Annotated in this window: 50 protein-coding genes (2 of these 50 cut by a window edge); 17 read left to right on the top strand and 33 right to left on the bottom strand. The window is 66.4% G+C overall.

What is annotated here, in order from left to right; translation table 11 throughout:
• Positions 1-219 carry the 5' portion of an osmotically-inducible lipoprotein OsmE gene (gene osmE, locus KSS95_RS05720; RefSeq protein WP_217852406.1) on the bottom strand. The gene continues 123 nt to the left of window position 1, outside the view, so only the first 219 of its 342 coding nucleotides appear in the window; its start codon is at positions 217-219; its stop codon lies off the left edge, out of view.
• 123 nt (positions 220-342) lie between these two features.
• Between osmE and KSS95_RS05725 the strand changes: the two genes are divergently transcribed.
• Positions 343-1,233, top strand: coding sequence for a lipase family alpha/beta hydrolase (locus KSS95_RS05725; protein WP_217852408.1), 891 nt, complete (start codon positions 343-345; stop codon positions 1,231-1,233).
• A gap of 99 nt (positions 1,234-1,332) precedes the next feature.
• On the opposite strand, the gene KSS95_RS05730 is transcribed toward KSS95_RS05725, so the two are convergent.
• Positions 1,333-2,205 (bottom strand): DMT family transporter, encoded by an 873-nt coding sequence (locus KSS95_RS05730; RefSeq protein ID WP_217852410.1) that lies wholly within the window; start codon positions 2,203-2,205, stop codon positions 1,333-1,335.
• Between the two features lie 214 nt (positions 2,206-2,419).
• Here KSS95_RS05730 and KSS95_RS05735 point away from each other — a divergent pair, with 214 nt between their 5' ends.
• From KSS95_RS05735 to KSS95_RS05745, 3 genes are all read left to right on the top strand, one after another.
• Positions 2,420-3,208, top strand: coding sequence for an AraC family transcriptional regulator (locus KSS95_RS05735; protein WP_217852412.1), 789 nt, complete (start codon positions 2,420-2,422; stop codon positions 3,206-3,208).
• A gap of 63 nt (positions 3,209-3,271) precedes the next feature.
• Positions 3,272-3,556, top strand: a complete 285-nt coding sequence (locus KSS95_RS05740) for a PsiF family protein (protein WP_217852414.1) — start codon at positions 3,272-3,274, stop codon at positions 3,554-3,556.
• Positions 3,557-3,626: 70 nt separating this feature from the next.
• Positions 3,627-4,634 (top strand): AI-2E family transporter, encoded by a 1,008-nt coding sequence (locus KSS95_RS05745; protein ID WP_217852416.1) that lies wholly within the window; start codon positions 3,627-3,629, stop codon positions 4,632-4,634.
• Positions 4,635-4,766: 132 nt separating this feature from the next.
• Here KSS95_RS05745 and KSS95_RS05750 read toward each other — a convergent pair whose 3' ends face one another.
• Positions 4,767-6,038: an Hsp70 family protein gene (locus KSS95_RS05750; RefSeq protein WP_217852418.1), complete on the bottom strand. Its 1,272-nt coding sequence runs from the start codon at positions 6,036-6,038 to the stop codon at positions 4,767-4,769.
• Between the two features lie 163 nt (positions 6,039-6,201).
• Here KSS95_RS05750 and cbpA point away from each other — a divergent pair, with 163 nt between their 5' ends.
• Positions 6,202-7,167, top strand: a complete 966-nt coding sequence (cbpA, locus tag KSS95_RS05755; protein WP_217852420.1) for a curved DNA-binding protein — start codon at positions 6,202-6,204, stop codon at positions 7,165-7,167.
• A 2-nt stretch (positions 7,168-7,169) separates the two neighbouring features.
• Positions 7,170-7,475 (top strand): chaperone modulator CbpM, encoded by a 306-nt coding sequence (locus KSS95_RS05760; RefSeq protein WP_217852422.1) that lies wholly within the window; start codon positions 7,170-7,172, stop codon positions 7,473-7,475.
• A 130-nt stretch (positions 7,476-7,605) separates the two neighbouring features.
• On the opposite strand, the gene KSS95_RS05765 is transcribed toward KSS95_RS05760, so the two are convergent.
• Positions 7,606-8,139, bottom strand: coding sequence for a GNAT family N-acetyltransferase (locus tag KSS95_RS05765; protein WP_217852423.1), 534 nt, complete (start codon positions 8,137-8,139; stop codon positions 7,606-7,608).
• A gap of 5 nt (positions 8,140-8,144) precedes the next feature.
• Positions 8,145-8,669: a GNAT family N-acetyltransferase gene (locus tag KSS95_RS05770; RefSeq protein ID WP_217852426.1), complete on the bottom strand. Its 525-nt coding sequence runs from the start codon at positions 8,667-8,669 to the stop codon at positions 8,145-8,147.
• A gap of 505 nt (positions 8,670-9,174) precedes the next feature.
• Here KSS95_RS05770 and KSS95_RS05775 point away from each other — a divergent pair.
• Positions 9,175-9,474 (top strand): hypothetical protein, encoded by a 300-nt coding sequence (locus KSS95_RS05775; RefSeq protein WP_217852428.1) that lies wholly within the window; start codon positions 9,175-9,177, stop codon positions 9,472-9,474.
• A 132-nt stretch (positions 9,475-9,606) separates the two neighbouring features.
• Here KSS95_RS05775 and cycA read toward each other — a convergent pair whose 3' ends face one another.
• From cycA to cbiE, 13 genes are all read right to left on the bottom strand, one after another.
• Positions 9,607-11,022 (bottom strand): D-serine/D-alanine/glycine transporter, encoded by a 1,416-nt coding sequence (gene cycA / locus KSS95_RS05780; protein WP_217852430.1) that lies wholly within the window; start codon positions 11,020-11,022, stop codon positions 9,607-9,609.
• Between the two features lie 374 nt (positions 11,023-11,396).
• The gene (locus tag KSS95_RS05785) at positions 11,397-12,761 is read right to left on the bottom strand and encodes a PepSY-associated TM helix domain-containing protein (protein ID WP_217852432.1); all 1,365 of its coding nucleotides are present in this window, start codon (positions 12,759-12,761) and stop codon (positions 11,397-11,399) included.
• 58 nt (positions 12,762-12,819) lie between these two features.
• Positions 12,820-14,886, bottom strand: a complete 2,067-nt coding sequence (locus tag KSS95_RS05790) for a TonB-dependent copper receptor (protein ID WP_217852434.1) — start codon at positions 14,884-14,886, stop codon at positions 12,820-12,822.
• Positions 14,887-14,955: 69 nt separating this feature from the next.
• Positions 14,956-15,387 carry a DUF2946 domain-containing protein gene (locus KSS95_RS05795; RefSeq protein WP_217852436.1) on the bottom strand — a complete coding sequence of 144 codons (432 nt, stop codon included), beginning with the start codon at positions 15,385-15,387 and terminating at the stop codon, positions 14,956-14,958.
• Between the two features lie 20 nt (positions 15,388-15,407).
• Complete coding sequence (locus KSS95_RS05800) at positions 15,408-15,893, bottom strand: copper chaperone PCu(A)C (protein WP_217852438.1); 486 nt, start codon at positions 15,891-15,893, stop codon at positions 15,408-15,410.
• 46 nt (positions 15,894-15,939) lie between these two features.
• Positions 15,940-16,329 (bottom strand): DUF2946 domain-containing protein, encoded by a 390-nt coding sequence (locus KSS95_RS05805; protein WP_217852440.1) that lies wholly within the window; start codon positions 16,327-16,329, stop codon positions 15,940-15,942.
• 211 nt (positions 16,330-16,540) lie between these two features.
• Positions 16,541-17,395: an SPFH domain-containing protein gene (locus KSS95_RS05810; protein WP_217852442.1), complete on the bottom strand. Its 855-nt coding sequence runs from the start codon at positions 17,393-17,395 to the stop codon at positions 16,541-16,543.
• 27 nt (positions 17,396-17,422) lie between these two features.
• A complete protein-coding gene (locus tag KSS95_RS05815; RefSeq protein ID WP_217852444.1) occupies positions 17,423-17,860 on the bottom strand; it encodes an NfeD family protein in 438 nt (145 codons plus the stop codon).
• 72 nt (positions 17,861-17,932) lie between these two features.
• A complete protein-coding gene (gene vapC, locus KSS95_RS05820; protein WP_217852446.1) occupies positions 17,933-18,343 on the bottom strand; it encodes a type II toxin-antitoxin system tRNA(fMet)-specific endonuclease VapC in 411 nt (136 codons plus the stop codon).
• Complete coding sequence (vapB, locus tag KSS95_RS05825; protein ID WP_011535889.1) at positions 18,343-18,573, bottom strand: type II toxin-antitoxin system VapB family antitoxin; 231 nt, start codon at positions 18,571-18,573, stop codon at positions 18,343-18,345. Before vapB ends, vapC begins: the two co-directional genes overlap by 1 nt.
• 59 nt (positions 18,574-18,632) lie before the next feature.
• Positions 18,633-19,373 carry a cobalt-precorrin-6A reductase gene (locus tag KSS95_RS05830; protein ID WP_217852448.1) on the bottom strand — a complete coding sequence of 247 codons (741 nt, stop codon included), beginning with the start codon at positions 19,371-19,373 and terminating at the stop codon, positions 18,633-18,635.
• Positions 19,370-20,464: a cobalt-precorrin-5B (C(1))-methyltransferase gene (locus KSS95_RS05835; protein WP_217852450.1), complete on the bottom strand. Its 1,095-nt coding sequence runs from the start codon at positions 20,462-20,464 to the stop codon at positions 19,370-19,372. Before KSS95_RS05835 ends, KSS95_RS05830 begins: the two co-directional genes overlap by 4 nt.
• A complete protein-coding gene (gene cbiE / locus KSS95_RS05840) occupies positions 20,457-21,668 on the bottom strand; it encodes a precorrin-6y C5,15-methyltransferase (decarboxylating) subunit CbiE (RefSeq protein ID WP_217852451.1) in 1,212 nt (403 codons plus the stop codon). The genes KSS95_RS05835 and cbiE overlap by 8 nt, the downstream gene beginning before the upstream one ends.
• A 167-nt stretch (positions 21,669-21,835) precedes the next feature.
• On the opposite strand from cbiE, the gene cobG reads away from it, so the two are divergent.
• From cobG to cobJ, 4 genes are read left to right on the top strand one after another with little or no spacing between them, the layout of a single operon-like run.
• A complete protein-coding gene (gene cobG, locus KSS95_RS05845; RefSeq protein WP_437179571.1) occupies positions 21,836-23,161 on the top strand; it encodes a precorrin-3B synthase in 1,326 nt (441 codons plus the stop codon).
• A complete protein-coding gene (locus KSS95_RS05850) occupies positions 23,154-23,780 on the top strand; it encodes a precorrin-8X methylmutase (protein ID WP_217852455.1) in 627 nt (208 codons plus the stop codon). The genes cobG and KSS95_RS05850 overlap by 8 nt, the downstream gene beginning before the upstream one ends.
• Positions 23,780-24,511 carry a precorrin-2 C(20)-methyltransferase gene (locus KSS95_RS05855; protein ID WP_217853937.1) on the top strand — a complete coding sequence of 244 codons (732 nt, stop codon included), beginning with the start codon at positions 23,780-23,782 and terminating at the stop codon, positions 24,509-24,511. Before KSS95_RS05850 ends, KSS95_RS05855 begins: the two co-directional genes overlap by 1 nt.
• Positions 24,508-26,199, top strand: a complete 1,692-nt coding sequence (cobJ, locus tag KSS95_RS05860; protein WP_217852457.1) for a precorrin-3B C(17)-methyltransferase — start codon at positions 24,508-24,510, stop codon at positions 26,197-26,199. The genes KSS95_RS05855 and cobJ overlap by 4 nt, the downstream gene beginning before the upstream one ends.
• A gap of 12 nt (positions 26,200-26,211) precedes the next feature.
• On the opposite strand, the gene KSS95_RS05865 is transcribed toward cobJ, so the two are convergent.
• From KSS95_RS05865 to KSS95_RS05930, 14 genes are all read right to left on the bottom strand, one after another.
• The gene (locus tag KSS95_RS05865; RefSeq protein ID WP_217852459.1) at positions 26,212-26,808 is read right to left on the bottom strand and encodes a MarC family protein; all 597 of its coding nucleotides are present in this window, start codon (positions 26,806-26,808) and stop codon (positions 26,212-26,214) included.
• 239 nt (positions 26,809-27,047) lie between these two features.
• On the bottom strand, positions 27,048-29,813 hold the full coding sequence (locus tag KSS95_RS05870; protein WP_217852461.1) for a hybrid sensor histidine kinase/response regulator: 2,766 nt from the start codon (positions 29,811-29,813) through the stop codon (positions 27,048-27,050).
• 135 nt (positions 29,814-29,948) lie between these two features.
• Positions 29,949-31,244 (bottom strand): phosphoribosylamine--glycine ligase, encoded by a 1,296-nt coding sequence (gene purD, locus KSS95_RS05875; RefSeq protein ID WP_217852463.1) that lies wholly within the window; start codon positions 31,242-31,244, stop codon positions 29,949-29,951.
• 185 nt (positions 31,245-31,429) lie between these two features.
• Positions 31,430-33,037 (bottom strand): bifunctional phosphoribosylaminoimidazolecarboxamide formyltransferase/IMP cyclohydrolase, encoded by a 1,608-nt coding sequence (gene purH, locus KSS95_RS05880; protein ID WP_217852465.1) that lies wholly within the window; start codon positions 33,035-33,037, stop codon positions 31,430-31,432.
• Between the two features lie 76 nt (positions 33,038-33,113).
• A complete protein-coding gene (gene fis / locus KSS95_RS05885; RefSeq protein ID WP_134692528.1) occupies positions 33,114-33,434 on the bottom strand; it encodes a DNA-binding transcriptional regulator Fis in 321 nt (106 codons plus the stop codon).
• Positions 33,431-34,444, bottom strand: a complete 1,014-nt coding sequence (gene dusB / locus KSS95_RS05890; RefSeq protein WP_217852467.1) for a tRNA dihydrouridine synthase DusB — start codon at positions 34,442-34,444, stop codon at positions 33,431-33,433. Before dusB ends, fis begins: the two co-directional genes overlap by 4 nt.
• Positions 34,445-34,672: 228 nt before the next feature.
• Complete coding sequence (locus tag KSS95_RS05895) at positions 34,673-35,980, bottom strand: DUF3426 domain-containing protein (RefSeq protein WP_217852468.1); 1,308 nt, start codon at positions 35,978-35,980, stop codon at positions 34,673-34,675.
• Between the two features lie 42 nt (positions 35,981-36,022).
• Positions 36,023-36,901, bottom strand: coding sequence for a 50S ribosomal protein L11 methyltransferase (prmA, locus tag KSS95_RS05900; protein ID WP_217852470.1), 879 nt, complete (start codon positions 36,899-36,901; stop codon positions 36,023-36,025).
• Positions 36,902-37,198: 297 nt separating this feature from the next.
• Positions 37,199-38,554, bottom strand: coding sequence for an acetyl-CoA carboxylase biotin carboxylase subunit (accC, locus tag KSS95_RS05905; RefSeq protein WP_134692520.1), 1,356 nt, complete (start codon positions 38,552-38,554; stop codon positions 37,199-37,201).
• Positions 38,555-38,571: 17 nt separating this feature from the next.
• Positions 38,572-39,036: an acetyl-CoA carboxylase biotin carboxyl carrier protein gene (accB, locus tag KSS95_RS05910; protein ID WP_217852472.1), complete on the bottom strand. Its 465-nt coding sequence runs from the start codon at positions 39,034-39,036 to the stop codon at positions 38,572-38,574.
• Positions 39,037-39,136: 100 nt separating this feature from the next.
• Complete coding sequence (gene aroQ / locus KSS95_RS05915) at positions 39,137-39,589, bottom strand: type II 3-dehydroquinate dehydratase (RefSeq protein ID WP_011535870.1); 453 nt, start codon at positions 39,587-39,589, stop codon at positions 39,137-39,139.
• Positions 39,590-39,767: 178 nt separating this feature from the next.
• The gene (locus KSS95_RS05920; RefSeq protein ID WP_217852474.1) at positions 39,768-41,525 is read right to left on the bottom strand and encodes a protein-disulfide reductase DsbD; all 1,758 of its coding nucleotides are present in this window, start codon (positions 41,523-41,525) and stop codon (positions 39,768-39,770) included.
• Between the two features lie 176 nt (positions 41,526-41,701).
• Positions 41,702-43,663 carry a methyl-accepting chemotaxis protein gene (locus KSS95_RS05925; RefSeq protein WP_217852476.1) on the bottom strand — a complete coding sequence of 654 codons (1,962 nt, stop codon included), beginning with the start codon at positions 43,661-43,663 and terminating at the stop codon, positions 41,702-41,704.
• A 353-nt stretch (positions 43,664-44,016) separates the two neighbouring features.
• A complete protein-coding gene (locus KSS95_RS05930; RefSeq protein WP_217852478.1) occupies positions 44,017-45,633 on the bottom strand; it encodes a diguanylate cyclase in 1,617 nt (538 codons plus the stop codon).
• A gap of 249 nt (positions 45,634-45,882) precedes the next feature.
• Between KSS95_RS05930 and KSS95_RS05935 the strand changes: the two genes are divergently transcribed.
• The 5 genes from KSS95_RS05935 to KSS95_RS05955 all read left to right on the top strand — a co-directional run bounded on the left by KSS95_RS05935 (position 45,883) and on the right by KSS95_RS05955 (position 50,892).
• On the top strand, positions 45,883-46,950 hold the full coding sequence (locus KSS95_RS05935) for a DUF2333 family protein (protein WP_134692510.1): 1,068 nt from the start codon (positions 45,883-45,885) through the stop codon (positions 46,948-46,950).
• 1 nt (position 46,951) lies between these two features.
• A complete protein-coding gene (locus KSS95_RS05940) occupies positions 46,952-47,488 on the top strand; it encodes an NUDIX hydrolase (protein WP_217852479.1) in 537 nt (178 codons plus the stop codon).
• A gap of 299 nt (positions 47,489-47,787) precedes the next feature.
• On the top strand, positions 47,788-48,159 hold the full coding sequence (locus KSS95_RS05945; protein ID WP_217852481.1) for a translation initiation factor Sui1: 372 nt from the start codon (positions 47,788-47,790) through the stop codon (positions 48,157-48,159).
• 152 nt (positions 48,160-48,311) lie between these two features.
• On the top strand, positions 48,312-50,225 hold the full coding sequence (gene speA, locus KSS95_RS05950) for an arginine decarboxylase (RefSeq protein ID WP_217852483.1): 1,914 nt from the start codon (positions 48,312-48,314) through the stop codon (positions 50,223-50,225).
• A 211-nt stretch (positions 50,226-50,436) separates the two neighbouring features.
• Positions 50,437-50,892 (top strand): REP-associated tyrosine transposase, encoded by a 456-nt coding sequence (locus KSS95_RS05955; protein WP_217852485.1) that lies wholly within the window; start codon positions 50,437-50,439, stop codon positions 50,890-50,892.
• Positions 50,893-51,008: 116 nt separating this feature from the next.
• Here the strand turns inward: KSS95_RS05955 and KSS95_RS05960 are convergent, their stop codons facing one another.
• The gene (locus tag KSS95_RS05960) at positions 51,009-52,346 is read right to left on the bottom strand and encodes an MATE family efflux transporter (RefSeq protein WP_217852487.1); all 1,338 of its coding nucleotides are present in this window, start codon (positions 52,344-52,346) and stop codon (positions 51,009-51,011) included.
• 188 nt (positions 52,347-52,534) lie between these two features.
• On the opposite strand from KSS95_RS05960, the gene KSS95_RS05965 reads away from it, so the two are divergent.
• Positions 52,535-56,355, top strand: partial view of an alpha-2-macroglobulin family protein gene (locus KSS95_RS05965; RefSeq protein WP_217852489.1) — the 5' portion only. The gene runs 1,084 nt beyond the window's last position; 3,821 of the gene's 4,905 nt are visible here — the first part of the coding sequence; the start codon lies at positions 52,535-52,537; its stop codon lies beyond the right edge, outside the window.

The raw sequence follows: 56,355 nt of genomic DNA on the forward strand, positions 1-56,355 counted from the left end.
GAGGATGTAGTCGTTGCAGGTGCCGCCGTGGGGCAGGTCGATCACGTTCGACGGGCTGCCGCCGATGGCGATGACCTTCTGCATGGTCATGCCATGCTCGACCTGCTTGACCAGCGGTTCGTCGCGGTAGGTGACGTAGTCCACCGGGTTTTCCGGGCGGCTGCCGCAGGCGGCCAGGGTGGCACTTGCCAGAAGGATGGCCAGGGTCTGCTTGTACATGGTCCCGCTCCTTGCTCAGGGTCTGTTCTGCTTGGAACCGCACGGCGCGCCGGGAGTTCGATTGCGAATGACCCAGGGCGCGCTGTAGTGTGGGGCGCTCGTCCACGGAAGAGGGCAAGGCTGATGAGTCAGGAGCTGGCCACGCGTTACCCACTGGTGCTGGTGCCGGGCATGCTCGGCTTCGTGCGGGCGCTGGTGTATCCCTACTGGTTCGGCATCGTGCCGGCGTTGCGCCGGGGCGGCGCGCAGGTGTATCCGGTGCAGGTGTCGCCGCTGCATTCCAGCGAGGTGCGCGGCGAGCAGCTCTTGATCATCATCGAGGACATCTGCCGCCGAACAGGGGCCGAGAAGGTCAACCTGATCGGCCACAGCCAGGGCGCGCTCAGTGCCCGCTATGCGGCGGCGAAGCGGCCAGACCGGGTGGCTTCGGTGACCTCGGTGGCCGGCCCCAACCATGGCTCGGAGCTGGCCGACCATCTCGAACGCACGGCACCGGGGGACTCGGCCCAGGGGCGTATCCTCAAGGCGGTTCTGCATGGCCTGGCGGTAGTGCTGGGGTGGCTGGAGACCGGCTGGCGCCGCGATCCGCTGCCGATCGACGTGCACGCCTCGCACCAGTCGCTGACCCGCGCCGGAGTGGCGCTGTTCAACCAGGCTTATCCACAGGGGCTGCCCGAGGTGTGGGGCGGCGAGGGGCCGGCCGAGGTGAACGGCGTGCGTTACTACTCCTGGTCAGGCACCTTGCAGCCGGGGCGCACCGACCAGGGGCTGAACCGCTTCGACGGCAGCAACTACTTCTGCCGCTTGTTCTCCCGCAGCTTTGTCAGGGAGAAGGGGCGGTGCGATGGCATGGTCGGGCGCTTCAGCTCGCACTTGGGCCAGGTGATTGGTGACGACTATCCGCTTGATCACCTGGATATCGTCAACCAGTCATTAGGCGCGGTCGGCAAGGGCGCCGAGCCGGTGCGGCTGTTCACCGAACACGCCGCGCGGCTCAAGGCTGCGGGGCTGTGAGAAGCCTGGGGCTGCTGCGCAGCCCTTTCGCGACACGAGGCCGCTCCTACAGGGGATTGCGTTCGTCTGTGGGAGAGGCCTTGTATCGCTCCCCGCGTGCTAACGCCGTACCGGCGTGGTCCAGCGTTCGGCCAGCAGTACGCCGACCAAGGTCAACAGGCCGCCGACCAGGTGATAACTGGCCAACTGCTCATCCAGCACCGCCGCAGCAATCACCGCCGTGACCACCGGCAGCAAGTTGAAGAACAGCGTGGTGCGGCTTGGCCCCAAACGGTGCACGGCTTGCATCCACAGCAACGGCGCCACCATCGAGGCGAGCACGCAGGCATACAGCACCAGGCCCAGGTTCTGGCTGTTCAGGCCTGTCTTGGGCGACAGCACGAACAGCGGCAGCAGTACCAGGATCGCCACCAGCACTTGCAGGTACAGCAGTTGCAGCGGCGGCAGGCGCAGTTGCCATTTCTTCAGCAGGAAGCTGTACAGCGCATAGGCCAGGGTGGCCACCAGCATCAGCAGGTCGCCACCGTTCAAGCCCTGGTGCAGCAGCGTCGCCGGCTGCCCGGCCGAGACCACCTCCAGCACGCCGATGAACGACACCAGCGCACCCAGCAGCGCGCCGTAGCTCAGGCGCTGGCCAAGCCAGGCGATGGACAGCGCCAGCGACATCAGTGGCATCAGCGAAAGGATGATGCCCATGTTGGTGGCGCTGGTGATGCCCGCGGCAAAGTAGGCCAGGCTCTGGTAGATGGCCATGCCCAGTACGCCGAGGACGAACACCTTGCCCAGGTGCGGGCGAATCGCCGCCCGGTTGCGCCAGACCTTGGGCAGCAGGAACGGGGTGAACAGCAGGCCTGCCAGCAGCCAGCGGTAGAAGCCGATCTCGGCGGGGAAGATGGCACCTGCGGACATCTTGGTGACCACGGTGTTGCCGGCCCAGATGAGGATGGCCAGAAGGGGGAAGAGGTAGTTCATGTTGCACAGGTTCTCGGTAAGGCGGGAGTTCCTGGGGGCTGCTTTGCAGCCCTTTCGCGACACAAGGCCGGTCCTACAGGGATGCGCTCTTCAGTAGGAGCGGCCTTGTGTCGCGAAAGGACCGCAAGGCGGTCCCAGGCAGGCGATGATTATCGTCTGTCTGTTAGTAAGCCTATACTTCCATCCAGACAACCTACCCCGCGAAGCAGACAGCATGGCCCGCAAATTCCTCGACATCCCCCGTTTCGACCAACTGCCGGCCCCGGTGTACTTCCGCTACGACGAGTTCGGCGCCGACACCCACAGCGCCCCCCATCGCCACCCCTGGGGCCAGCTCAACTATGCCTCCCACGGCCTGATGCACCTGGATGTCGAAGGCCAGCGCTTCATCTCGCCGCCGCACTACGCGGTGTGGGTGCCGCCGGATGCCGAGCATGGCAGCTACAATCCCCAGGCCATCGTCTACCGCTCGGTGTACCTGGACCGCAGCCTGTGCGCCGAGCTGCCGCGCCAGGCCTGCAGCCTGCTGACCAGCGATATCCTCAGGGCGATCCTCGGCGACTTCGCCCGCCGCGACCTCAAGGTCGCCCAGGACGCGCGCGACCAGCGCCTGGTACAGGTGCTCATCGACCAGTTGCACCAGATCCCGACCCAGACCTGCTACCTGCCGTTCGCCCACAGCGATGGCCTGCGCCAGGTGCTCGAGGCGTTGCATGCCGAGCCCGGCGACAACCGCCCGCTGGCCGACTGGGCCGCCCAGGTGCACGTCAGCGAGCGCACCTTGGCGCGCCACTGCCTGCGCGAACTGGGCATGAGCTTTGGCGAATGGCGCCTGCGCCTGCGTTTCCTGCGGGCCATCGAGGCGCTGGAGGCAGGCTTGCCGATCCAGGCCATCGCCTTCGACCTCGGCTACAGCAGCGCCTCGGCCTTCATCGTCATGTTCCAGCGCCAGGCCCACTGCACGCCGGAGCAGTACCGGCGGCAAGCGCGGACAGAGATGTAAGAATTGTTGTCTACACTCTGCTCGACGACCGCGCATCGGGCGCGGGAACAAGGAGACCACTCCATGAAGCTGCTGCACGTACCCCTGCTGGTGTTGGGCATGTTGATCGCCGGGCAAGGATTCGCCGCCACCGCGCAACAGGAAAAGATGAAGACCTGCAACGCCGACGCCACCGCCAAGGCCCTCAAGGGCGACGAGCGCAAGGCGTTCATGAGCACCTGCCTGAAGAAGAGCCAGCCGGCCACCCAGCAGGAGAAGATGAAGACCTGCAACGCCGACGCCACCACCAAGGCGCTCAAGGGCGACGAGCGCAAGGCCTACATGAGCGACTGCCTGAAGAAGAAATGACCTGCGCCTATGCCTCTGCCAGGAAGGCTGGCAGACTGCGGGTCTTTCCGCTGTCTGCCGTCGAGGCTGTATGACCTTCACCCCCCGCCAGATCACCCTTGCCAGCCTGCTTATCGTCGTCGCCGGCCTGTTGCTGGCGCTGCCGCTGAAACTGCTGCCGAGCCTGCTGGCCGGCTTGCTGGTGTTCGAGCTGGTCAACATGCTCACCCCCCGCCTGCAGCCGCTGATCGCCGGGCAACGCGCGCGCTGGCTGGCGGTGGCGCTGCTCGGCACCCTGGTGGTGAGCACGCTGACGTTGCTGATCGCCGGCGCCTTCAGTTTCCTTTTGCACGAGGCCGAAAACCCGGGGGCCTCGCTGGACAAGTTCATGGCCCTGGTCGAGCGCGCCCGTGGCCAGTTGCCGCCGTTCATCGACGCCTACCTGCCGGCCAGCGCCGCCGAATTCAAGGTGGCCATCGGCGATTGGCTCAAGAGCCACCTGAGCGAACTGCAACTGGTCGGCAAGGGCATGGCGCACATGTTCGTGACCTTGCTGATCGGCATGATCCTCGGCGCCATCGTCGCCTTGCAGCGCATCCCCGACGTGTCACGGCGCAAGCCGCTGGCCGCGGCGCTGTTCGAGCGCCTGAGCCTGCTGGTGCAGGCGTTTCGCAACATCGTCTTCGCGCAGATCAAGATCTCGCTGCTCAACACTGTCTTCACTGGCATCTTCCTGGCCGTGGTGCTGCCGCTGTTCGGCGTGCACCTGCCGTTGACCAAGACCCTGATCGTGCTGACCTTCCTGCTCGGGCTGCTGCCGGTGATTGGCAACCTGATGTCCAACACCCTGATCACCATCGTCGGCTTGTCGCTGTCGATCTGGGTGGCGATGGCGGCGCTGGGCTACCTGATCGTGATCCACAAGGTCGAGTACTTCCTCAACGCGCGGATCGTCGGTGGGCAGATCAGTGCCAAGGCCTGGGAGCTGTTGCTGGCGATGCTGGTGTTCGAGGCGGCGTTCGGCTTGCCGGGGGTGGTGGCGGGGCCGATCTATTACGCCTACCTGAAGAGTGAGTTGAAGCGGGCGGAGTTGGTTTGATCCTGTTCGCCGGCAAGCCGGCTCCTACGCTATACGTGTAGGAGCCGGCTTGCCGGCGAACACCGGCGTAGCCGGTGCCATCCACCGCGGCGCCTGGTTCGCCAGCAAGCTGGCTCCTACAGGGCGGGAGCCTCAGGCGGCGCCGTAACGCTTGCGCGCCTCGATGGCCAATCCGCTGCCGATGCTGCCGAAGATATTGCCTTCCACATGCCGCGCATTGGGCAGCATCGCCGCCACGCTGTTGCGCAGCGCCGGAATGCCGCTGGAACCACCGGTGAAGAACACCGTGTCCACCTGCCCTTCGTTCACGCCGGCCTTGGCCAGCAGCTCGCTGACGCTGCCGCGCACCCGCTCCAGCAGCCCGTCGATGGCCTCCTCGAACAGCACCCGGGTCAACTCGGCCGACAGCTGCGGCTCGATCCGGCCAAAGTCGATGCTCCGGCTGTCGCGCTCGGTCAGTTCGATCTTGCTGGCCTCCACCTCCATCGCCAACCAATGCCCGGCGCGCTGTTCGATCAGGTTGAACAGGCGGTCGATGCCAAGGGTGTCCTCGATGTCGTAGCGCATGCTGCCCAGGGCCAGCTGCGATTTCTGCGAGTACAGGGTGTTGATGGTGTGCCAGGTGGCCAGGTTGAGGTGGTAGCTGGTAGGCATCAGCGCGCCGCTCTTCATCCGGCTGCCGTAGCCGAACAGCGGCATCACGCCCTGCAGGCTCAGTTGCTTGTCGAAGTCGGTGCCGCCGATGTGCACGCCGCCGGTGGCGAGGATGTCGTCCTGGCGCTCGGCCACCTGGTGGCGCTCGGGTGACAGGCGGATCAGGGTAAAGTCCGAGGTACCACCGCCGATATCGACGATGAGCACCAGCTCTTCGCGGCTGATACCCGACTCGTAGTCGAACGCCGCGGCGATCGGCTCGTATTGGAACGACACGTCCTTGAAGCCGATCTTGCGCGCCACGTCGGCCAAGGTGTCCTCGGCCTCCTGGTCGGCGGCGGGGTCTTCGTCGACGAAGAACACCGGGCGGCCCAGCACCACCTGCTCGAACTCACGGCCGGCATCGGCTTCGGCGCGTTTTTTCAGCTCGCCGATGAACATGCCCAGCAGGTCCTTGAACGGCAGGGCGCTGCCCAGCACGCTGGTGTCGTGCTTGATCAGCTTGGAGCCCAGCAGGCTCTTGAGCGAGCGCATCAGGCGGCCTTCGTAGCCCTCCAGGTACTCGTGCAGGGCCAGGCGGCCATACACCGGGCGACGCTCCTCGATATTGAAGAAGACCACCGAGGGCAGGGTGATCTTGCCGTCTTCCAGGGCGATCAGCGATTCGACGCCCGGGCGGTGCCAGCCGACCGTGGAGTTGGAGGTGCCGAAGTCGATGCCGAGGGCGCGGGCCGGGGATACGTCAGACATGAAGGAGTGCTTCCGGAGGCAAAACGGCCGCGCAGTTTATGCCGTTCTGCGGCTAAATCAAGACCGGTCGTCTGCGATAGCGCAACCCCGGATGCACCTTGAAAGGCTATGCTTGACCCCAATCTTCAGTAGCAATACGCACATTCACATCGGTGATCCATAGATGGACTTCAAAGACTACTACAAGATACTCGGCGTCGAGGCGAGTGCGGACGACAAGGCGATCAAGGCCGCCTACCGCAAGCTTGCGCGCAAGTATCACCCCGACGTCAGCAAGGAGCGTGACGCCGAGGACAAGTTCAAGGAGGCCAACGAGGCCTACGAAGTGCTTGGCGACAAGGACAAGCGCGCCGAGTACGACGAGATCCGCAAGTACGGCGGCCAGCATGGCCGGCCGTTCCAGGCACCGCCTGGCTGGCAGTCCCGTGGCGGCAATGGCGGCGGCGGTGGCTTCGAGGGCGGCGATTTTTCCGACTTCTTCAGCTCGATCTTCGGCGCCCGGGGTGGCAACCCCTTCGGTGGCGGCGGTGGCCGGCAACAACGCAGTGCCGGCAGGCGAGGGCAGGACGTGGAACTGGAACTGGCGGTGTTTCTCGAAGAGACCCTGAACAAGGAGTCCAAGCAGATCAGCTTCCAGGTGCCGCAGACCAACGCTGCTGGCCAGCGCACCGGCTTCACCACCAAGACCCTGAACGTGAAGATCCCTGCCGGGGTGACCGACGGCGAGCGCATCCGCCTCAAGGGCCAGGGCGCGCCGGGTGTGGGTGGTGGCGCCAATGGCGACTTGTTCCTGACCATTCGCATGGCACCGCACCCGCAGTTCGATGTCGAAGGTCATGACCTGATCATCACCGTGCCGCTGGCGCCGTGGGAAGCGGCGCTCGGCGCCAAGGTGGCCGTGCCGACCCTGACCGGCAAGATCAACCTGACCATCCGCCCCGACAGCCAGAGCGGCCAGCGCCTGCGGGTCAAGGGCATGGGCCTGTTGAACAAGCAGGGCGAGCGCGGCGACCTGTACGCCCAGCTCAAGGTGGTGATGCCTGCCCAATCCGATGACGCAACTCGCGCACTGTGGACCCAGCTCTCCGAGAAAGCCGCGTTCAACCCGAGGACTCAATGGAGTAAGTGATCATGAGCAGCACCCTGATCGTTCAACTGGACATGCGTACCCTGTGTCAGGAGGCCGATATCACGGCCGATTGCGTGATCGAGATCGTCGAGCACGGCATTGTTGAACCTTTGGGGCGAACGCCGGAGGACTGGGTGTTCGACGACCGCGCGCCGGTGACCCTCAAGCGCGCGGTGAAGCTGCATGAGCAACTGGAGCTGGAGTGGGAGGGGGTGGCGCTGGCGCTGGAGTTGCTGGAAGAGGTGCAGCAGTTGCGCAGCGAGAACAGCATGTTGAAGCAGCGGTTGGGGCGGTTTACCCAGATGTGATGGGTATGGCCTGTGAGATCCTGGGGCTGCTGCGCAGCCCTATCGCGACACAAGGCCGCTCCTACAGGAGATTGCGTTCCCCTGTAGGAGCGGCCTTGTGTCGCGATAGGGGCGCAAAGCGCCCCCAGGTTCACGACGCTTTCGCGATCACCTTGAAGTACAACGCCGTAGCCCGGTACACCCCTTCCGGCCCGCAGGCATAATCCGGAATCTCCCCCGCCTTGCTGTACCCCAGCGCCCGATAGAACGCCTCCGCCGTGGACCCTGCCTCGGTATCGAGAAACAGCATCCCCCGCCCGATCCGCCGCGCCTCGGCCTCCAGCGCTCCCATCAACTGCTGCCCCAGCCCACGCCGCCGGGCATCGCTGTGCACCAGCAATTTCTGCACCTCGCCCCGGTTCAGCCCATTGGGCTTCAGGCACAGCCCCAATTGCACGCTGCCCAGCACTTCCTGGCCCTGGGCAATGACCCAGAGCAGTTGCTCGCCGCTGGCCAGCTTTGCCTTCACCTCATCGAAGTAGCCCTGGGCCTGCTGTGCGTCGATACCGGCCAGAAACCCCACCGACGCGCCCTGGCGCACCGCATCGAGCAACAGCGCCACCAGGCCGTCGCGGTAGTACGCCAGGCCTTCGTGGGTCACGCGCTGCAGTTGGGCGCTGTTCATCGGCTTCAGCTCCTTGAAGGTGGCAGGGTGTTGTCGTCCAGGTAAAGCTGCATGAAGGTCAGGTCCAGCCAGCGCCCGAACTTCACCCCCACCTGCGGCATCTGCCCGGTGATGCTGAAGCCCAGGCGCTCATGCAGGCGGATCGACGCAGTATTGCCGCGCTCGATGGCGGCGACCATCACATGCTTGTCGCAGCGGCGCGCCCGTTCGACCAGCGCTTCCATCAGGGCAGGCCCCAGGCCCTTGCCACGCTGGTCGCCACGGATGTACACCGAGTGCTCGACGGTATGCCGGAAGCCCTCGAACGGGCGCCAGTCGCCAAACGAGGCATAGCCGAGCACGCCGCTGTCATCTACCGCCACCAAGACCGGATAGCCCTGTTGCGCCCGTGATTCGAACCAGGCCTGGCGGTTGGCCAGGTCCACCGGGGTTTCGTTCCAGATCGCCGTGGTGTTGGCCACGGCGTCGTTGTAGATGTCGAGGATGCCCGGCAGGTCGTCGGGCAGGGCGTCGCGCAGCAGGTGGCTCATGGGCGGTCTCGCAGGAACAGAGGTTTCGGGCCGATGCACGATCGAGTGCAAGCGACGTGCCGAGGCGTGGGCGCAGGCAAATGCGCCAAGGGGGCTTGGCGTCATGCGCCAACCCGGTGCATTGGGCAATGGGCGTGCACTGCCTGAGGGCGGGCGCCGAACATTTTGACACACCCCGGTTACTTGAGTACCGTGCCGCACCGCAGTAGATTCTGCGGTTCGGGATTGGCGTCCCGTTGTCAGAACTGGGCACATCGCACTCGCGATAGTCGTGTCCTGCATGGTTGCACCCGTTATGGGCGGGGCCGTGCGCGGGAGCCTTCGGGCTCACCGGAACTTCTGACCGGTAACGCCAACCCGCACGGCTCCGTCCACCCATATTGGCGTATGGGCACGGAGAGACACTTCAGAAGGCTGCAAGGAGTAGCACCATGCTCAAGAAGATCGTTCCAGATCCACCGTTCGCATTTGCTGGGTTCGCCACCTTTCATCGAGAGGTGCAGCCATGAACCCGGAATCGCGGGTCAACCTCACCCCGCGCACATCCCGCCCCGTCACCGCCAGTTCCCATTTCGGCACCTGCAATCACGCCCACGCCCCGATGCTTTCGGTACAGGCTGGGGTCGATAGCGAGGATGCGCTGGTGTGCGCCGTGGCGGCGTTGAAGGCGGCCTATGAGACCAATGCCGCCGCGCTGGAGAAGGCGGGGGAGCCGTTGCGCAGTTTGCTGACGGCGACCGAGAACTCGCTGGAGAAAGGCCTGGCGCTGGCCGAGGCGGTGCTCGAGGGGTTGGAGCAGGGTTGAGACAGTAGGGGCGCTGTGCGCCCATTCGCCAGCAAGGCTGGCTCCTACAGGTCTCGCGCAGGTTTCGGAGCGTGCGCTGTACCTGTAGGAGCCAGCCTTGCTGGCGAATGGGCTGCGCAGCAGCCCCCGCGATCAGCGGTTCGACGCCCCACGCACGGCGGTACGCGGCTGACGCCTGCTACGCACGAATTGGTAGGTCACCGCCAGGATCAGGAACCAGATCGGCGTCACCACCAGCGCCGAGCGCGTATCCGCCTCCAGGCTCAACAGCACCAGGATGCCGGCGAAGAACACCAGGCACACGTAGCACATGAAGCGCCCGCCGGGCATCTTGTAGCTCGACGCTGCATGCAGCGCCGCGCGCTGTTTGCGGTAGCTCAGGTACGACAGCAGGATCAGCGTCCAGACGAACATGAACAGCACCGCCGACACTGTCGTCACCAGGGTGAAGGCTTCGATCACATTGGGTACCAGGTAGATCAGCACCGCGCCCAGCAGCAGGCAGGTGCAGGAGAAGTACAGGCCGTTGGCCGGCACCGCGCGGCGCGAGAGTTTCTCGAACGCCTTGGGCGCATCGCCCTCCTGGGCCAGGCCGAACAGCATGCGGCTGGTGGAGAACACGCCGCTGTTGGCCGACGAGGCCGCCGAGGTCAGCACCACGAAGTTGATGATGCTCGCCGCCGCTGGCAGGCCGGCCAGCACGAACAGCTCGACGAACGGGCTCTTGCCCGGCACCACGTCACGCCATGGGGTCACGGCCATGATGGCGATCAGCGCCAGCACGTAGAACACGATGATGCGGATCGGGATCGAGTTGATCGCCCGTGGCAGGGTGCGTTCGGGGTTCTTCGCTTCGGCCGCGGTGGTGCCCACCAGCTCGATGCCGACGAAGGCGAACACGGCGATCTGGAAGCCGGCGAAGAAGCCCAGCAGGCCGTTGGGGAACATGCCGCCGTCATTCCACAGGTTGGCCAGGGTGGCGGTATGCCCGCTTGGCGACTGGAAACCGGTGATGACCATGTACAGGCCGGTGGCGACCAGGCCCATGATGGCGATGATCTTGATCAGGGCGAACCAGAACTCCATTTCGCCGAACATTTTCACCGTCACCAGGTTCAGCGACAGCAGCAGGGCCACGCAGCTCAGCGCCGGTATCCACTGTGGCAGGTCGGGGAACCAGAACTGGGTATAGGCGGCGATCGCCACCACGTCGGCGATACCGGTGACCACCCAGCAGAACCAGTAGGTCCAGCCGGTGAAGTAGCCGGCCCAGGGGCCGAGCAGGTCGGCGGAGAAATCGATGAACGACTTGTAGTTGAGGTTCGACAGCAGCAGCTCGCCCATGGCACGCATGACGAAGAACAGCATGAAGCCGATGATCATGTAGACGAAGATGATCGACGGGCCGGCCAGGCTGATGGTCTTGCCCGAGCCCATGAACAGGCCGGTGCCGATGGCGCCGCCGATGGCGATGAGCTGGATGTGACGGTTGGTCAGGTTGCGTTGCAGGTGCTGCTCTTCGGAGGGTGTCTGGGAGGTCCGGGTCATAGGCTGCATTCCATTGAGGGTCAGTCTTTTTGTGAGCGAAAGCCAAGTAGGCTATCACGTCGCGTTCCAATCGCGGGTGTGGCAGATCGGCACGATCTTGGCGGTACAGGGCGGTCGGGGACATGATCGCGGTCAATGGATGGAGCACACATCCTGGGGCTGCTGCGCAGCCCTTTCGCGACACAAGGCCGCTCCTACAGGGGAATGCGACCTCCTGTGGGAACAACTGTCTTCTTTGTGGACGCTGGCCCGGCCTTGCCGGGCATCGCCAGCAAGGCTGGCTCCTACAGGTTTGCAGTGAAGCTCAGGTTTGGCGCGGTCCATGTGGGAGCGGCCTTGTGTCGCGAAAGGGGCGCAAAGCGCCCCCGGCAATCTCAAGCCCGAACCATGGCCCGGCGCCTGACCACCAGGCTATCCACCCCCCACATCACCACCATCGAGATCCCCACCAGCGGGAAGGCGATGCCCAACACCACCATCACCCCCACCGCCATCTTCCAGCGCGGCAGGTCATGGCGCAGCGGCGGCACGCCCAATCCACCAGTGGGCTTGCGCTTCCACCACATCACCAGCCCGCTCACCGAGCCCAGCAGGATCATCAGGCACACCAGCAGGATGACGAGCTGGTTCAACGCCCCGAACATCTTGCCCTCGTGCAGCATCACCCCAAGCTCGGTGGCGCGGGCCACCGGGCTGTAGTCCTGCCAGCGCACATCGGCCAGCACCTGGCCGGTGTACTGGTCCACATGCAGGGTGGCGTCGTTACGCGGGTCGTCGGCGAACACCGCGATGGTGAACACGCCCTCGGCACTGGTCGGCAGGGTGATGCTGTAGCCCGGCTCGACCCTGCGCAGGCTGGCGACATCCTCGACCTGTTGCAGGCTGACCTGCGGCGCAGCGGGGGCCTGGTCCATCCTGTGATGCCCGGCATGCTCGGCGTGGGCGCCGGATACCGGCATCGGCGTGTTCTCCATCGCCCACGGCACGGTCTGGCGGTGGGCGCTGTTGAGGTCGCGCGCTTGTTGGTCGGACTTGGGCACGTCATTCCACATGGCTGCCGGGAAGCGGTTCCACAGGTCGGCGTACTGCTTGCCCCACAGCCCGGTCCAGGTCATGCCGCTGAGCAGCATCAACAGCAGCAGGGCCGAGCCCCAGAAGCCGGTGACGGCATGCAGGTCGCGCCACAGCACTCGGCCGCGTGCGCTCAAGCGTGGCCACAGCACGCCCGCGCTGTTGCGCCCGCGTGGCCACCAGAGATAGAGGCCGGACACCACCAGGACAATGCCCCAGCCCGCCGCCAGTTCCACCAGCCGGTCACCGACCGTGCCGACCATCAGTTCGCCATGCAGGGCACGGGCGATGGCTTGCAGGTTCTGCTTGCCATCCTGCTCGCCCAGCACCTTGGCGCTGTACGGGTCGACGAAGACATTCAGCTCGCGCCCGCCGTCATGCACCACGAACTGGGCGCTGCGCTCGGCGTTCAGCGGTGGCAGGTACTGGCCGACATGGCCCTGTGGATAAGCCTGGCGCACGCTGGCCAGCAGGGTGTCGGCGCTTTGCCGATGATGGCCGGCCTCGACCACCATCAGTTCGCGGTACAGCAGCGGGTCGAGCTGTGGCTTGAACAGGTAGATGATCCCGGTGATCGCCAGCAGGATCATGAACGGCGCCACGAACAGCCCGGCATAGAAATGCCAGCGCCACGCCAGGTTGTAGAACGACACATTTGGTTTGCTCATGGGAGCCTCCCGTAGACCTTGAGTGGGCGCGGTCAGGTCCCGCGCCCGTTTGTTGTTGTCAGAAGCTGAAGTCGACCTTGGTCCAGAAGGTCCTGCCTGGCTCGTTGACCGGCTGCACGCTGTTCGCCGGGTAGCCGAACCCGGCGTTCCCGGCCAGGTTCAGGTGCTCGGCGTAGGTTTTGTCGAACAGGTTGTCGACGCCCGCGCTGAGCTTGAGGTTGTTGTTCACCTTGTAGGCACCGTTGAGGGAAAACACGCCGAAGCCGGCGCTCTTGTCGTAGTCCTTGCCCACCACGTTGCCCTGGTTCTGGGCGATGCGGTTCTGCTCGGCCACCAGGCGCCACAGGGCGCCGACGCTCCAGGTGTCGCGGCTGTAGGTCAGGCCCAGGCGGCTTTCCAGCGGTGGCATCTGTGGCAGGGCCTTGCCGTCGCTGCTGTTCTTGCCCCAGGCGTAGGCCAGGGTGGCGTCGGCTTTCCAGTTGTCGGTCAGCCTGTAGGCCGCGCCCAGTTCGCCGCCCATGATGCGGGCGTCGATGTTCTGCGCCTGGGAGGTGAGGTTGCCCATCATGTTGCGTTGGTAGTCGAACAGGATGTAGTCGCGGATCTGGCCAACATAGCCCGATGCCCAGGCTTCCAGGCGCTCGTCGCGGTACTGGATGCCGAAGTCGAGCTGGGTGGTCTTCTCCGGCTTGATGCCGTCGAAGGCGTTTACCGAGCCGGCCGGGGCGCGCTTGGGCGAGAACAGCTCCCAGTAGTCAGGGAAGCGCTGGGTGTGGCCGAGGCCGATGTAGGTGGTGGCGGGGATCGCCGCCAGGTCGTGCTCGTAGCGTATGAAACCGCTGGGCAGGGTGTCGGCGCGGGTGTCGCCCTCGGTGGCGCTGCCTTTGCGGAAGTCGCGGGCCGAGGCGCGGTCCAGGCGGGCGCCGGTGATCAGGCGATCCTCGCCGGTCGCATACCAGGTGAGCTCGCCGAAGGCGCCGTAGTTGTGGAAGTCGGCATCCTTGGTCCAGGGCTGGCCCTTGTGCGCGTTGACGCCCATGCCACCGCGCTGGCGGTGCTCGTTGGTCTGCGCGTCGATGCCGCTGATCAGCTGCACGTCAGCCCAGCGCCAGGTGGCCTTGATGCGCGCGCCCATGGTCCGGCGGTCGACGTTGCTGACCATGGGCATGCCCATCATGCCGCTGCCCGACGGGGTGCGCAGGGTGTAGTTGTCCATCACGTGGTCGGCGTAGTTGTAGTAGACCTGCGCCTCGACCTTGTCGAGCACCTCGCCGATATTGGATTTTTCGAAACGCAGCCCCAGGCTTTCGCGCTTGAACTGCGAGCCGTCCATGCCGCGCCCGGCGGAGCGGGCCTCGCCATCGCCCTTGCCGGCGGTCAGCTCGAGCAGGGTGTCGGCGTCCGGGGTCCAGCCGAGGGTGACGTCGCCGTTCCACTTGTCCCAGCGTGACGGCACGGTGTCGCCGTTGCCGTCCTCGAAGTCGTCCGAGTGCGACTGGTTGCCGACGAAGCGCACATAGCCGAGCTGGTTGCCGGCCGCAGCGTCGAGCACCTTGTCGAAGCGGCCGTTGGAGCCGGCCAGCATGCTGGCGTTGACCCGGCTGCCCAGCTCGCCGAATTTCTCCGGGTCACGTTCGAACAGGATGGTGCCGGCGGAGCCGCCGGGGCCCCAGATCACGCTCTGCGGGCCCTTGATCACGGTGAGGCGGTCGTAGGTTTCCGGCGAGATGTACGAGGTTGGCGCGTCCATGCGGCCCGGGCAGGCGCCGAGCATCATGCCGCCGTTGGTGAGGATGTTCAGGCGCGAGCCGAACATGCCGCGCAGCACCGGGTCGCCGTTGGTGCCGCCGGCGCGGATCACCGAGAACCCGGGGATGGTCTTGAGGTAGTCGCCGCCGTCGCTGGCCGGCACCGGCTGGCGCGGGTCCTTGGGGTTGGTGACCACGGTCAGCGGCGAGCTTGGGGCGATGGCGGTGATCACCGTCGGGCTCAGCTCGGCGGTGTCGTGCACATGGCCTTCATGGCCGGTTTCGGCGGCCAGGGCCAGTGGCGCGAGCAGCGAGCCGCACAGCACGGCGATGGTCCCACGCAGGGAAAGGGCAAAAACAGGGGTGCAGCCGGACATAATGATTCCAGTCGATCAGTCATGAGTCAGCGCGAAGCCTCCTGGCTTCGGGCATTGATAGCGTTGTGTTCAGACGAGGATCGAAAGGGGTGGCGCGCGGCTGCGGGCGCCGGGGAATACAGCCTGCCGGGCATGGCCCTGGCGCGTGGCATTGGTGAGATGGACGGGAGGCAGTTGGCTGCCGGCGCTGAGCGGGCTGAGGGTCTGGGGCAGGGCGGGGCAGTTGAACAGCAGGCTGCAGTAGCCGCACTTCTCCCACATGACATGCAGCTGGCCATCGTTGCCGTGGCCGTGGTGCGCGTCGTGACCCTGCGCCATGGGCATGCTCATCGACATGTCCATGGGCATGGCCATGCCGGCGTGGTGCTCCATCGGCATCGACTGGGAAACCAGCGGGCCGATGAAGATCATCCACATGGCGAACAGGCTCAGCCAGCCGCCACCGACGCGCCTGCGATCAGGGCGGGTGCTGCGGGCGGAGCTGTAGCGCGGCAGGCTCATGGCGAGCGCCTGTCAGTCGGTCAGTGCGCGTGCTCGTGCGCTGCGCCTTGCTCGGCCGGAGGTTGCTTCTGCACGGCGACATCGACGGTGACGTCACCGGCTTTCTCGAAATGCAGGGTCAGCGGGAAGCGCTTGCCGTCGGTGAGCAGGCTGCGGTCCTTGGGCTGCATGATCATCACGTGGTAGGCGCTGGGGGCGAAGGTCAGGTCCTTGCCTGCGGGCACCACCACGCTCTGCACCTGTTGCATCTTCATGGCGCCGGCGGCGCTCATCACGTGCTCGTGCAGCTGGGCGTCGTCGGTGATTGGGCTGTTTACCGAGAGCAGGCGGTCGTCGGCCTTGCCGTTGTTGTGCACGACGAAGTAGGCCGCCACATTAGGTGCGTTCGGCGGCAGTTCCAGCGACCAGGGGTGGGCGATGTGCAGGTCGCCGACGCTGTATTCGTGGGCGTTGGCGTAGGCGCCGGGCAGCAGCAGGGCGGCCAGGACGAGGGCTTGCTTGAGCATGGTGAGTCTCCGGTCTGTTCAGGTTCTGATGGACAGCGTAGTGAACTCAGGCCAGTGGAGAGGCACGGGGATTGAGCGCGGGCCAGAGCTGGCGCGGCGTGGGTTGGTAGTCGGCGAGGTGTGGCAGGTGCCCGGCGGGTAGCCGCGGCGGGTTGTGCAGCTGTGGCGGGTCGACGGGCAAGGCCAGCAAGGGCGCCGCGCCCAGGCAGCACCAGCAGTTCATCATGCTGGCGCTGTCGTCGCTTTGCGGCCCCAGGTCGATCTTGGCCAGGGCCTGGACATCGACCTTGGCCTTGTTGGCCATGCTGGAGCAGAAAGCCCCCCACAGCAGCTGTTCGGCCGGGCCCTTGGGCGCGGCAGAGGACAGCGGCATGGCCAGCAGGTTGAACAGCACTGCAAGGCAGGCTATCCAGGCGATGTGCCGACGTGGGGGCATGGAGAGATCCGGTCAGGAATCGTGATGGCTATTGTACGGCGGAGTATAGGTAAAAATGCCGGGGTGCGGTGAAGTGCCGCACCTGGGGCCTATTACTGGCGCGATCGTCGTAGGCGCCGGCCTTGCCGGCGAACACCGGCATAGCCGGTGCAATCCTCCGTGGCGCCTGGTTCGCCAGCAAGGCTGGCTCCTACGGGATGGAACGGGGCTATCAGGCCTTGCCGCGGCCCAGCAGCCCGCGCACGGTCTCTTGCAGGTCGGCCGGCAGCACCACGACTTTCGCATTGTCGCTACCCGCCAGGTTCTCCATCGCGCCGATGTAGCGCTCGCCCAGCAGGTACATGGCCGGCACGGTCTCGCTGCCCACCGCTTCCTTGACCAGGGTGATCGCCCGGGCCGAGGCTTCTGCCAGGTTGACCTGGGCCTCGGCGTCCAGCTTGGCGGCTTGCAGGCGTGCCTCGGCCTCGAGGATCGCCGCCTGCTTGTTGCCTTCGGCGCGGGTCACGTCGGCTTTACGCTCGCGCTCGGCGGCGGCCTGGCGCTCCATGGCGGTCTGCATGCTCGGCGACGGCTTGATGTCCTGGATCTCCACCGAGCGCACGGTCACGCCCCAGTCTTCGGTCTGCTCGGACATCGCCTCGCGCAGGCGCGCCTTGATCTGCTCGCGGCTGGACAGCGCCTCGTCCAGGTCCATGGCGCCGACGATGGCGCGCAGCGAGGTCATGGTCAGGCTGGTCACGGCGAACGAGAAGTTCTGCACGCCGTAGGAGGCCTTCTGCGGGTCGACCACCTTGGCGAAGCACAGGGCGTTGGCGACGATCACCGCGTTGTCCTTGGTGATGATCTCCTGTTGCTGCACGTCGAGGATGATGTCCTTGGTCGGCAGGCGGTAGGCGACCACGTCCATGTATGGAATGACGATGTTCAGGCCCGGCTTGAGGGTGCTGTGGTAGCGGCCCAGGCGCTCGACGATCCATTCCTCGCCCTGGGGCACGATGCGCACGCCCTTGAACACGGTGATCAGTACGAATGCGGCGAGGGTGCCGACGACGATGAGGCTGGTCATGCTTGCGAACTTCCTTTTAGTGCGGATTCAGGCCCGGGTGACCCGGGCGGTGTTGCCTTCGATGGCGGCCAGGCGCACGCGCTCGCCGGCGGGGATATCGCTGTCCGAGATACAGGTCCATTCCTCGTTGCCGAGGATTGGCTTCTGGAAACGCACGCGGCCTTTCTGGAACTGCGACACCGCGGCGGTCAGCAGGCCGACCTCGCCGATCACGCTATCGGCGGTCCAGCGCACGTCCGGCTTCTTGCGCCGGAACACCTTGAACCAGAGCACGGTGGTGATCGACGAGAACACCACCCACAGCACACCCTGCATATCGAGTTGCAGGCCGGGGGCGAGCAGCGAGACGAACGACACCAGCACGGCACCGATGCCGAACCAGAGGATGAAGAAGGTGGGGAGCACCAGTTCCAGCAGGATCAGGGCCACGCCGAAGACGAGCCAGATCCACCATTGCATTTCCATATGGGCGCAGCCTTCCAGAAGGGGAGGGGTGATTGTACGGCAGGATAAAGGCACAGGGCCATCTCGTGGCCGTCAGCGTGTGTGTGTCACCCAGTCTTCCACACGCAACCCTGGTACACGCTGGAACTCGCGCAGGTTGTTGGTCACCAGCGTAAGGCCGCGAGCGCGGGCGTGGCCGGCAATCATTCTGTCGTAGGGGCCGATGGGCGTGCCGGCCTTGGCCAGCTCCGCACGTAGCTGCGCGGTGTGAGCGGCGCCCTGTATGTCGTAGTCAAGCACATCGAGCCGTGCGGCGAACCCCTCGACAATGGCCAGGTTACGTTCCGGCGCGGCGGATTTTTCCGCACCGTAGATCAGTTCCATCAGGGTTACCGTGCTGATGGCCAGTTGGCCGTGGTAGCGATTGAATGCATCGCGTACTACCTGTGGCTTGTTCTTGATGGTGAAAATGCAGATGTTGGTATCGAGCATGTACCTGAGCATCAGAACCCTTCGCGCTCCTGGTCGGCTGGCTGTTCCCTGCTGGCCATGAAGTCCGCACTCACATCGTCACCCTCGAACCAGCTGTCCCAGCTTTCGCCGGCAGGCGAGATGATGCGCGAACGCCCCACCGCGACGATGTCCACGCGGGTGACGTCTTCTGGAAGAGCGAGGGCTTTTGGCATGCGGATAGCCTGGCTGCGGTTGCTTTTGAAGACTGCACCTTGCTCCATGACGTGCCTCCTTGAAAGCGCAAAAGTATGTCCGGAGTTTAATCCGAGGAATGGATATGTCAATGGGATATACAAGTCCTGGGCAGGCCCAGTGCCTCCAGTAGTGCGCCTGCATCCTGAAACGCCCGATCCACTTCCGGCAGCACCGGCCGCTTGAGCACCAGCACCGGGATACCTCGCTCCCGCGCCACCTCGAGCTTCGGCTCGGTGGCTGTGCTGCCACTGTTCTTGCTCACCAGTACGTCGATTCGCCGACGCTCGAACAAGGCACGTTCATCGTCGAGGCGGAACGGCCCGCGCGCACCGATCACCTCGCAGCGTTCATTGGCGGGGCAGGCCTCGAGGGCGCGCAGGGTCCAGAACTGGTGTGGCGGGATTTCGTCCAGGTGTTGCAGCGGTTCGCGGCCGAGGGTGAACAGCGGTCGCTCGAAGGGGGCGAGCGTCTCGATCAGTTCGGCCCAGTCAGCCACTTCGCGCCAGTCATCCCCCGCCTGCGCCTGCCAGGCCGGGCGACGCAGTGCCCAGCAGGGGATGCCGGCGCTGGTGGCGGCCTGGGCGGCGTTGGCGCTGATCTGCGCGGCATAGGGATGGGTGGCGTCGATCAACAGGCCGATGCCTTCGGCGCGCAGGTAGTCGGCCAGGCCTTCGGCACCGCCATAGCCGCCGACCCGCACCTGGCAGGCCAGGTCCTGGGGAATGCGGCCGATGCCGGCGAGGCTGTAGACATGCTGCGGCCCCAACTGGCGGGCAATGGCCAGGGCTTCGGCAACGCCGCCGAGCAGCAGGATGCGCCCGTTCATGCCACGCCCGCCTTGCCGACGATGCCGCCCTGGCGGTCGATGGCGAACACTTCGACCTGCACTTGGGCCGGCACCACGCTGCGGGCGAACAGCAGGGCATGGCGGCACACCTCGTCGCCCAGGGCGATGCCGGCGGCGTGCGCGAGGGCGAGGGCCTGCTGGCTGGTGTTGGCGGCGACGATCGCCTGTTGCAGCGCTGGGTCCGCGCCAATGGCCGCGGCCCAGCCCGCCAGCTGCGGCAGGTCGATGCTCGAATGGCGGCTGTGCAGGTCCATGTGCCCGGCCGCCAGCTTGCTGATCTTGCCGAAGCCGCCGCATAGCGTGAGGCGTGGCACCGGCACCTTGCGCAGGTGCTTGAGCACCGCGCCGACGAAGTCGCCCATTTCGATCAGGGCGATCTCCGGCAGGTTGTAGACCCGGCGCATGGTGTCTTCGCTGGCGTTGCCGGTGCAGGCGGCGATATGGGTGTAGCCGTTGGTGTGGGCAACGTCGATGCCCTGGTGGATCGAGGCGATGTAGGCCGAACAGGAGAACGGCCGGACGATGCCGCTGGTACCGAGGATCGACAGCCCACCAAGGATGCCCAGGCGCGGGTTCATGGTCTTCAGGGCCAGCGCCTCGCCGCCCCGGACATTGACCGTGACTTCGAAACCGCCGTGATAGCCGCACTCGTTGGCCAGCTGTTGCAAGTGATCGCCGATCATCTTGCGCGGCACTGGGTTGATCGCCGGCTCTCCAACTGCCAGGACAAGCCCTGGGCGCGTCACGGTGCCCACGCCTGCGCCAGCGACGAAGCGCACGCCGGGCTCGGCCAGCAGGCGCACCTGGCTATAGAGCAGGGCGCCATGGGTGACATCGGGGTCGTCGCCGGCATCCTTCAGCGTGCCAGCCTCGGCGCCGTCGCCCTTGAGGTGGCAGAACTCCAGGCGCATCTGCACCACCTTGCCCTTGGGCAGGGTGATGTGCACCGCGTCATGGTGCTGGCCGGTCAGCAGCAGGCGCGCGGCGGCCAGGCTGGTGGCGGTGGCGCAGCTGCCGGTGGTCAGGCCGCTGCGCAGGGGCGCGGGCTGTTCGCGGGTCTCTTCACGCATCGAGGGGCTTCACCACGTCCAGCAGGGTGATCGGCAGGGCCTGGCGCCAGGTGTCGAAGCTGCCCAGTGGCTGGGTGTGGGCGATATGGATACGGGTCAGGTCGCCGCCGTGCTGGTCGCGAAACTGCGCCAGGGCGACCTCGCTTTGCAGCGTGACGGCGTTGGCAACCAGGCGGCCGCCCGGCAGCAGGCGTTGCCAGCACAGCTCAAGCACGCCTTCGCGGGTGACGCCACCGCCGATGAAGATCGCGTGCGGGCGTTCCAGGCCGTGCAGGGCGTCCGGCGCCTTGCCGCGAATCAGCTGCAGGCCGGGTACACCGAGGGTGTCGCGGTTGTGTTCGATGAAGCCCTGGCGGCCTTCGTCGGCCTCGATGGCCAGGGCACGGCAGCTGGGGTGGGCGCGCATCCACTCGATGCCGATGGAACCGCAGCCTGCCCCCACGTCCCACAGCAGCTCGCCCGGTTGCGGCGCCAGGCGTGCCAGGGTGATGGCGCGCACGTCGCGCTTGGTCAGCTGGCCGTCATGATGGAAGGCGCTGTCAGGCAGGCCGGCCACCCGAGGCAGGCGCGGGGTGCCAGGCGTGGCCTGGCATTCGATGGCGACCAGGTTGAGCGTGGCGATGTCGGTGTGTGGCCAGTCGTCGGCGCTGCCGCTCAGCGTTCTTTCCTGTGGGCCACCGAGGTGTTCGAACACCTGGAGGCGGCTGGGGCCGAAGCCACGTTCGCGCAACTGCGCGGCAATGGCCGCGGGGCTGCTTTCGTCGTTGCTCAGCACCAGCAGGCGCACGCCGCTGTGCAGATGGGCATTGAGCGCGGCCAGCGGCCGGGCCACCAGCGACACCACCTGCACGTCCTGTAACGGCCAGCCCAGGCGGGCGGCGGCCAGGGCGCAGGAGGAGGGCATCGACAGCACTTGCAGCTCCTCGGCGGGAAGCTGGCGCGCCAGGCTGGCGCCGACGCCGAAGAACATCGGGTCGCCGCTGGCCAGCACGCAGACCGGCTCGCCGCGCAGGGCCATGACCGGGGTCAGGGAGAATGGGCTGGGCCAGGTCAGTTGCTCGGCGGTCACGCAGCGGGGTAGCAGGGCCAGCTGGCGCGGGCTGCCAAAGATCCGGGTGGCTGACAGCAGCGCGCGCCGGGCCTGTTTGCCCAGGCCGCTGAAACCGTCTTCGCCGATGCCTATTACTGTCAGCCAGGGGGCCATCTGTTCCTCGTACCAATCATTGATCGCGGGGCAAGTCCGCCCCCTCGAAGTGACGTGGGAGCGGGCTTGCCCCGCGATGCGTCTTAGCGTTCGACCACCGGTTTTTCATGCCGTCGGACAAAGCAGGCATAATACCGCGCCTTCTACACTGAAGCGCACTTTCACGATTGCCGGATGCCTCCTTGAAGCCGCCCCTGCCCACCGAAGTTTTGCCCCGTCCCTCGGCCTGCCCGGGGTTGTGGCGCATCGTCGCCGCGCGCGATGGTGGCATCTGCCGGATCAAGCTGCCCGGTGGCCTGCTGCTGGCCGACCAGGCCGATGCCGTGGCCGACGCCGCCGAACGCTTCGCCGCCGGGGTGATCGAGGCGACCAACCGGGCCAACCTGCAGATCCGTGGCATAGGCCAGGATCACGGCGGGCTGGTCGAGCATCTGCTGGCCGCCGGGCTCGGCCCGCGTGACGCGGCGGGCGATGATGTGCGCAACCTCATGCTCAGCCCTCTGGCCGGGCTCGATCCGACCATGTTGTTCGACACCCGGCCATTGGCCGGGCAGATCCTCGACCTGCTGGAAAGCACCCCCAGGTTCCACAAGCTGTCGGCCAAGTTCGCCGTGCAACTCGATGGCGGCGAAGCGTTGGCGATGCGCGAACATGCCCATGATCTGTGGCTGTCCGCGATGCCAGGCGAAGGCCGTATCTGGTTGCGCTTCGGGCTCGCGAGCAGCCTGTCGAATGGCCAGGCGCTGGGGGCGGTGCCGGTAGAGCAAGGGCTGGCGCTGGTGCGCGCGGTACTGGAGCGCTTCCTCGACCTGGCGACGCCCGAGCAGTCGCGCATGCGTCAATTGCTGCAGGTGTGCCCGCAGGCGCACTTCCTGGAAGGGCTGGCGATCCAGGTCGAGAGCACCTCGATGGCCTGGCAGCGCCCGGCCACGACAAGCCCATGGTTGGGCGTGCTGCCCCAGCGCCAGGGCGTGGCCCTGGGCGTCGCGCCACCCCTGGGGCGGCTGACGCCGGCCATGCTGCGCAGTGCCGCGCGCATCGCCCGGCAATGGGGCGATGGCAGCGTGCGGCTGAGCCCTTGGCAGAGCCTGGTGCTGACCTCCCTCGAGCCGACCGCGCTGGAAAACGCCCGCGCGCAACTGATGGCCTGCGGCATGCTCTGTCACAATGCGCATCCGTTGGCGCGAGTGGTCGCCTGCACCGGCTCCAGCGGTTGCGCCAAGGCCCAGGCCGACACCAAGGCCGACGCCCTGACCCTGGCCGCCCTGTTGCGCCACGGTGCCCCGGGCAGCGTGCACTTGTCTGCCTGCCCTCGTTCCTGCGCCATGGCCCATACCGCCCCGGCCACCCTGCTGGCCCGCGCCCCGGGCCGCTATGACCTTTACTTGCGCGACGCGCGCCTGCCGGGCTTCGGCAGGCTGCACGGCGCCAACCTCACCCCAGAAGAAGCAGGCGCCATGCTCGACCTGCCGACGGAGCACCTTGATGATTGACTACATCCGCGATGGTCAGGAGATCTATCGCAATTCCTTCCGCATCATCCGCGAGGAGGCCCGGCTCGAGCGCATCCCCGCCGATCTGGAAAAGCTCGCCGTGCGGGTGATTCATGCCTGCGGCATGGTCGAGGCCATCGATGGCCTGCAGTTCTCCGAAGGCGCCGGCCGCGCCGGCCGCGAGGCCCTGGCCAAGGGCGCGCCGATCCTCTGCGACGCGCACATGGTCGCCGAAGGCATCACCCGCGCCCGCCTGCCGGCCAACAACCCGGTGATCTGCACCCTGCGCGACCCAAGCGTGCCGGACCTGGCCAAGGCCGAGGGCAACACCCGCTCGGCGGTGGCCCTGGAGCTGTGGCGCCCGCACCTGGAAGGCAGCGTGGTGGTGATCGGCAACGCGCCGACCGCGTTGTTCTACCTGCTGGAAATGCTCGACGCCGGCGCGCCGAAGCCGGCGCTGATCCTCGGCTTCCCGGTGGGCTTCGTTGGCGCCGCCGAATCCAAGGCCATGCTCGCCGCCGATAGCCGCGGGGTGCCGTTCGTGATCATGCAGGGCCGCCTGGGCGGCAGCGCGATGGCCGCCGCGGCGGTCAACGCCCTGGCCACGGAGGTGGAATGATGCAGGCACGTGGACGACTGCTGGGCCTGGGCGTAGGCCCGGGCGACCCCGAGCTGATTACGCTCAAGGCGTTGCGCCTGCTGCGCGAAGCGCCGGTGGTGGCGTATTTCGTGGCCAAGGGCAAGCGCGGCAATGCCTTCGGCATCATCGAGGCGCACCTGGTGCCTGAACAGACCCTGCTGCCGCTGGTCTACCCGGTGACCACCGAGGCATTGCCGGCGCCGCTGTCCTATGAGCAGGTGATCAGCGACTTCTACGACGAAGCCAGCGTGCAGGTGGCCGAACACCTGGATGCCGGCCGCGACGTGGCGGTAATCTGCGAGGGGGACCCGTTCTTCTATGGCTCCTACATGTACCTGCACGACCGCCTGGCCTCGCGCTACGAAGCGCAGGTGATTCCCGGTGTGTGCTCGATGCTCGGTGGCGCCTCGGTACTCGGCGCGCCGCTGGTGTACCGCAACCAGACCCTCACCGTGCTCTCGGGCGTGCTGGCGCATGACGAACTCAAGCGCCGCCTGGCCGACGCCGATGCGGCGGTGATCATGAAGCTGGGGCGCAACTTCCCCAAGGTACGCCAGGTGCTCGCCGAGCTGGGCCTGGATGGCCGTGCGCTGTACGTCGAGCGGGCGACCATGGCCAACCAGAAGATCGTCGCGCTGGACGCGGTCGACCCGCAGTCTTCGCCCTACTTCTCGCTGATCATCGTGCCGGGTGAGAAATGGCAGGGATGATCAAGGCACCGGCAATCGTCGTTCTCGGCCCGGGCAGCCTGGCCACCGCGCAGCGTATCCAGCAACGTTATCCACAGGCGGTGATCCATGGCCTGCAAGGGCGGGTGGAGGGGGCCGAGCGTTACTACGCAGTCTTCGGCGACACCCTGCGCGAGCTGTATCGGCAAGACACGCCGATCATCGCCCTGTGCGCGGCGGGCATCGTCATTCGCAGCCTGGCGCCGCTGTTGAGCGAAAAAGGCGTCGAGCCACCGGTGCTGGCCGTGGCCGAGGACGGCAGCGCCGTGGTACCGCTGCTGGGCGGCCTGGGCGGGGTCAACGTCATGGCGCGCGCGCTTGGCGAGGCGCTGGGTGTGCCAGCGGCAATCACCACCAGTGGCGAGCTGCGCTTTGGCACTTGCCTGCTCAACCCACCGCCAGGCTATGCCCTGGCGGACCTGGAACAGGGCAAGCGTTTCGTCTCCGACCTGTTGGCGGGCGAGGCCGTGCGTATCGAAGGCGACGCGCCGTGGCTGGATCAGGCGCAACTGCCGGCCAGCGCCGATGCGCAACGCACCATCCATGTTGGCTGCGCTGCACGCCCCGCCAGCCGTGACGAGTTGCTGATCCACGCGCGCTGCGTGGTGGTGGCGGTTGCGGCCGGTGAGGCCGGCCTGGCGCAGCGGGTGCGTGAGCGCTTGCAGGCCGCAGGCATTGCCGAGCCGGCCCTGGCCTGCCTGCTGGCGAGCGAGACCGAGATGGCCGAGCCCGCGCTGCATGAGGCCGCACAGGCGCTGAACGTCGCCTTGCGCTTCGCGCCGGCAGGCGCGAGCCTGCAGCAAATGCTCGGCACCGCGCTGCCCCAGGCGCGGATCGAACGCCTTGGCGAATTGGCCGTGGCCATTGCCCCCGCGCCGATCGAGGTCGAGCGCCTGGGCCGTCGCCGTGGTCGCCTGGCCGTGATCGGCCTGGGCCCGGGCGCCGCCGAGCTGATGGTGCCGGCGGTCAAGGCCGAGCTGGCCCGTGCCCAGGACGTGCTCGGTTACGAAACCTACGTGCGCATGGCCGGCCCGTTCCGTGACGACCAGGTGCTGCACTGCACCGACAACCGCGAAGAGATGCAGCGCGCCCGCCATGCCTTCGAGCTGGCCGCGCAAGGGCGTTCGGTGGTGGTGGTGTCGTCGGGCGACCCGGGGGTGTTCGCCATGGCCGCCGCGGTGCTCGAAGCGCTGCACGAATCCACTGACCCGGCCTGGCAGCGGGTCGAGCTTGAGATCCTGCCCGGCGTGTCGGCCTCGCTGGCTACCGCCGCTCAGGCGGGGGCGCCACTGGGCCACGACTTCTGCGTGATGTCGCTGTCGGACAACCTCAAGCCCTGGTCGATCATCGAGAAACGCCTCGACCTGGCGGCCCAGGCCGACCTGGTGCTGGCGTTCTACAACCCGATCTCCAGGTCACGGCCGCATCAACTGGGCCACGCACTGGAAGTGGTGCGCCGCCATCGCCACGCGCATACGCCGGTGGTGCTGGGGCGTGATATCGGGCGGCCGGGGCAGACCCTGCGGGTGGTCACGCTGGGCGAGCTGGTGCCCGAGATGGTCGACATGCGCACCATGGTGCTGGTCGGCTCCTCGACCACCTGCACCTTCCCCCGTGCCGACGGCGGCGAGTGGGTGTACACCCCGCGCTGGTACCCGGCCAAGCCCTGAGGCGAGCCGCGATCAGGGCACCAGGTAGCCCTTGATCCCGGTGAAGATGATCTGCGCCGCCAGGGCGCAGACGAACAGCCCCATCAAGCGGCTGACGATCTGCAAGCCCTGGTCGCCGAGCAACCGCTCGATGCGGTGCGAGAGGTACAGCACCAGGCCCACGGTGAAGCTGGCCAGGGCGATGCTGACGATGGCCAGCAGCTTGTCGTCCCAGTGCGGTTGGCCAACCCCCATCACCAGCAGCGCGCCGATGGTACCGGGGCCCACGGTCAGTGGGATGGTCAGCGGCACGATGGTCACGTCCTGCTGCACGTTGTCGGTCTGGATCGCCGACTTGCCCTGGGCCATGCCCAGTGCCGAGATGAACAGCACTGAGCCGGCGCCGATGCGAAACGCGTCGGCGGTAATGCCGAACACGCCGAAGATCACCCGCCCGAACAGGTACAGCAGCACGCTGGCGATCAGCGTGGCAAAGGCCACGCGCCAGGCCAGTTGCTTGCGTTCCTTGCTGGAGTGGCCGCGGGTCAGGCTGATGAAGCACGACAGCACGAAGAACGGGCTGTAGAGCACGAGCATTTTCAGGTAGACGCTGAACAACTCATGGAGCATGGGGGCGGGTCCAGGCGGGGAGATGTCACTGTATAGCACGGATCCTGTAGGAGATCGCCCAGCCCTTCGGGCTACGCTGTCGTGCAGGGAACTGTCCCCTGTGGGAGCGGCCTTGCGTCGCGAAAGGGCTGCGTAGCAGCCCCAGGTTCTCAGTGTTGATGCAAAGATCGTCGGGGCCGCTCTGCGTCCCATTCGCGACGCAAGGCCGCTCCTACACCGATAGCGCTGCCCGCGGCGTTTCAGTCGAGCGGATCGGTCACCACCTGCCGCTGCCCCGCCCAGAACTGCACCAGCTCGCGCAATTGCGACAATTCCACCGGCTTGGCCATGTGCCCGTCCATGCCGGCCAGGCGCGCGCGTTCCTTGTGCTCGGTGAGGATGTGCGCGGTCAGTGCCACCACCGGCGTGCGCGGGCGCTGGTTGGCGGTTTCCCAGGCACGGATCTGCTGGGTGGCGGAGAAGCCATCGAGAATCGGCATCTCGCAGTCCATCAGCACCAGGTCGTAGCGCCGTGCCTTCATCGCCTGCAAGGCTTCCTCGCCGTTGGCGGCGGTGTCCGGTTCGAGGTTGAGCTTGCCGAGCATGCCGCGGATGACCTTGGTCGAGATGCTGTTGTCCTCGGCCACCAGGATGCGGAAGTCGCGGGGCAGGTCCAGCGCTGGCGGGGTGCCGGCCGGTGCGCTCGGCATGGCCAGCTCGCGACCGCGCAGCGCCAGCTCTTCGGCCAGGGTGGTCTTGAGCGTGTAGCCGGCCACGGGTTTGGCGAGGATGCGCTTGACCCCGGCATTGCGCGCGATGATCTTGCTCGGCGCGTTGCTGATGCCGGTGAGCATCACCACCAGGATGTCATGGTTCAGGCTCGGGTCTTCCTTGATTTTCGCCGCCAGCTGCATGCCGGTCATGCCGGGCATGTTCTGGTCCAGCAGCACGGCGTCGAAGTAGTCGCGCAAGTGCGCCTTGGTGCGCAGCAGGGCCAGGGCTTCCTTGCCGGAAGGCACCGCGCTGACGTTCATGCCCCAGGCGCTGCATTGCTGCACCAGGACCTTGCGACAGGTGTCGTTGTCGTCGACCACCAGCACCCGGGCATCGCGCAGCGGGCCGTCGAGGTCGGTGGGCGGCTGCTCCAGGCGTTGCGGATCCAGCGGCAGGGTCAGCCACAGGGTGTTGCCCATGTTGGCGCTGGTCTTGATGCCGAATTCGCCCTGCATCAGGCCGATCAGCTGCTTGGCGATCACCAGGCCAAGGTGGCCGCCCAGCTTGTTGCTAGACAGGAAGTGGCGGCTGTGCAGCTCGGCCTGCAGCAGGGCATCGCGCTCGGCCGCTGGCATGGGCTCGCCGCTGTCCTGCACGGCGATCCGCAGGCGCGGGGTGTCACCGCGCTGGTCGAGGGCCACCACCAGCAGGATCTCGCCCTGCTCGGTGTTCTTCAGCGCGTTGTCGAGCAGGCTCGACAAGGCCTGGCGCAGGCGCGTCGGATCGCCGCTGATCACCCGTGGCACCTGGGGCTGGGTGAAGCTGATCAGCTCGATGTTCTGCTGCTCGGCCTTGGCCCGGAAGATGTTCAGGCAGTCCTCGATCAGCGCATTGAGGTCGAACTGCACGTCGTCCAGCTCGATCTGCCGCGACTCGAGCTTGGAGATGTCGAGGATCTCGTTGATCAGCGTCAGCAGCTCGTTGCCGGCGCTGTGGATGGTCTGCACGTAGTCGCGTTGCTTGACCGACAGCGGCGTGCCCAGCAGCAGTTCGGTCATGCCCAGCACGCCGTTCATGGGGGTGCGGATCTCGTGGCTGATCTTGGCCAGGAACTCGGCCTTGGCATTGATCTCGGCGTCGCTGGCGGCCAGGGCGCGGCTGGCGCTGAAGCGCTCCTCGCTGATCCGCCGCAGGCGCTCGCTGACAGCCAGGTTGAGCAACAGGCCGCTGACCACGGTCAGCGCCAGCAGCACGCACAGCAGCCAGGGCGTGGAGGTGCGGGTGAGGCCGAGCAGGGCCGGCAGCAGCACCAGGCCGCCGAGGTTGAACACCAGCATGGCCAGGGTGAACAGCCGCGCCGGGGTGTAGCCCTTGTACCAGTGGTAGCTGCTGATCAGCAGCATGCTCAGGCTGCCCAGGGCGAGCAGGGCGTAGGTCATCAGGTTCAGCGGCAGGGTGTCGACGAACAGCAGCACCAGGCCGCTGACCCCGGCCACCAGCATCTCCATGTGCAGCAGGCGGTTCAGCCTGGCCGAGCTGCGTGGGGTGAAGAAGTGCAGGGTGAAGAACAGCCCGGCCAGCCCGGCCAGCACCAGGGTCAGGTAGGCGGCCGGGGTCTGGGCGCTGTACCACAGGTGCCACCAGGGGCCGCTGAGGTTCAGCAGGATCAGCGCGCTGAGCAGCATCAGGGCGTGGTACAGCGCCAAGGTCAGGGTGGTGGTGGAACGGGTGTAGGCGAAGCGGATCAGGTTGTGCAGGATCAGCATCACCAGGCCGCCGAACAACAGGCCGAACAGCAGCGGCTGGCGCTGGTCGGCGGCAGCCTTGGCCGCCGGCTCCAGGCTGATGGCCGGGCGCAGCTGGTGTTCCGATACCAAGCGCAGGTAGACGTCCACCGCCTGGCTGCTGCGCGGCAGCGGCAGCACATGGTCGCTGCCATGCAGGGTGGGGCTGGGGTTTTCGCCCTGTCGGCCGTGGTGCAGCTGGCGTAGCAGCTTGTCGCCCTCGAGGGCGTAGAGGTCCAGACGCGACAGGTCGGGGGCGAAGATACGGACCAGTTGCTCCTGCTCGCCGGGTTCGAGGCGATAGTGCAGCCACAGGGCCTGGTCGGGGAGGGCGCCATCCAGTTGGTTCAGCGCCAGGGGGCTGAACTGGTTGCGGTAGCGCTCGGAGCGCACGTCGGAGAGCTGCAGGCTGGCCTGTTCGTCGAGCAGCACCGACCAGCCAGTGCCCGGTTCGGCTTGCGCCGGCAGCAGGCAGAGCAGGGTCAGCAGGCTGACGATGAGGACGGTGGCAATCCGAAGCCGACGCACGACGAAATCCCTTCTTAGCTGATGTGCCGGAGCACAACTATGCGCGGCGCGCCGAGGCGAAGGCAAGGCCCCGAAGGGGCCTTGTCGACGAGCCGAAGGCCGGGCGCGCGGGCGCCACGGCCATTGGCCGCAAGGTTACTGCTGGTGTTCACCGTGCTCGCGGGCAATGGCCCGATAGCCGATGTCGCTGCGGTAGAAGCTGCCTTCCCACTTGACCTGCTCGGCCAGGCGGTAGGCTTGCTGCTGGGCGGCCTCGACGGTGGCGCCCATGGCGGTGGCGCAGAGCACACGGCCGCCGGCGGTGACCACCTGGCCATCCTTGAGTGCGGTGCCGGCATGGAACACCTTGCCTTCGAGCTTGGCCGCGGCGTCCAGGCCGCTGATCGCGGCGCCCTTGGCGTAGTCGCCGGGGTAGCCACCGGCAGCCAGGACCACGCCCAGGCTCGGACGCGGGTCCCACTGTGCTTCGACCTTGTCCAGGGCCTTGGCGAAGGCTGCTTCGATCAGCAGCACCAGGCTCGACTCCAGGCGCAGCATGACCGGCTGGGTTTCCGGGTCGCCGAAGCGGCAGTTGAACTCGATGACCTTGGGGTTGCCCGCCTTGTCGATCATCAGGCCGGCATACAGGAAGCCGGTGTAGACATTGCCTTCCTCGGCCATGCCACGCACGGTTGGCCAGATCACCTGGTCCATCACCCGCTGGTGCACCTCGGCGGTGACCACCGGGGCTGGCGAATAGGCGCCCATGCCGCCGGTGTTCGGGCCGGTGTCCTGGTCGCCGACGCGCTTGTGGTCCTGGCTGGTGGCCATCGGCAGCACGTTGTGGCCGTCGACCATGACGATGAAGCTGGCTTCCTCGCCGTCGAGGAATTCCTCGATCACCACGCGCGAGCCGGCGTCACCGAAGGCGTTGCCGGCGAGCATGTCGCGCACGGCGTCTTCGGCTTCCTGCAGGGTCATGGCGACGATCACGCCCTTGCCGGCGGCCAGGCCGTCGGCCTTGATCACGATCGGCGCGCCTTTTTCCCGCAGGTAGGCCAGGGCCGGCTCGATCTCGGTGAAGTTCTGGTAGTCGGCGGTGGGGATCTTGTGGCGGGCCAGGAAGTCCTTGGTGAAGGCTTTCGAGCCTTCGAGCTGGGCCGCGCCCTTGGTTGGGCCGAAGCAGTCCAGGCCGCGGCTGCGGAACAGGTCGACGACGCCAATGACCAGTGGCGCTTCCGGGCCGACGATGGTCAGGTCGACGTTCTTTTCGGCGAAGTCGGCCAGTTGCTCCAGGGCGGTGACGTCGATGGCGACGTTCTCGCACTTGGCTTCGGTGGCGGTACCGGCGTTGCCGGGGGCGACGAAGATTTTCTCGACGCGTGGGTCCTGGGCGACTTTCCAGGCCAGGGCGTGTTCACGGCCGCCGCTGCCGATGATCAAAACTTTCATGTCAAAACCTCGAATTCTGTTTGGCGCCGATCCGCGTTCCCTGTGCAGGAGCGGCCTTGTGTCGCGATAGGGCTGCACAGCAGCCCCAGCAATTTCTGCTGCGAAGCTGAAACCCGGGGCCGCTTTGCGGCCCATTCGCGACACAAGGCCGCTCCTACAGGGGCCGGGATCGGCCCAGCATCTGATTAGTGGCGGAAGTGGCGCATACCGGTAAAGACCATGGCGATGCCGGCTTCGTCAGCGGCAGCAATCACCTCGGCGTCACGCATCGAGCCACCCGGCTGGATCACGGCGCTGATACCCACTTTAGCCGCGTTGTCGATGCCATCGCGGAACGGGAAGAACGCATCCGAGGCCATCACCGCGCCCTGCACCTGCAGGCCGGCGTGTTCGGCCTTGATCGCGGCAATGCGCGCGGAGTTGACGCGGCTCATCTGGCCGGCGCCGACACCGATGGTCTGGCGTTGCTTGGCGTAGACGATGGCGTTGGACTTGACGAACTTGGCCACTTTCCAGGCGAACACCAGGTCGTGGATCTCTTGCTCGGTTGGGGCGCGCTGGGTGACGATCTTCAGGTCATCGGCGCTGATCATGCCGATGTCGCGGCTCTGCACCAGCAGGCCACCGTTGACGCGCTTGAAGTCCCAGCCGCCAGCGCGCTCGGCTGGCCACTCGCCGCATTCCAGCAGGCGCACGTTCTGCTTGGCCGCTACCACGTCGCGGGCAGCCTGGGAGATTTTCGGCGCGATGATCACCTCGACGAACTGGCGGTCGACGATGGCCTGGGCGGTTTCGCCGTCCAGCTCGCGGTTGAAGGCGATGATGCCGCCGAAGGCCGACTCGGTGTCGGTGGCGTAGGCCAGGTCGTAGGCCTTGCGGATGCCGCCTTCGTCTTCAGGCACCACGGCCACGCCGCAGGGGTTGGCGTGCTTGACGATGACGCAGGCCGGCTTGACGAAGCTCTTCACGCACTCCAGCGCGGCGTCGGTGTCGGCCACGTTGTTGAACGACAGTTCCTTGCCCTGCAGCTGCACGGCGGTGGAAATGCTGGCTTCGCCTTTCTTGGCCTCGACGTAGAACGCCGCGCTCTGGTGCGGGTTCTCGCCGTAGCGCATTTCCTGGGCCTTGACGAACTGGCTGTTGAAGGTGCGCGGGAACGCGCTGCGGCCTTCGGTGGACAGGGTGTCCTTGGCCTGGTCGATGGTGCCCATGTAGTTGGCGATCATGCCGTCGTAGGCGGCAGTGTGCTCGAACGCCTTGAGCATCAGGTCGAAGCGCTGGGCGTAGGTCAGGCCGCCGGCCTTCAGGCCTTCGACGATGCCGGCGTAGTCGCTGGCGTTGACCACGATGGCGACGTCCTTGTGGTTCTTCGCCGCCGAGCGGACCATGGTCGGGCCACCGATGTCGATGTTCTCGATGGCGGTCGGCAGGTCGCAGCCTGGCTTGTTGATGGTGGCTTCGAACGGATACAGGTTGACCGCGACCAGGTCGATCGGCTTGATGCCATGCTCGTTCATGATGGCGTCGTCGGTGCCGCGACGGCCGAGGATGCCGCCGTGGATCTTCGGATGCAGGGTCTTGACCCGGCCGTCCATCATTTCGGCGAAGCCGGTGTAGTCGGCCACTTCCACCGCGTTGACGCCGTTGTCCTTGAGCAGCTTGTAGGTGCCGCCGGTGGACAGGATCTCGACACCGAGCAGTTGCAGCTCACGGGCGAATTCGAGGATCCCGGTCTTGTCGGAGACGCTGATCAGGGCGCGGCGGATCGGCAGGCGGGTAGTCTGGTCGGTCATTTCAGATTCCATAACGCGGTGGAGTCAGCAAAAAAGGCGCCTCGTGACGAGCGCCTTTTTGGTTGGGGTTCTGGCCTTACAACAGATCGTACTGCTTGAGCTTCTTGCGCAGCGTGCCTCGGTTGAGCCCGAGCATCTCGCTGGCCTTGGTCTGGTTGCCCTTGACGTAGTTCATCACGCTTTCGAGCAGCGGCGCCTCGACCTCCGAGAGCACCAGGTTGTACACGTCCGTGACGGTAGCGCCTTCCAGGTGGGCGAAGTAGTTGTGCAACGCCTTCTCGACGCTACCGCGCAGGGTCTGGCCCTCCTCGCTCGGCGTGTTCAGGTGCTGCTTGAGGTTGACGTTGTCGCTCACGGGCGTTGTTCCACTCACTAATGTCTCGGTCATCATCGTCATGCGGCCACCCCTTGTTCGTCCTCTGTCCCAAGGCTCTGTCGACGTTCGGCGAAAAACGCCTGAACGTTGGCGCACTGCGCTTGTGTATCTTGCAAAGCGTTGAACCGGCTGCGGAACTCCTTGCCGCCGGGTCGGGTCGCCAGGTACCAGCCAACGTGCTTGCGGGCGATACGCACACCCATCACATCGCCATAGAAGGCATGCAGCGCGGCCAGGTGCTCCAGCAGAATGCGTTCCACTTCGTCCAGCGCCGGGGCGGGCAGGTGCTCGCCCGTGCGCAGGTAATGCTCGATCTCGCGGAAAATCCACGGCCGCCCTTGGGCGGCACGGCCGATCAGCAGGCCGTCGGCACCGGTGGCATGCAGCACCGCCCGGGCCTTTTCCGGCGAGGTGATGTCGCCGTTGGCGAACACCGGGATCGACACCGCCTGCTTGATCGCGGCGATGGTGTCGTACTCGGCGTCACCGGTGTACAGGTCGGCGCGTGTGCGGCCATGCACCGCCAGCGCCTGGATGCCGGCCTGCTCGGCGATCCTCGCCACATTCAGGCCGTTCTTGTTCGCCCGGTCCCAGCCGGTGCGGATCTTCAGGGTCACCGGCACGTCCACGGCGCCGACGACGGCATGGAGGATCTCGCTGACCAAGGCTTCATCTCTCAATAAAGCAGAGCCGGCGGCCTTGTTGCAGACTTTTTTCGCCGGGCAACCCATGTTGATGTCGATGATCTGCGCGCCCGCGGCAACGTTGGCGCGGGCGGCCTCGGCCATCATCTGCGCGTCGCCGCCGGCGATCTGTACCGAGCGCGGCTCGGGATCGTCCTCGTGGATACGGCGCAGGCTCGACTTGCGGCTGTTCCACAGGCGCATGTCGCTGGAAACCATCTCCGACACCACCATGCCCGCCCCGAGGCGTTTGCACAGGGTACGGAAAGGCTGGTCCGTGACCCCGGCCATGGGTGCCAGGATCAGGTTGTTCTGCAGTGTGTAAGGGCCGATGCGTACCGCCGACATAGGTGTTCCCTGTTGTGGGGCCGAATCATTGGAGTTCGAAAAAGGGTTGGCATGATACCCGCTCTCGATGACCGGATAAAGATGAATCTGGATAAAATCTGAACAGTTGCGGTGTTATGCCGCGTGGCCATGGGCCCTGGCTTTTCAGTCGTTTAGCCGGCTTTGCCGGCCTTTGCCGGCAGAGGATGGCGCTACAGGCGGGTGTGGGACGGGCGTGCCGCTTGTCGCTTACTCCGGCGAGCGGAAGCTCAGGCTGTAGTTCACCGCCTTCGGCCCCGGGTCGAGGATATCCAGGGCGATGTGGATCGGGGTCTGGCTGGGCATCTCGCCGCGCCCGGCCAGCTCGCCCGACAGGTATTCGCTGGGCTTGAAGCGGCGGCTGGCGATCAGCTGGCCGCTGAGGTCGGCAAAGCGCAGTTCCAGCAGCGGGAAAGGCTGGGCGAAGGGGGCGCGGTTGTAGATGATCGCATCGACGATCAGCGCGCCCTTGAAGTCGGGGTGGCTGCGCACCACCAGGTTGCTGCTCTTGATCCGCGAAATGTCGACCCGGGTCGGCACCTGGCAGCCGAACATCGGGCACAGTTGCTGGAACCACGGGCGGTACTGGTCCTGGCGGGCCATCTCGTCGAAGTGGTACCAGACGTACTGGAACGCCAGCAGGCCGGCGGCGAGCAGGGTCAGCATGCCCCACAACAGGCGCTTGCCCCAGTTGGGCGCGGGTTTTTCCCAGCCCAGTTGCAACGGGTCGTCGACCACGTCGATCAGCGGTTCCTTGCGCGGGCGCTCGGCCTTGGGCGCCGGGCTCGGCGCCAGGTGCACCTCGGTTTCGTCCTCGTCGCGGGCCGATAGGCGTTCGCCGCGCACATCGTCGTCCAGGGCCGACAGGCCCGGCTCCGGCACGGGGTCGTCGTGGCTGGCCAGGGGCGGGGTGTCGAGGTCGCTGCCGGCCGACGGATGGCGCACGGGCGGTTCGTCGTCCAGCTCCAGGTCGGTGGCGCCGAGGGTCGGTTCCGTGCGCGCTTCGGCGGCGGGCTCCAGCTCCAGCGCCTGTTGTTCCAGCAGTACCGGCGCCTCCTCGGGTTCCAGGGGCGGCTCGGGGCGCTCGTCGGTGGCGGTACCGAACGGTTTTACCTCGGCTTCGTCCGCGCCCTGGTCGTCACGGCGGGCTTGCAGCACGCCTTGGGCAGGTGCCTGGCGGCGGTCACCGGGGCTGCGGCGCTCGAGGCGCGCCAGTTCCTGGTCGAGGTCCAGCGCGTCCAGTTGCTCGGCGGTGACGGCCCAGTCTTCTTCGCTCATCGGCGCCCGCTCGCTGGGCGCCGCTACCGGCGGCTCGCTGGGTGGCTGCACGGTTGCCGGCGCCGGCGGCTCGACAGGCTGCCCGGCGGCGCGGTTCTGCTCCAGCAGTTGCTTTGCCGCGTTGAACACCTGCAGGCAGTTGCCGCAGCGCACCACGCCGCGCGCCACGCTCAACTGGTGATGGGTGACGCGAAAGCTGGTCTGGCAATGCGGGCACTGGGTGACGAAACTGTCGGTCATGCGGCGATCCGGAGGCTGGGCAGGTGTTGAGTCTAGGCGCGCTTAGCGGCGACGACCACTGATGCGTACCCAGCCGTCGCGCACGACGATCGGGTCCAGGTCGAAGTCGGCGGCGTAGGCGCTGGCCACTTCCTCGCCTTGTTCGGCGAGGATGCCGGACAACGCCAGCAGGCCACCGGGGCGAACCAGGCCGGACAGTTGCGGCGCCAGTGCCACCAGCGGGCCGGCAAGGATGTTGGCGACCAGCACATCGGCCTGCATGGCCGGCATCTGCTCGGGCAGGTGCAGGTCGAACCTGTCGTCGGCGATACCGTTGCGCTGGGCGTTGTCACGGGAGGCCTCGATAGCCTGCACGTCGATGTCGGTGCCGACCGCCTGGCGGGCGCCGAGCAGCAGCGCGGCGATGGCCAGGATGCCCGAGCCGCAGCCGAAGTCCAGCACCTGGGTGCCTTGCAGCTGTTGGCCGTCGAGCCATTCCAGGCACAGCGCGGTAGTCGGGTGGGTACCCGTGCCAAAGGCCAGGCCCGGGTCGAGCAGCAGGTTGACCGCGTCCTTTTCCGGGGCTTCGTGCCAGCTCGGCACGATCCACAGGCGCTGGCCGAAACGCATGGGCTGGAAGTTGTCCATCCAGCTGCGTTCCCAGTCCTGGTCCTCGATCACCTCGGCGTCATGCTCGGGCAGCTCGGTGCCTGTCAGCAGGCGCAGGTGGGCGAATACCTGCTCAGGCTCGGCGTCGGCCTCGAACAGGGCCAGCAAATGGGTATGCGACCACAGCGGGGTGGTGTTGAGGTCCGGTTCGAAGATCGGCTGGTCTTCGGCGTCCATGAAGGTCACCGAGACGGCGCCGACTTCCAGCAGGGCGTCTTCGTAGGTTTCGGCTTGTTCCGGGCTGATGGCCAGGCGTACTTGCAGCCAGGGCATGGCGGGCACCTTTGGTAAATCGACAGGGGCAGCCCGAGGCTGCGCGAAAGGCTGGCAGTTTACGCGAGTGCGGGGAGTTTGTAGAGAAGCCAGAGGGTGGCAAGGTCCCTGTAGGCGCGGCCTTGTGTCGCGAAAGGGGCGCGCAGCGGCGCCAAGGCATCGGCATCATGCAAAACCGCCGGGGCTGCCATGCAGCCCTTTCGCGACACAAGGCCGCTCCTACAGGGGGGCGTGCCTGCCTTGCGGGCAACAAAAACCCCGGCACAGGGCCGGGGTTCATGCATCACGCTAACGCGATCACTCCTGGTTGGCCAGTTTGTGCTCGAGGTAGTGGATGTTGACGCCGCCTTTGCAGAAACCTTCATCACGCACCAGGTCGCGGTGCAGCGGGATGTTGGTCTTGATGCCGTCGACGACGATCTCGTCCAGGGCATTGCGCATGCGGGCCATGGCTTCGTCGCGGTCCTTGCCGTAGGTGATCAGCTTGCCGATCAGCGAGTCGTAGTTCGGTGGAACCGAGTAACCGCTGTACAGGTGCGAATCGACGCGCACGCCGTTGCCGCCCGGGGCATGGAAGTGCTTGACCTTGCCTGGGCTCGGGATGAACTTCTTCGGGTCCTCGGCGTTGATCCGGCACTCCAGCGAGTGACCACGAATCACCACGTCTTCCTGGCGGAACGACAGCTTGTTGCCAGCGGCGATGCTGAGCATCTCCTTGACGATGTCGATGCCGGTGACCATCTCCGAGACCGGGTGCTCGACCTGGACGCGAGTGTTCATCTCGATGAAGTAGAAGCGGCCGTTCTCGTACAGGAACTCGAAGGTACCGGCACCGCGGTAGCCGATTTCGATGCACGCGTCGACGCAACGCTTGAAGACTTCCTGGCGGGCCTTCTCGTCGATGCCCGGGGCCGGGGCTTCTTCCAGTACCTTCTGGTGGCGGCGCTGCAGCGAGCAGTCACGGTCACCCAGGTGGATGGCGTTGCCCTGGCCGTCGGACAGCACCTGGACTTCCACGTGACGTGGGTTGGTCAGGAACTTCTCCAGGTAGACCATCGGGTTGCCGAAGGCGGCGCCGGCTTCGGTGCGGGTCAGCTTGGCCGAGGCGATCAGGTCCTCTTCCTTGTGCACCACGCGCATGCCGCGACCACCACCGCCACCGGCGGCCTTGATGATCACCGGGTAGCCAACCTCGCGGGCAATGGCCAGCGCGGTTTCTTCGTCTTCCGGCAGCGGGCCGTCGGAGCCCGGCACGGTCGGTACGCCCGACTTGATCATCGCGTCCTTGGCCGAGACCTTGTCGCCCATCAGGCGAATGGTGTCGGCTTTCGGGCCGATGAAGGCAAAGCCGGATTTTTCCACCTGCTCGGCGAAATCGGCGTTTTCCGCGAGGAAGCCGTAACCCGGGTGGATCGCGGTGGCGCCGGTGACTTCGGCGGCAGCGATGATCGCCGGGATGTGCAGGTAGGAATCCTTGGACGATGCAGGGCCGATGCAGACCGACTCGTCTGCCAGGCCCAGGTGCATCAGTTCACGGTCGGCCGTGGAGTGCACGGCGACGGTCTTGATGCCCAGCTCTTTGCAGGCACGCAGGATCCGCAGGGCAATTTCCCCGCGGTTGGCGATCAGAACTTTTTCGAGCTTCCCAGACATCGTTGGCTCTCCGCGAATCAAACGATGGTGAACAGCGGCTGGTCGAACTCAACCGGCTGGCCGTCTTCCACCAGGATGGCGTCGATCACACCGCCGATGTCGGCTTCGATGTGGTTCATCATCTTCATGGCTTCGACGATGCACAGGGTGTCGCCTTTCTTCACGGCCTGGCCCACTTCAGCGAAGTTCGGCGAGGTCGGCGATGGCTTGCGGTAGAAGGTACCGACCATCGGCGAGCGGATCACGGTGCCTTTGAGCACTGGGGCAGCAGCTTCAGCGGCTGGCGCGGCAGCGGCGGCGACCGGGGCGGCAGCGGCAACCGGAGCGGCCATCGGTGCTGGGGCGGCGAAGTACTGGGCGCCGGCCGGGGTCTTGCTGTGACGGCTGATGCGAACGGACTCTTCGCCTTCCTTGATCTCCAGTTCGTCGATGCCGGACTCTTCCAGCAGTTCGATCAGCTTTTTGACTTTACGGATATCCATTAATCAGCAACTCCCAAGGTTCGGTCGGGGACGTAATTTGAAAACGTGTCGAAAACGTTTCTTCCGGACCTCGGCCCATTGGGGCCAAGGCCTTGTGTCATCAGGGCTGTGCGTTGGCAGCCAGGTGTTCCAGCGCAGACTCCAGGGCCAACCGGTAGCCGGTGGCGCCGAGGCCGCAGATCACCCCTACGGCAACATCGGAAAAGTAGGAGTGGTGGCGGAACGGTTCACGCTTGTGCACGTTGGACAGGTGCACTTCGATGAATGGGATGCTCACCGCGAGCAACGCGTCACGTAATGCGACGCTGGTATGCGTGAAAGCGGCCGGATTGATCAGGATGAAGTCCACGCCTTCGTTGCGCGCGGCGTGGATCCGGTCGATCAATTCGTACTCGGCATTGCTCTGCAGGTACTGCAGATGGTGGCCGGCGGCGCGGGCGCGCTGCTCCAGGTCCTGATTGATCTGGGCGAGGGTGGCCGCGCCGTAGTGGCCCGGTTCACGGGTGCCGAGCAGGTTCAGGTTGGGGCCGTGCAGCACCAGTAGGGTTGCCATCTGCGGTTCCTTGGTTTTTGTAGGGCAATTCGACATAGCGCGGCGACTATGCCGGAACGGGCGCTGGGTGTCCAGTTCCCGGCAATAGCCAGCACGATGTCCGAGATTCGCGCAAAGTATGTGACCGGATGATTAACTTTGGTCACCGGATTGCCGATTTTTCCCAGGCTGCGGGAAGTTATAGCCCGAGTTGGCCGCGCACGCGGGCCAGGACCTGGGCAAAATCGCCGGCGTTTATCTCGCCGATCACTCGATCGCCAGTCATTTCGCTGCCGTTCGCGGCAAAGAACATCAGCGCCGGCGGGCCGAACAGCTGGTAGCGATCGAGCAGCGCGCGCTGGGCGGCATCGCTCGCGGTGATGTCCAGGCGCAGCAGGCGGAACGCACCCAGTTGCGCTTGCACCGGTGGCGCCGTGAGCACGTCGTGTTCGATCACCTTGCAGCTGATGCACCAGTCGGCGTACCAGTCCAACAGCACCGGCTGGCCGGCGGCCTTGGCCTCGGCCAGGGCGGCGTCGAGCTCGGCCGGGCTGGTGAGGGTCTGCCAGGCATCGGCCTTGGCCACGGCAGCGCTGCCGGCCACGTTGGGCGGCGGCAGCGGCCGCAGGGGATCACCCTGGCCGCTCAGGGCGCCGTACCAACAGGCCAGGGCATAGACCAGCAGCACCAGGCCAAGCAATTGCGCCAGGCGCTCGCGGGCAGGCTTGACGACGAACTCCAGGGCGCCGAGGAACAGCGCCACGCCGGCGGCCAGCAGGCCGATCAGCAGCAGCGTCAGCGGCCCTGGCAGCACCCGGCTGAGCAGGCCGATGGCCAGGCCCAGCAACAGCACGCCGATGGCGTTCTTGACCGTGTTCATCCACGGGCCGCTCCTGGGCAGCCAGGCCGCGCCACCGGTCGCCACCAGCAGCAGCGGGGCGCCCATGCCCAGGCCCAGGGCGAACAGCTTGAGCGCGCCGCCGAGGGCATCGCCGCTGGCGCTGATGTACAGCAGCGCGCCGGCCAGCGGTGCCGACACGCAGGGCGACACCAGCAGGCTGGACAACACGCCGAGGATCGCCGCGCCCAGCAGCGAGCCGCCCTGGGTGCGGTTGGCGACCCGGTCCAGGCGATTGCTCAGGGCCTGGGGCAGCTTGATCTCGAACAGGCCGAACATGGCCAGGGCGAACAGCACGAAGAACGCCGCGAACGGCACCAGCACCCAGGCCGACTGCAGCCGCGCCTGCAGGTTCAGGCCGGCGCCGAACAGCCCCATCAGCGCGCCGAGCACGGCGAAGCTGGCGGCCATCGGCAGCACGTAGGCCAGCGACAGCGACAGGCCGCGCAGCCCGCCGACCTGGCCGCGCAGCACCACGCCCGAGAGGATCGGCAGCATCGGCAGCACGCAGGGGGTGAAGGTCAGGCCGATCCCGGCGAGGAAGAACAGCGCCAGGGATTTCCAGCTCCAGCCCTGCTCGGCACCGCCCGGCTGCGCCGGGCCTTCGCCGGCGATGCCCAGCCGCGCGGTTTGCGGCGGGTAGCACAGGCCCTTGTCGGCGCAGCCCTGGTAGCCCACCAGCAAGGTGAAGGCGCGTGGGTCGTTGCGCGGCAGCTCGATGTCGAGCACGCCGTGGTAGACCTCGACATCGCCGAAGAACTCGTCGTGCTTGGCTTCGCCCTCGGGGATGGCCGGCGTGCCCAGCTTGATGTCCGCCGGTTGTGTGCGGAACTGGAGGCGGTGGCGGTACAGGTAGTAGCCGTCGGTGGCGACGAAGCGCAGCTTGACGGTCTGCGCGTCGGCCTGCATCAGGCTGAGCTTGAAGGCTTCGTGCACCGGCAGGAAGTCGGCGCTGTTGGAGGCGGCGCCGAGGGTGGCGCTGGGGCGGTTGTCGAGCAGGCCCGTGGCGAACACGGGGCTGGCCAGCAGCAGGAACAACAGGAAAAACAGGCGGCGCATGACGGACTCGCGAGGTGGAACCTGGCGGGCATGATAGCGGAGTTGGCCGAAATTGGGGCCGCTGCGCGGCCCATCGCGACACAAGGCCCGTTCCTACAGGGGAGCGCGGTTTCCGGTAGGAGCGGCCTTGTGGCGTGCTCGAGGGCAGAGCCCTGGCAATCCAGGCCATGCCGATGTCATAGCCGGAACGCCCGCACCGCCGTATTCAACTCGCCCCCCAGCTTGAGCAACTGTTCGCCCTGTTCGCGTCCTTCACCAATGCGCTGCAGGTTATCCTCGCCCAGCGCGTGAATGCGCTCGCTGTGATCGCGAATCTCGCTCACCGCGCCGCTTTGCTGGGCGGTCACCTCGGCGATGCGCACCGCGGTTTCGGCGATGGTGCCGATAGCGCTGACGATCGCATCCAGCGCGCCATCGGCCGCCTGCGCCTGGCTGGCGGTGGCCTCGGCATGCTCCAGCTGCGTGCGCATGCCGTCCACCGAGTCGCGGGCGGCTTGTTGCAGGCGGTCGATCAGGGCCTGGATCTCGCCGGTGGCGCCGGTGGTGCGCTGGGCCAGCGAGCGTACTTCATCGGCGACCACGGCGAAGCCGCGGCCCATTTCGCCTGCCCGGGCGGCCTCGATGGCGGCGTTGAGCGCCAGCAGGTTGGTCTGCTCGGCGATCGCGCGGATCACCGTGAGCACGCCGCCGATGGTGCCCGACTCCTCGGCCAGCTGTTCGATCATGCGCGCATTGCCCTGCACCTCGTCGACCAGGGCGCGCAGGCCGGACAGGCTCTGGCCGATCACCGTCTGGCCCCGTTCGACGGCCTGGCCGGCATCGCGGCTGGCGTCGGCGGCGGCGCTGGCGTCGCCGGCCACCTGCTGGATGGTCGCCTCCAGTTCGCCGAGAGCGTCGCGGATCTGCGCGGTGTCGCCGGCCTGGCGCTCGGCACCATCGTGCAAGGCGCTGCTCATGCCGGCCAGGGCGTGGCTGCTGCCGGCCACCTGTTCGGCGTTGTGGCGCAGGGTGCCGACCAGCTCCACCAGGTACTGGCGCAGGCGGTTGAGCGATTCCTCGATGTCATGCAATTCGCGGTTGGTCCGGCCCAGGACGATGGCTTGGGCGAAGTCGCCCTCGGCCCAGCGCGACAGTGCCGGCGCCAGGCCGGTCAGGGTGCGGGCCAGGCGCCGTTGCAGGGTGTCGATGAGCAGGGCGATGAGCAGGATCAGGCCAATCATCAGGCCCTGGATGATGCGCACTTCCCCGGCGATCTGCCCGTGCTGGGCGCGTACCTCCGGCTCCAGGGCGGCGATGGCCTGGCGCACGGCGTCCAGGCGTTCGTTGGTGCTGGCCGCCAGGGCGGCGCGGCGTTCGATCTGCGCGCGGGTGCGTTGCAGCTCGGCGGGGTAGCGCTTGAGCAGGCTCTGCAGCTCACGCTTGAGGCCCACGGCGATGTCCTCCTGCTGGCTGCTGGCCTGGGTCTGCAGGCCCATCATCGCGGCGAAGTCATCGGCGTTGGACTCGGCGGCGCGGGTCACCCCGAGCAGCGGCAAGGCGTCGATCCGCTCGGCCTGGGCGGCGATCAGCTGCAGCTCGCGGTCGACTTCGTCGGCCAGCTCGGCGCGGCCGCTGCTGACCAGTTTGTCGCGGGCCAGGGACAGGCGCGCCAGGTGCACCGCGGCGTCCAGCAGCGCGGCCTGGTAAGGGCCGGCGGCGGCGCTGGCGCTGTCGCGGGCGTAGCCTGCGAGTTGCTCGAAGTTCGCGCCCAGTTCGCGCTCGGCCTGCAACAGCAGGGCCTGCGGGTCGCCGGCCAGCTTGCCGGCGCCAAGCAACTCGTTGGCGCTGAAGGCCTGCAAGCTGTCCAGGCTCGGGCGCAGCTTGGCCGCCAGCGCTTGCGGCCAGTCGTCCAGGGCCGCCAGCAAGGCGCCGGTGGCCTGGCTGGCCGCGGCATGGCGCAAGGCATCGCCGCTGCCCAGGTAGGCCTCGATGTTGCGTGCCGCGTCATGCTGGAACTGCTGGGACAGGCCCAGGTAGCGCTCCATCAACTGGTAGGGGCGCTCCAGGGCGCGTTGCGACCACCACAGGGTCGCGCCCAGGGCGATACACACGGTTACCAGCAACAAGGTGTTGAAATTGGTCAGCCACTTCAGGCGCATAGCCGCGAACTTCCTGCGGAGGGGGAGTGGAGAGGTCGGGGCCTGAAGTTATTGCGATTTTGTGACGGGGTGATGACGACGGAGGGCTGGCGCCCTAAAAAAGTGGCACAGTGCCGGTATTGTTTGATGGTTGCTGTCTTTAACCCTTTGGGCTGCGCTGTCACGCAGGGAACCGTCCCCTTGTAGGAGCGGCCTGGCGTCGCGAAAGGGCTGCGTAGCGGCCCCAGGTTCTGAGCCACCCTCGAAATTGCCGGGGCTGCTGCGCAGCCCTTTCGCGACGCCAGGCCGCTCCTACAGGGGCGAGTTAAACCAATGGGTTACGAGTTTTCCATTAGCGCGGCCGATGCCGGCGGCTACGGCTCAACGCTGACCACGCAATTGCGCCCGGCATGCTTGGCCCGGTACAGCGCCTCGTCCGCGGCGCTGGCCATGCTCAGCGCGTCGAGCGCGTCATCCAGTTGCACCACCCCGGCGCTGAAGGTGCATTGCAGGTCATGGGGCTGTGCCGGGTAGTGGATCTCGGCAAAGCGCCGGCGGATTTCATCGAGCACCTTGTGTGCGGCCACAAGCCCGGTATTGGGCATGACGATGGCGAACTCCTCGCCGCCGTAGCGGCCGATGAAGTCGGTCTTGCGCAGGCGTTGCTTGAGGAACAGCGCCAGGCTCTTGATCACCCGGTCGCCCATGGGGTGGCCATGGCGGTCGTTGATCTTCTTGAAATGGTCGATATCGAGCATGGCGAAACTCAACGGCTGCGCTTCGCGCCGGGCGCGGAAGCTGCAATCCTCGAGCAGTTGCAGGATATGGGTGTGGTTGTACAGCCCGGTAAGGCTGTCGCGGACCATCCGCGCCTTGAGGTTGCGGGCGCGGGCGGCGCGGTTGCGCACGGTGGTGATCAGGTGGCGGGCGCGGATCGGCTTGGTGAGGAAGTCGTCGCCGCCTTCGCTCATGGCATCGAGCTGCTTGTCCAGGTCGTCCTCGGCCGACAGGTAGATGATCGGCACGCTGACGTAGCGGTCGTTGTGGCGGATCACCTTGGCCAGCTCCGTGCCGGTGCAGGCGGGCATGTACATGTCGAGGATGATCAGGTCGGGCTGGAAGTCCGCCAGCTCGCTCATGGTACGGATCGGTTCGGTGAGCGTGCGGGTGATGATCCCGGCGCTGTTGAGCAGGCGCTCGGTGTGCAGGGCCTGGGCGCGGGAGTCGTCGATCACCAGCACGCGAAACGGCTCGTACTGGGTGGCGCTGGTCAGCAACTCGAGTTTTTCCAGCAGGCTGGAAGCGTCCAGGGTGCCGGTGAGGAATTCCTGGCCGCCGGCGCGCACGGCGGCCAGGCGGGTCGGGGTGTCGGTTTCGTGGAGGCTGAAGAACAGCAGCGGAATGTGCAGCTCCAGCCCCTGCTGGGCCTGGGCCGCCAGGTGCAGGCCGAGGCCGGCGCCGGTGAAGTCGACGTCCATGACGATGGCCGACGGCAGGCGCTCGCTCATCGAGGCCTGGAACGCCTCGGCACTGCACAGCGCCTGCACGCTCAGGCCAAAGAACTCCAGTTGCTGGGCCAGGCGCTCGGCGCGCTCGTGGTCCTGCAGGACGATGTACACCGGCTTGCGCAGCGGTGGCAGGGGCACGTTGTCGAGCTGGTCGCCCTTGCGCAGGCCGGTGCGCGACAGGCGCTGCATCAGGCGGTTGAGTTCGCTGATCAGCTCGGAGTTGAGCCGCGCGCTGTTGGCCTCGATGGCGCGCAGGGTCTGGCCGATGGCCTGCGACAGGCTGCTGTGCTCGGGCTGTTCGAAGCGTTCGGCGTAGCGTTGCAGGCGCAGGTTGGCCTCGCACAACTCGCCCAGGCCGCCGCTGGACCACTCGCCACGTTGCAGGCGCTGCCAGATCTCGAGGATCTGCCGGGCCTGGTGGATCACCCGCTGGGCAAAGTGCTGCTTGAGGCGTTCGTGGCTCGGCTCGGCTGGCTGGGTCATGTCCTGACTACTTATAAGGGGGAGGGTGCAGGTTCGATGATGGCTCTATGCTAGCACTGCTTTTTGGCAAGCGAGTGCCTGGGGTCAACAAAGTGTTTAGGGAATTATTATTCAGTTGCCGACCCGATGGTCGCTTATACGAATGGCGACGTCTGCTTTATAGTGCTGCCACGCGGGCTTGCCGTGGCACCCTGGCGTACGCCTGTGGTCCAAGCCCCTAACCGTCGTGATTGATCAAGGACAATTGCCATGCTGGATTGGAAAAACCGCGAGGCCAAGGCCGAACCCCGTGAGCGGGTCGACACCCGTGGCGCCGCCACCCGCAGCTACCTGGGCGGCCTGTGGAGCCGAGCCCTGGGTACGTTGATCGGCCTGTACCTGCTGGTGTGCATCGGCCTGGGCTGGTACTGGAGCCAGGAGCCGGCGCTGTTCCCGGTGCAGAACAACGCCCAGGCCGCCGCCGAGCGCAACGGCCAGCAGATGGTGATTGGCTATACCACCGTCGAGACCCTCAAGACCGTGGCCAGCACCCTGCTCGACAAGCCAGGCGGCTATATTTCCAACGACCGTTTCCCGCCGGGCCTGTGGATGGACAACATGCCGAGCTGGGAGTACGGCGTGCTGGTCCAGGTGCGCGACCTGTCCCGCGCCCTGCGCAAGGACTTCGCCCGCTCGCAGTCGCAGTCCACCGAGGATGCCGACCTGGCCAAGGCCGAGCCGCGCTTCAACTTCGACAACAAGAGCTGGATCCTGCCCTCGAGCGAGTCGGAGTTCGAAGAAGGCATCAAGTCGCTGACCCGCTACCAGACCCGCCTGGCCAAGGGCGACCAGGGCGCGATCTTCTATACCCGCGCCGACAACCTGAACAACTGGCTGGGTGACGTCGCCACCCGCCTGGGCTCGCTGTCGCAGCGGCTGTCGGCCAGTGTCGGCCGGGTCAAGCTGAACAACACCCTCAAGACCGAGTCCGTGGCCCCGGGCCAGGCGCCGCAGGTCGACGAGGAAGTGGTCGAGACCCCATGGCTGCAGATCGACAACGTGTTCTACGAGGCCCGTGGCCAGGCCTGGGCGCTGTCGCACCTGCTGCGCGCCATCGAGGTGGACTTCGCCGACGTGCTGGCGAAGAAGAACGCCACGGTCAGCGTGCGCCAGATCATCCGCGAGCTGGAAGCCTCGCAGGAAGCGCTGTGGAGCCCGATGGTGCTCAACGGCAGCGGCTTTGGCATGTGGGCCAACCACTCGTTGGTGATGGCCAACTACATCTCCCGGGCCAACGCCGCGGTCATCGACCTGCGGCAGCTGCTGTCCCAGGGCTGATATGCCGGTCAGTCCCGCCGAGGTCGCGCACCGTGCAGCCTCCGACGCCGAGCTGGTGGCCTGGGTCGATGACCAGGATCAACTGCTCGGCGCCTTGCCCAGGGCCGAGCTGCGCGAGCGCGGCTTGATCGGCCGTTGCACCTTCATCCTGCTGTTCAACAGCGCAGGCGACTTGTGCGTGCACCGACGCACCCTGAGCAAGGCGTTGTATCCGGGGTACTGGGATGTGGCGGCAGGCGGCATGGTCGCCTGCCAGGAAAGCTATGACCAGTCGGCGGCCCGGGAGCTGGCCGAGGAACTGGGCGTGAGCGGCGTCGAGTTGCGTTTTCACGAGACGTTCTACTTCGAGCAGCCGGGTAATCGCTTGTGGTGCGCGGTGTATTCGGCGGTGTGGGACGGAGCGCTGCGCTTGCAGCCCGAGGAGGTCATCGAGGCGCGGTTCATCAGTGTCGAGCAGGCCCAGGCGGAAAGTACGCAACGACCGTATTGCCCGGACTCGCTGGTGGCGTTGCAGCGGTACCAGGCGGGCTTGAGCTAATGGGGGCGCTTTGCGCCCCTTTCGCGACACAAGGCCGCTCCTACAGGGGATCACGTTCTCCTGCAGGAGCGGCCTTGCGTCGGGAAAGGGCTGCGTAGCAGCCCCAGTGGCCCAAAGGTCGCAAAACTTTCGTAAAATGGCGCAATCCTGTACTTAGCAACAGCCAGATTTATCGTTACACTGCGCGCCCTTTTCGGGCTGCCGCAGGACCTTGCGGCAGTAGCGCCGCCCCTGCCAGAGTGGGGCTTCGCGGTCGGCACCCGCCGACCAGTTTTTGTCCTCAGCACCGAGGAACAAAAGTGGCCAAGAAAGCTTCTTCCTTTTCCGCCCTTGGCGGTCTCGTCTTTTCCACCGATGCCGGTCGGCACTGTCCCGACTGCGGCAAACCGGTGGATGACTGTATCTGCAAGCAGCAGGTCATCCCCGAGGGGGATGGCATTGCCCGCGTGCGCCGTGAAAGCAAAGGCCGTGGCGGCAAGACCGTGACTACCATCACGGGCGTCCCCCTGGCCCTTGAGCCGCTCAAGGAGCTCGCCAGCGCGCTCAAGCGTCGTTGCGGCACCGGCGGCGCGCTCAAGGACGGGGTCATTGAAATCCAGGGTGATCACGTCGAGCTGTTGCTCGCCGAGCTGATCAAGCAAGGTTTCAAGGCGAAGAAATCCGGCGGCTGAGTGCAGCCGCGCGATTTTTTGCCCAGCGCTTTCTAAACTCGTTCCCGTGGGCAGGGTCTATGCCTGACACGGAAGAATCGTCATTTTCAGTATCTACACTGCCAGCGCGACAAGGTGGGGCAGTGTTTCGACTTTTCATACAGGGGACTTGAATGTCCGTACGACGCACACGCAAAGACGATGGTAGCCAGTGGACCGTGGCCGACAGCCGCAGTGTTTATGGCATCCGCCATTGGGGCGCGGGTTATTTCGCCATCAATGAAGCCGGGCGCGTCGAAGTGCGCCCCAACGGCCCGGACAGCGCGCCGATCGACCTCTTCGAGCAGGTCCAGGAGCTGCGCCAGAGCGGCCTGTCGCTGCCGCTGCTGGTACGTTTCCCCGACATCCTGCAAGACCGCGTGCGCCAGCTGACCGGTGCCTTCGACGCCAACATCGCGCGTCTTGAGTACCAGAGCCAGTACACCGCGCTGTACCCGATCAAGGTCAACCAGCAAGAGGCGGTGGTGGAGAACATCATCGCCACCCAGAACGTCTCCATCGGCCTGGAAGCCGGCTCCAAGCCCGAGCTGCTGGCGGTGCTGGCGCTGGCGCCGAAAGGCGGCACCATCGTCTGCAACGGCTACAAGGACCGTGAGTTCATCCGCCTGGCGCTGATGGGGCAGAAGCTCGGCCACAACGTGTTCATCGTCATCGAGAAGGAATCCGAGGTCGCCCTGGTGATCGAGGAAGCCGCGGACCTCAAGGTCAAGCCGCAGGTGGGCCTGCGCGTGCGCCTGTCGTCGCTGGCCTCGAGCAAGTGGGCCGACACCGGTGGCGAGAAGTCCAAGTTCGGCTTGTCCGCCGCCCAGCTGATCTCGGTGGTGCAGCGCTTCCGTGACGCCGGCCTGGACCAGGGCATCCGCCTGCTGCACTTCCACATGGGCTCGCAGATCGCCAACCTGGCCGACTACCAGCACGGCTTCAAGGAAGCCATCCGCTACTACGGCGAGCTGCGCGCCCTGGGCCTGCCGGTGGACCATATCGACGTCGGCGGCGGCCTGGGCGTGGACTACGACGGCACCCACTCGCGCAACGCCAGCTCGATCAACTACGACATGGACGACTACGCCGGCGTGGTGGTGGGCATGCTCAAGGAGTTCTGCGATGCCCAGGGCCTGCCGCACCCGCACATCTTCTCGGAGAGTGGCCGCTCGCTGACCGCGCACCATGCCATGCTGGTGATCCAGGTCACCGACGTGGAAAGCCACAATGACGAAGTGCCGACCATCGAGAACAAGGCGGCGCTGCCCGAGACCGTGCAGTGGCTGGCCGACCTGCTGGGCCCGACCGACATCGAGATGGTCACCGAGACCTACTGGCGCGCCACCCACTACATGGGCGACGTGGCCGCGCAATATGCCGACGGCAAGCTGACCCTGGCCGAGAAAGCCCTGGCCGAGCAGTGCTACTTCGCCGTGTGCCGGCGCCTGCACAACTCGCTGAAGGCCCGCCAGCGTTCGCACCGCCAGGTGCTGGACGAGCTCAACGACAAGCTGGCCGACAAGTACATCTGCAACTTCTCGGTGTTCCAGAGCCTGCCGGACACCTGGGCCATCGGCCAGGTGCTGCCGATCATCCCGCTGCACCGCCTCGACGAGGAGCCGATGCGCCGGGCCGTGCTGCAGGACCTGACCTGCGACTCCGACGGCAAGATCAACCAGTACGTCGACGAGCAGAGCATCGAGACCAGCATGCCGGTGCACGCGGTCAAGGACGGCGAGGACTACCTGCTGGGCGTGTTCCTGGTCGGTGCCTACCAGGAAATCCTCGGCGACATGCACAACCTGTTCGGCGACACCGACTCGGTGAACATCTACCAGAACGCCGATGGCAGCGTGTACCACGCCGGTATCGAGACCCACGACACCATCGAGGACATGCTGCGTTACGTGCACCTGTCGCCGGAGGAGTTGATGACCCACTACCGCGACAAGGTCGCCAGCGCCAAGATCAGCGCGCGCGAGCGCACGCAGTACCTGGATGCGCTGCGGCTTGGCTTGACCCGCTCGTCGTACCTGTCTTCGTAATCACTGGGGCCGCTTTGCGGCCCTTTCGCGACACAAGGTGCTCCTACAGGCGATTGCGCAGTAATTGCCATACGCGATCCCCCTGTAGGAGCGGCCTTGTGTCGCGATCTGAGGGCGCAGCCCTCACCGCGTCATACCCGGTAATGACCCGCTTACGCCATCCCCCATCGAGACACCTATCCTGCGAATGCAATGTTCAAAGGAAGTCGACATGGACCGTCACGGCAATCATCGCCTGCGCCAAGGGCGCTTTTCAGAATCAGGCAGGCTTTATCTACTAACTACCGTTACCCGCCAGCGGAACCCACTGTTCCACAACCTTTGGTTTGCGCGAGCGGCCATCCATCAATTACGTCTGAGTGATCATGAAGGTAGCTGCCGTACATTGGCTTGGGTTCTGATGCCAGACCATCTGCACTGGTTGATCGAGCTTGGGCCTACCAGCCTGGATAAACTCATGTGTGCCTTCAAGTCGCGAAGCAGCTGTGCTCTTTATCAGGCAGGGGCTGCACGACAGCACATTTGGCAGCCTGGATATCACGACCGGGCTTTGCGGCGAGACGAGGATGTGAGAATGGCCGCGCGATATATCGTTGCGAATCCCATCAGGGCAGGGCTGGTACGGCGTGCTGGTGAGTATTCACATTGGGATTGTGTTTGGCTGTGAGTCAGCAGGTGAGGGCTGCGCCCTCATTTCGCGACACAAGGCCGCTCCTACAGACGACCGCGATCTCCTGTGGGTACGGCCTTATGTCGCGATAGGGCCGCGAAGCGGCCCCAGCTTCACCGAACCCACCGATCCTGTTGATGCAACCGCCACCCGACCCAGCCCAGCGTGATCGCCCGCAACGCCATGAACAGCAAGAACGCCAGCCACAACCCATGGTTGCCGAACCCGCGCATGGCAAACGCCACGGGCAGCGCAATCAACACCGACACCAGCATCGCATTGCGCATCTCCCGCGCCCGCGTCGCGCCGATGAACAGCCCATCGAGCAGGTAGCTCCATACCGCCACCAGCGGCAGCAGTGCCAGGTACGGCAGGTAGGGATACGCCGCCGCGCGCACGCTGGCGATGTCGGTCTGCATGTCGATGAACAGGTGCCCGCCCAGCACGAACAGCACCGCGAAACCCAGGCTGACGATCAGCGACCAGCCACAGGCCACCACTAATGTGCGTTGCAACGACTCGCGATCACGGGCGCCGATGGCATGGCCGCACAGGGCCTCGACCGCATGGGCCAGGCCATCGAGGGCGTAGGCGGCGAGCAGCAGGCCATTGAGCAGCAGGGCGTTGGCCGCCACCGTGGCCTCGCCCAGGCGCGCACCCTGCACGGTCAGCAGCAGGAACACCAGTTGCAGCGCCAGGCTGCGCAAAAAAATGTCGCGGTTCACCGCCAGCAGCGGGCGCCAGGCCTGCCAGCGCTTGAGCGCGGCCCAGGCGATATGCCCGGGGTAGGCGCGCAGCGCCGGGCGGGTGAGGGCCAGGCCCAGCAGCGCAGCGCTCCATTCGGCGATCACCGAGGCCCGCGCCGAACCGACTACGCCCCAATCCAGGCCGAGCACGAACCACAGGTTCAAGGCGATGTTCAGCAGGTTGGTGGTCAACAGGATGGCCAACGGCGCCCGGGCGTTCTGGGTGCCAAGGAACCAGCCGACCAGGGCGTAGCTGGCCAGCGCCGCCGGGAGGCCGAGCAGGCGGGTGTGGAAGAATGCCTCGGTCGATGTGAGCAGCGCGGCGCTGGGCTGCATTGCCTGCAGCGCCAGCTGGCTGAAGGGCAGGGCGAGCAGGCCAATCAACACGGCCAGGGCGAGCGCCAGCAGCAGCCCTTGCACCAGCACCTGGCGCAACGCGGCGCCATCGGCGCGGCCAGCGGCCTGGGCGGCAAAGCCGGTGGAACCCATGCGCAGGAAACCCAGCAGCCCGACCATGAAGGTGAACAGCGTGGCGCCCACCGCCACCGCGCCCAGTTGGTGGGCATGGGGCAGGTGGCCGATCACCGTGCTGTCGACCAGCGCCACCAGTGGCACCGAGATGTTGGACAGGATCATCGGCGCGGCCAGGGCCCAGACCTTGCGGTGGGTAAGGCGCTCGCGCCAGGCGATGGACAGTGAAGACATGCGGGCTCCAGCGGGATGCAGTAGGGCCATCGCGGGGCTTGCCCGGCGATGGCCGAACGGATTGTACCCGCCCGGCAACCAATCGGCGCGAACAGGGTCTCACTTGCCGCGCATCGCCAGGTAAGCCACCTGCCGTTGCGCTATAGTTGCCTCCCTCACGTACACGCTGCCGAAGAGTTCCCACTCAAATGCTCAACAAAGGATTGTTGCTGGCCTGCGCGCTGGCCCTGCTCAGTGCCTGTGATTCCTCCACGCCGGACAAGCCTGCGGCGCCGGCCGACGCCGCCACTGCCGTCGCGCCAGCCGAAACCAAGGCCGCCAAGCGCGAAGACCCCGCCGTGCTGGCCAAGCGATATGCCGGCCGCGAGCTGACCGTGCTGGATGTCTCGGAAGTCCAGCTCGACGGTGCCAGCACCCTGTCGGTCAGCGTCTCCGCGCCGCTGGATGCCAACCAGGACTTCGCCGCCAGGCTGCACCTGGTCGACACCGTCAAGGGCAAGGTCGATGGTGCCTGGGAACTCTCCGACAACCAGATGGAACTGCGCCTGCGCCACCTCGAACCGCAGCGCAAGATGGTCCTGACCATCGACAAGGGCCTGCTGGCGGTCAACGGCAATGCCTTGGCCGCCGAGTCGGTCAGCCGCTTCGAGACCCGCGACATGCAAGCCACCGTGGGCTTCGCCAGCCGCGGCTCGCTGCTGCCCACGCGCCTGGCCGAAGGCCTGCCGGTGATCGCCCTGAACGTCGACAAGGTCGACGTCGAGTTCTTCCGGGTCAAACCCGAGATGCTCTCGACCTTCCTGGTCAACTGGGGCCGCAACGCCAGCCTGTACTACTACCAGTCCAAGGAAACCCTGGACATGGCCGAGCTGGTCTACAGTGGCCGCTTCGACCTCAACCCGGCGCGCAACACCCGCGAGACCGTGCTGCTGCCGATCGCCGGGATCAAGCCTTTGCAAGCGCCGGGTGTGTACCTGGCGGTGATGCGCGCGTCCGGCACCTACGACTACTCGCAGCCAGCGACCCTGTTCACCCTCAGCGACATCGGCGTGTCCGCCCACCGCTACCGCGACCGCCTCGATGTGTTCACCCAGGCCCTCGAGGGCGGCAAGGCGCTCAATGGCGTCAGCCTCGAGCTGCACGACGACAAGGGCAAGCTGCTGGCCCAGGCCAAGACCGACGGCGACGGCCATGCCCAGCTGCCGATCACCGCCAAGGCCGACACCCTGATCGCCACCCAGGGCGTGCACACCACCCTGCTGCGGCTGAACACCGCGGCCCTGGACCTCGCCGAGTTCGACATCACCGGCCCCCAGGCCAACCCCTTGCAGTTCTTCATCTTCGGCCCGCGCGACCTGTACCGTCCAGGCGAGACGGTGCTGCTCAACGGCCTGCTGCGCGACCAGGACGGCAAGCCGGTCAAGGCCCAGCCGGTGACCGTGGAAGTCCGCCGCCCGGACGAGCAGGTCAGCCGCAAGTTCGTCTGGGAGGCCGACCAGAACGGCCTGTTCCAGTACCAGCTGCAACTGGCCAGCGAGGCCCCGACCGGTCGCTGGCAGCTGCTGCTCGACCTGGGCGGGGGCCGCAAGCAGGTCTACGAATTCCTCGTCGAGGACTTCCTCCCCGAGCGCCTGGCGCTGGAACTCAAGGGCAGCGCCGCGCCGCTGGCGCCGGAACAGACCGCCAGCATCCAGGTCAATGGCCGCTACCTCTACGGTGCGCCAGCCGCCGGTAACCGCCTCAGCGGCCAGGCTTACCTGCGCCCGCTGCGCGAAGCGGTAAAGGCGCTGCCGGGCTACCAGTTCGGCGCGGTCACCGAAACCGAGCTGAACCAGGACCTGGAGCTCGATGAAGTCACCCTCGACCAGAACGGCAAGGCGCGCATCGATATCGAGAGCCGCTGGAGCGAAGCCCGCTCGCCGCTGCAACTGACCGTGCAGGCCAGCCTGCAGGAGTCCGGGGGCCGGCCAATCACCCGCCGCCTGGAACAGCCGATCTGGCCCGCCGAGCGCCTGCCGGGCCTGCGCGGCCTGTTCGACGGCGAGGAAACCGACAGTGACGGCCCGGTGCAGTTCGAGTTCCTGGTTGCCGACCGCAACGGCAAGAAGCTCGCCGCCGACAACCTCAAGGTGCGGCTGATCCGCGAGCGCCGCGACTACTACTGGAACTACTCGCAGGGCGACGGCTGGAGCTACAACTACAACGAGAAATTCCTCACCCAGGCTGAAGAAACCATCAGCGTCAAGGCCGGCTCCACCGCCAAGCTGAGCTTCCAGGTCGAGTGGGGCCCGTACCGCGTCGAGGTGGAGGATCCGCAGACCGGCCTGGTCTCCAGCGCGCGCTTCTGGGCCGGCTACCGCGCCCAGGACAACGCCGAGGGCGGCGCCGTGCGCCCCGACCAGGTAAAGATCGCCCTGGACAAACCGGCCTACGCCGACGGCGCCACCGCCAAGGTCACCGTGACCCCGCCGGCCGCCGGCACGGGCTACCTGATGGTCGAGTCCGCCGATGGCCCGCTGTGGTGGCAGGAGATCGAGGTGCCCGCCGAGGGCAAGACCTTCGAGGTCGAACTGGACAAGAAGTGGGCACGCCACGACCTGTACATCAGCGCCCTGGTGATTCGCCCGGGCGAGCGCAAGGCCAACGCCACGCCCAAGCGCGCCGTGGGCGTGCTGCACCTGCCGCTGAACCGCGCCGAGCGCAAGCTGGCGGTGACCTTGCAGGCACCTGAGAAGATGCGCCCCAAGCAGCCGCTGACGGTGAAGTTCAAGGTCGCCGACGCCGATGGCAGCGTGCCCAAGCAGATCCATGTGCTGCTGTCCGCGGTTGACGTGGGCATCCTCAATATCACCGACTTCAAGACCCCCGACCCGTTCGCCAGCCTGTTCGGGCGCAAGGCCTACGGCGCCGACCAGCTGGACATCTACGGCCAGCTGATCGAAGCCGGCCAGGGCCGCCTGGCGAGCCTGGCCTTCGGTGGCGACGCGGCCATGGCCAAGGGCGGCAAGCGCCCCAACACCACGGTGACCATCGTCGCCCAGCAGAGCGTGCCGGTGACCCTGGATGACCAGGGCCAAGGGCAAGCCACGGTCGAAATCCCCGACTTCAACGGCGAACTGCGGCTGATGGCCCAGGCCTGGACCGAGGAGCACTTCGGCATGGCCGAGGGCAAGACGGTGGTTGCCGCGCCATTGATCGCCGAGCTGTCGGCGCCGCGCTTCCTCGCCGGTGGCGACCGCACCCACCTGGCGCTGGACCTGGCCAACCTGTCCGGGCGCGCCCAGCAACTGAGCGTGCAACTGGCTGGCGAAGGCCAACTGAGCCTGGTCGGTGGCGCGCAGCAGCAGGTCACCCTGGCCGAGGGCCAGCGCAGCACCTTGCTGATCCCGGTGCAGGCCCAGGGCGGCCTGGGCCAGGGCAAGGTGCGGGTGCGGGTCGATGGCTTGCAACTGCCGGGCGAGCCGGGCCAGGCCTTCGAACGTGAATGGACCCTGGGCGTGCGGCCGGCCTATCCGGCCATGCTCAAGCACTATCGCGTGGCCTTGAAGGACCAGCCCTGGAGCCTGCCGGACAGCGACCTGGCCGCGTTCGAGCCGGCCGGCCTCGAGGCCAGCCTGGCGCTGTCGAGCCGCCCGCCATTGAACCTCGCCGAGCAAATTCGTGCCCTCGAGGCCTATCCCTACGGCTGCCTGGAACAGACCACCAGCGGCTTGTACCCATCGCTGTACGCCGACGCCGACAGCCTCAAGCGCCTGGGCATCAAGGGCGAACCGGCCGAGGTGCGCAAGCGCAAGATCGAGATGGGCATCGAGCACCTGCTGGGCATGCAGCGCTACAACGGCAGCTTCGGCCTGTGGAGTTCGGACAGCGAGGAAGAGTACTGGCTGACCGCCTATGTCACCGACTTCCTGCTGCGTGCCCGCGAGCAGGGCTACGGTGTACCGGCCGAAGTCGTGAAGAAGGCCAGCGAGCGCTTGCTGCGCTACGTGCAGGAACGCAACTTGATCGA

It is taken from the genome of Pseudomonas muyukensis (genome assembly GCF_019139535.1).
Lineage (GTDB): Bacteria > Pseudomonadota > Gammaproteobacteria > Pseudomonadales > Pseudomonadaceae > Aquipseudomonas > Aquipseudomonas muyukensis.

What these genes read in the sequence shown, in the direction of transcription:
- KSS95_RS05725 (WP_217852408.1), top strand. Translation starts at nt 343, where the DNA reads ATGAGTCAGGAGCTGGCCACGCGTTACCCACTGGTGCTGGTGCCGGGC.
- KSS95_RS05730 (WP_217852410.1), bottom strand. Translation starts at nt 2,205, where the DNA reads ATGAACTACCTCTTCCCCCTTCTGGCCATCCTCATCTGGGCCGGCAAC.
- KSS95_RS05735 (WP_217852412.1), top strand. Translation starts at nt 2,420, where the DNA reads ATGGCCCGCAAATTCCTCGACATCCCCCGTTTCGACCAACTGCCGGCC.
- KSS95_RS05740 (WP_217852414.1), top strand. Translation starts at nt 3,272, where the DNA reads ATGAAGCTGCTGCACGTACCCCTGCTGGTGTTGGGCATGTTGATCGCC.
- KSS95_RS05745 (WP_217852416.1), top strand. Translation starts at nt 3,627, where the DNA reads ATGACCTTCACCCCCCGCCAGATCACCCTTGCCAGCCTGCTTATCGTC.
- KSS95_RS05750 (WP_217852418.1), bottom strand. Translation starts at nt 6,038, where the DNA reads ATGTCTGACGTATCCCCGGCCCGCGCCCTCGGCATCGACTTCGGCACC.
- cbpA (WP_217852420.1), top strand. Translation starts at nt 6,202, where the DNA reads ATGGACTTCAAAGACTACTACAAGATACTCGGCGTCGAGGCGAGTGCG.
- KSS95_RS05760 (WP_217852422.1), top strand. Translation starts at nt 7,170, where the DNA reads ATGAGCAGCACCCTGATCGTTCAACTGGACATGCGTACCCTGTGTCAG.
- KSS95_RS05765 (WP_217852423.1), bottom strand. Translation starts at nt 8,139, where the DNA reads ATGAACAGCGCCCAACTGCAGCGCGTGACCCACGAAGGCCTGGCGTAC.
- KSS95_RS05770 (WP_217852426.1), bottom strand. Translation starts at nt 8,669, where the DNA reads ATGAGCCACCTGCTGCGCGACGCCCTGCCCGACGACCTGCCGGGCATC.
- KSS95_RS05775 (WP_217852428.1), top strand. Translation starts at nt 9,175, where the DNA reads ATGAACCCGGAATCGCGGGTCAACCTCACCCCGCGCACATCCCGCCCC.
- cycA (WP_217852430.1), bottom strand. Translation starts at nt 11,022, where the DNA reads ATGACCCGGACCTCCCAGACACCCTCCGAAGAGCAGCACCTGCAACGC.
- KSS95_RS05785 (WP_217852432.1), bottom strand. Translation starts at nt 12,761, where the DNA reads ATGAGCAAACCAAATGTGTCGTTCTACAACCTGGCGTGGCGCTGGCAT.
- KSS95_RS05790 (WP_217852434.1), bottom strand. Translation starts at nt 14,886, where the DNA reads ATGTCCGGCTGCACCCCTGTTTTTGCCCTTTCCCTGCGTGGGACCATC.
- KSS95_RS05795 (WP_217852436.1), bottom strand. Translation starts at nt 15,387, where the DNA reads ATGAGCCTGCCGCGCTACAGCTCCGCCCGCAGCACCCGCCCTGATCGC.
- KSS95_RS05800 (WP_217852438.1), bottom strand. Translation starts at nt 15,893, where the DNA reads ATGCTCAAGCAAGCCCTCGTCCTGGCCGCCCTGCTGCTGCCCGGCGCC.
- KSS95_RS05805 (WP_217852440.1), bottom strand. Translation starts at nt 16,329, where the DNA reads ATGCCCCCACGTCGGCACATCGCCTGGATAGCCTGCCTTGCAGTGCTG.
- KSS95_RS05810 (WP_217852442.1), bottom strand. Translation starts at nt 17,395, where the DNA reads ATGACCAGCCTCATCGTCGTCGGCACCCTCGCCGCATTCGTACTGATC.
- KSS95_RS05815 (WP_217852444.1), bottom strand. Translation starts at nt 17,860, where the DNA reads ATGGAAATGCAATGGTGGATCTGGCTCGTCTTCGGCGTGGCCCTGATC.
- vapC (WP_217852446.1), bottom strand. Translation starts at nt 18,343, where the DNA reads ATGCTCAGGTACATGCTCGATACCAACATCTGCATTTTCACCATCAAG.
- vapB (WP_011535889.1), bottom strand. Translation starts at nt 18,573, where the DNA reads ATGGAGCAAGGTGCAGTCTTCAAAAGCAACCGCAGCCAGGCTATCCGC.
- KSS95_RS05830 (WP_217852448.1), bottom strand. Translation starts at nt 19,373, where the DNA reads ATGAACGGGCGCATCCTGCTGCTCGGCGGCGTTGCCGAAGCCCTGGCC.
- KSS95_RS05835 (WP_217852450.1), bottom strand. Translation starts at nt 20,464, where the DNA reads ATGCGTGAAGAGACCCGCGAACAGCCCGCGCCCCTGCGCAGCGGCCTG.
- cbiE (WP_217852451.1), bottom strand. Translation starts at nt 21,668, where the DNA reads ATGGCCCCCTGGCTGACAGTAATAGGCATCGGCGAAGACGGTTTCAGC.
- KSS95_RS05850 (WP_217852455.1), top strand. Translation starts at nt 23,154, where the DNA reads ATGATTGACTACATCCGCGATGGTCAGGAGATCTATCGCAATTCCTTC.
- KSS95_RS05855 (WP_217853937.1), top strand. Translation starts at nt 23,780, where the DNA reads ATGCAGGCACGTGGACGACTGCTGGGCCTGGGCGTAGGCCCGGGCGAC.
- cobJ (WP_217852457.1), top strand. Translation starts at nt 24,508, where the DNA reads ATGATCAAGGCACCGGCAATCGTCGTTCTCGGCCCGGGCAGCCTGGCC.
- KSS95_RS05865 (WP_217852459.1), bottom strand. Translation starts at nt 26,808, where the DNA reads ATGCTCCATGAGTTGTTCAGCGTCTACCTGAAAATGCTCGTGCTCTAC.
- purD (WP_217852463.1), bottom strand. Translation starts at nt 31,244, where the DNA reads ATGAAAGTTTTGATCATCGGCAGCGGCGGCCGTGAACACGCCCTGGCC.
- purH (WP_217852465.1), bottom strand. Translation starts at nt 33,037, where the DNA reads ATGACCGACCAGACTACCCGCCTGCCGATCCGCCGCGCCCTGATCAGC.
- fis (WP_134692528.1), bottom strand. Translation starts at nt 33,434, where the DNA reads ATGACGATGATGACCGAGACATTAGTGAGTGGAACAACGCCCGTGAGC.
- dusB (WP_217852467.1), bottom strand. Translation starts at nt 34,444, where the DNA reads ATGTCGGCGGTACGCATCGGCCCTTACACACTGCAGAACAACCTGATC.
- KSS95_RS05895 (WP_217852468.1), bottom strand. Translation starts at nt 35,980, where the DNA reads ATGACCGACAGTTTCGTCACCCAGTGCCCGCATTGCCAGACCAGCTTT.
- prmA (WP_217852470.1), bottom strand. Translation starts at nt 36,901, where the DNA reads ATGCCCTGGCTGCAAGTACGCCTGGCCATCAGCCCGGAACAAGCCGAA.
- accC (WP_134692520.1), bottom strand. Translation starts at nt 38,554, where the DNA reads ATGTCTGGGAAGCTCGAAAAAGTTCTGATCGCCAACCGCGGGGAAATT.
- accB (WP_217852472.1), bottom strand. Translation starts at nt 39,036, where the DNA reads ATGGATATCCGTAAAGTCAAAAAGCTGATCGAACTGCTGGAAGAGTCC.
- aroQ (WP_011535870.1), bottom strand. Translation starts at nt 39,589, where the DNA reads ATGGCAACCCTACTGGTGCTGCACGGCCCCAACCTGAACCTGCTCGGC.
- KSS95_RS05920 (WP_217852474.1), bottom strand. Translation starts at nt 41,525, where the DNA reads ATGCGCCGCCTGTTTTTCCTGTTGTTCCTGCTGCTGGCCAGCCCCGTG.
- KSS95_RS05925 (WP_217852476.1), bottom strand. Translation starts at nt 43,663, where the DNA reads ATGCGCCTGAAGTGGCTGACCAATTTCAACACCTTGTTGCTGGTAACC.
- KSS95_RS05930 (WP_217852478.1), bottom strand. Translation starts at nt 45,633, where the DNA reads ATGACCCAGCCAGCCGAGCCGAGCCACGAACGCCTCAAGCAGCACTTT.
- KSS95_RS05935 (WP_134692510.1), top strand. Translation starts at nt 45,883, where the DNA reads ATGCTGGATTGGAAAAACCGCGAGGCCAAGGCCGAACCCCGTGAGCGG.
- KSS95_RS05940 (WP_217852479.1), top strand. Translation starts at nt 46,952, where the DNA reads ATGCCGGTCAGTCCCGCCGAGGTCGCGCACCGTGCAGCCTCCGACGCC.
- speA (WP_217852483.1), top strand. Translation starts at nt 48,312, where the DNA reads ATGTCCGTACGACGCACACGCAAAGACGATGGTAGCCAGTGGACCGTG.
- KSS95_RS05955 (WP_217852485.1), top strand. Translation starts at nt 50,437, where the DNA reads ATGGACCGTCACGGCAATCATCGCCTGCGCCAAGGGCGCTTTTCAGAA.
- KSS95_RS05960 (WP_217852487.1), bottom strand. Translation starts at nt 52,346, where the DNA reads ATGTCTTCACTGTCCATCGCCTGGCGCGAGCGCCTTACCCACCGCAAG.